The sequence below is a fragment of the Marinobacter azerbaijanicus genome (assembly GCF_030250645.1).
Lineage (GTDB): Bacteria > Pseudomonadota > Gammaproteobacteria > Pseudomonadales > Oleiphilaceae > Marinobacter > Marinobacter azerbaijanicus.
On the sequence record NZ_JASSVS010000001.1, the window covers coordinates 288358 to 346028 of the forward strand.

Genomic DNA, 57671 nt, shown 5'->3' on the forward strand with positions numbered 1-57671 from the left:
GCTGATGCCGCCGTTGATGTTCATGGCCATGCGCTTCCTTCTTGCGGGAAGTGTGCTGGCGGCGATTGCCTGGCCTTCGTTGCGACGGCTGAGCCTGGACCAGGTCAGGCGCAGTGCTGGCGTCGGGCTGGTGTTCGGGGTTGCCATGAGCTGCTGGGTGATGGGGCTGTTTCACGCCAGTCATGTGGGCGAAAGCGCCTTCCTCACCAGCCTGGGCGTGGTTATCGTGCCGGTCATCGCGCGGGTTGTCTTCCGGGAAATTCAACCACTGAGTACGTGGCTTGCAGTTCCGGTGGCCGTAGGCGGGCTGGCACTGCTTTCGTTGAAAAATGGCTTCCGGCCGGAAATTGGCCAGTTATTTTTTGTGGGTGCGGCGTTTATCTTTGCACTGTATTTCACCCTTAACACCCGTACCGCCAACCAGCGTACGGTGGTCAACCGCAGGGGTGAAACAGTAGAAAAGCACCGCGTACCCGCCCTGCCCCTGACTTCCATCGCTCTGCTCACCGTGGGAACCGTCACTCTGATTGAATCCACCCTGCTGGAGCCCTGGGTCCCCACCCTGGAGAATTTCTCAGGCATTCTGGCCATGTGGATCATCGCCAGCGCTGTGATCGGCACCGCTGGCCGTTTCCTGCTGCAGACCTATGCCCAGAGCCTGTCCACCCATAGCCACGGGGTGGTCATTCTGGTGCTGGAGCCGGTCTGGGTTGCACTGTTTGCCGCCGGCTGGTTCAGCGAAACCATGTCCGCCACACAACTGGCCGGCTGCGGGCTGATTTTCCTGGCTCTGCTGATCAATCGCTGGGGCGTGATCAGCAAGGCGGTAAAAGGCTGGCTCCGATCGCAGAAAAGCGCCTGAAAGAGGTTGACCACGCCCGTCGGAATCAGTATATTTCGTTCCCGTTGCAGGACACAGGACCATAGCTCAGTTGGTTAGAGCGCTGCCTTGACATGGCAGAGGTCGGCAGTTCAAATCTGCCTGGTCCTACCATCTCCGCAACAAAGGCATTGATCGTATCGTTCTCAATTTTCGGCCTTCAGCTCCAACAAATCCAGATTTTCCCTGTACCATTGAATTGTCTCGCGCAACCCGTCTTCAAGTAATGTCTTCGGTTTCCAGCCAAGCATTCGTTCGGCTTTTTCAATTGAACAGATGAGATTGCCAATCGCACCCTCCGGTTCGGCTTTGGCCCCGATTTGCAATTGCCCTACATTACCAATCTGCTTAACCACCATCTGGGCTATTTCCTTCAGCGTATGGACCTCACCGGATCCAATATTTATCACTTCTCCGGAAGGGCAATCGCTGTGAGCCGCGGTCAAAATCGCGTCGACCGCATCATCGATGAAGAGCATATCCCACTGCTGTTCTCCCGATGTCATTGCGAAATCACTGCCCTTTAAGGCCGCGACAATCAGCGCGGGAAGAAAAAAGTCCAGCGCCCGCCCGGGCCCGTAGACGGATGACAGCCGCAAACAGATCACAGGAAAATGACATTGCCGATGGATGGCATTCAGGATAGCGGTAGTGGCAACCTGTGTGGCCGCATAGATTGAAACCGGTTGCTCACGCTGAGTTTCAACAAAGGGGAAAGGCCCTTCCCCATATTCGAGCAGGCCACCTATCCTGACAAAGCTGTGCAATCCCACCCCGGCTTGCGAGACGGCCTGAACAAGGTTCAGCGTTCCATGAAGATTGACTTCAAGGCTGGCTGAAAGTTGGCTGAAATCGGTAGTCCACGGCTGCCCCATTGAGCCGCCTCCTAAATGAACCACCACTTCCGGCTTTACCTGACGGACGGCCCGAGAGATTGAGTGTATCTCGGTCAAATCCCCCGTCCAGCAATGGATTCGCGATTTTATATCATCAAGACGCCACAGCGAATGTTGCGCACGCACCAGAATATGGACCTCACACCCCATGGATACCAGCCTGCGCACCAGATATGCGCCGATAAAACCGGTCCCTCCGGTAATCAGGTAGCGATTAGCCAGGTTTCTGTCTGCAGATTGCAATTAAGACTCCTCGAAAAGTTGCCTGTCAGGGGCGAGGCCCCCTGCGGCTTTATAGCATCGCCTGTACATAGACGCCAGAAAAGCACCAGCCAACCATTGGGCCCTGCCGTTAGAACCTCGGTCTGCCTCATGTTGAGGAAACGGTTTTCACAGTTACGACGCTGAAAGGAACGGCTCCTTTCATAAACCAGGAGGTTCATCTAATATAAATGTAACCCATAAGGAATCATGAGGCGCTGGTGCGGGCTGTGCGCACAATTTGCATCGCGTGGAGACCAGCTGCGGCAAGCGACAACAGGATTAACAGGATCATGAAGTTGGGAGTTAGCGCCTGGCGACTCAATGCTACTCGGTTTGGTGTGGCCCGCTACACCGATTACCTCGTCTCCGCAATGTCACGGCAGCTTACCCCAAACGACAGCATCACCCTATTTGCCCCCACTGCAATCCTGCCGCAGATCAAAAGCCAAGGTGCGCCCATTTACGAACGCACGGTAGGGCCAAAACTCACCAATGCGCTGTGGGAGAACCTGATATTGCCATTTGCCTGCGGCGACATGGATGTCCTGTTCGGGCCCAGCTATACCCTCCCGCTAGTAAGCCGCGGCAAGAAAGTGGTTTGTATCCACAGCGTCAATGAAGCAGAAAAAGGCCAGCACTCCCTTTGGTATACACTGACATACAGTCTCAAGTATCGACTCAGCACCAAGGTCGCTGATCGCGTTATTGTCAATTCGCAGTCCACTAAAGATCGAGTCGTCAGGTACTACGGTATTCCTCCGGAAAAAGTGGACGTAATCTGGCTGGGCGTCGACGAGAAATTCCGGCCCTTGGAGGGGGATCATGCCAATGCCATTGTGCGGGATACACGCCTGCAATATATTGGCGAGGATCGACCTTATGTGTTGTTTGTCGGGACCATGTCAGCACGTCGCAACATTCCAACGCTGATAAAAGCTTTCGCGAAAGCAAAAAAGCAGCATGATCTGCCACATGCACTATTTCTGGTTGGCCAGAATAAGGAAGACATACCCATAGACCAACTGGCGCGAGATTCAGGGGTTGAGGACAGCGTCGTGCATTTTGGCGGCACTTTCGAGAACCACGGCGGCATTATTCCTATTTATAACGCTGCAGATCTCTTCGTGATGCCCGCCAATACGGAAGGATTCTCACTGACGCTCCCGGAAGCCATGGCCTGTGGCGTTCCTGCCATAACCTCAGCCAGTTCTTCGCTTGGGGAAGTGGCCAACGGTTATGCCCACACGCTGGACCACATCGATGAGGAAAATCTGAGCGCAGCCATTGCTGAAGTGTTGACCGATCGACAGCTTCATATGAAGCTTAAAGAGCGCGGACTAGAGCGTGCGAAAGAGCTTCGTTGGGACAAATGCGCAAAAAAAACCCTGGCGGTGCTGCGTCAGGTGGCAGAAAGTTGAACCGTTGAACTAACGGAGTCATTTTGGACCATTTACGGCCTTCAACACATCGTGGGCCAAGTTTTAAGGCCCTTTGCATTGAGCAGGGAGAGGGATATGAAAACGATTATCCTCGCCGGCGGTTTAGGCACGCGCTTATCGGAAGAGACACAACTGAAACCAAAACCCATGGTTGAAATAGGTGGCAAACCGATTCTCTGGCACATCATGAAAATCTACAGTAGCCAGGGCTTTAATGAGTTTTACACCGCCCTGGGCTACAAGAGCGAAGTCATCAAGGATTTTTTTGTCAATTACTACCACCGGCAAAACCATCTACGTATAGAAACCGGTAGTGGCCAGATTACGGTAGAGGAGCGAGCCGATTCCTCCAGCGAGGATTGGATCGTTAACTTGATTGAGACGGGCAGGTTAACCAACACTGGTGGCCGGATCCGCCGCATGAAACCGTGGGTCAGCGATGGCACGTTTATGATGACCTATGGTGACGGTGTCGCAGACGTGGATATCAACGCACTGCTTAAGTTCCATAAAGGCCACGGTCGCCTCGCTACCGTTACTGCGGTTCGCCCACCTGCCCGTTTCGGCGGAATCTCCTTCGACGACGGAATTGTCAAAGAGTTCATTGAAAAACCACAGATTGGCGAAGGCTGGATTAATGGCGGTTTTTTCGTACTGGAACCCGGAGTCATTGACTACATCAGTGGTGACGACACCAGTTTCGAGAAGGAATCGTTGGAAAAGCTTGCCTCCGATAATCAGTTAGCGGCCTACAAACACGATGGTTTCTGGCAATGCATGGATACCATTCGCGACGTGGCACTGGTCAACGAGCTATGGGAAGGCGGCGCTCCGCCCTGGAAAACCTGGTAGTGCCGAAAGCTGTGCAAACCACTTACTCTCAAAGCAGGAAACCTCATGTCCGAACGAGCCAGCCACTTCTGTCGATGCTGTGAAAGCACAGATATGTTCATGTTTCTGCCTTTGGGCCCGCACGGTCCGGCTCAAGGATTCCTCGAACGGGAGAAACTGCATCAAGAGAAACTTTTCGACCTCAACACTCATGCCTGTTTGCAGTGCGGCCTGATACAGGTTCCGAATCGATTACCACCTGATTTTTTCCGCCACTATCTCTGGGTGCCATCGACGGGGGCCCTGGCCCATGTTCACTTCGCCGATCTTGCAAAGAAACTCAAGAGTTCGTTGCTAACAAACTCCGAAGACCTATTCGTGGATATCGGCTGCAACGATGGTCTGCTGCTTAAATCAGCGAATGACATTGGCATCAAGACCCTGGGCATTGACCCGGCAGAAAATATCGGCCAGATCGCCAAAGAGAAAAATCTCACGGTTATCAGTGAGTACTTTAACGCTGACACTGCCAAACTGGCGCTCGAGCAGCACGGGAAGGCGAAAGTCATTACATCGAACAACACCTTCAACCATATCGACAACTTGCATGACTTCATGGATGGCATCCGTATTTTGCTTGAGCAGAATGGCACGTTCATTGTCGAGGTACCTCAGGCCCTTCAGTACTTCAATAACCTGATGTTCGATAACATTTATCACGAGCATGTGTCTGTTTTCAGCGTTAAGTCTCTGTCCGATCTCTACCGCGGATTCGGCATGGAAATTTACGACATTGAGCCCATCGAGGTTCAGGGTGGATCTATGCGTGTTTACGCCAAGTTTGCTGACGGTGAAGTAAATATTCCTCCCCGTGTAAAGGAATGGCTGGAAGAGGAAAAGAACGCCGGACTACTCGATGCGGATGCTTACAAGCGTTTTAAAGCCTCGGTGGAAAGCATTCGCGATGAATTGCTGTCAATACTCGAAGATCTAAAAGCCGAAGGAAAATCGATTATTGGTTACGGCGCCTCAGCCAAGGGTAATACCCTGCTTAATTTCTACAGAATCGGTACAGAAACATTACCAATGATCGTGGACAAGAATACACTCAAGCACGGCCTATACTCCCCTGGCATGCACATTCCTGTCTGCCCCGTAGAGGAAATCGCAGAAGAAAACCCCGATTACATTCTGATTCTTGCATGGAACTTTGCCGACGAAATCATGACTCAGCAGGATGAATACCGCCGAGGCGGCGGCAGGTTTATTGTTCCTTTACCAAAACCACGCATTGTATAAGCCAGGCGCCCTGAAGGAATGCCAAAGCATTTTTTATGGGTGCCCCTACTTCGAACGGATCAATCCAGTGCCATCAGCGATACTGCCACGGACGTTACGCTTGTTGGACCGACGGTCAATTGAAAGGTCTTGTTATCTTGTGGGGTCAACTTTGAAAGATCTTTCCAGCGGCTTGCTCTGTCTGAATACTCCCCAGTTGCAGCGCCCTGCATGGTCATATTTTTCAGGTTGAAATTGAGTTTCGCCGCGGAACTGGCATTGTTGATTACCATCAGGACAAGCCGGCTTTCTTTGTCAGATCGGAATGCTGACACCTTGAGCAGTGGATCGTCAGATTCGGCATCAATCCGCACTGAACCAGGCAAAACCCAACGAGCGAAGTGGCCAATGGCATATCCAATCCCGCTTATGTGGATAGTCGATGTGGTCTGGTCAGCAAGAACAACATGACTGGATTCACTGAAGAGATCGATGCCTCTGTCCTGGAAGTGCGCCTCATGGCTTTGCCTGTCCCAGAGGTTATACATCGCAAAATAAGCGGACGCATTGGCATATACCAGCTCATCATGAATGTGATTGGCCCGCGCCCGCAGGTTTTCGGGAGAGCCGAATGGATAATCAGCGCGACCTGGCCCCTCTGAGGCCTCTGTCATCCATACAGGAATATCGTGGCGAGCGGCAAGCTCATAAAGCTGCTTACGCTTATGAATCTCATCCTTATCAGGTAGGCCTCTTGCTGACGTCTCCAAAATGCGACGGGCACTGGAATAAGCGGAATCGTAAGGATACGCATGGTAAGCCAGGGCACCAACGTAGGAGCGCGCTACCGCATCGGCAAGTATCGCCTGGCTGGTCTCAATGGATTTTGCGACCGTTTCTTCCGCAGGAACGATGAATTTGATCCTGGAAAAGCCTGCGTCCTGCAAACGTTTACCGACGATTTTTATTATATCCACAACCTCTGTGAGAGAACCTCCCTCCAACTCCCGATTTCCGCTCAACGGCTCATTAAAAAGGGTAATGTGTTTTGGTGTGGCCCCAGTAATTTCCTGCCAGTGTGAAACCCCGGCAACTACGTGTTCAGCGACTTCCTGGAGATACCGGCGGTAAGAACGTTCGCGGAGCTCCTTCATCCACGACAGCTCAGTGCGCAGGTCTATAGTTAGGCCAAGAGAATAATCACTGAAACCAAAAGGCTCAGCGTGACGCACCAAACGTTGTAAAATGGCATCGGACACGTCCCAGCGAAAACCTTCCTTCTCAACAACCAGCGGATCTTCGTTGTCGTTTTCCGGTTCCAGCCACAGCTGCAGACTGCCAAGATTCAAGCCAACGTCGCCATAAATAGCCTTGACGGCTTGATCCCGTAAGCCACTACTCAATAAGTCGCGGACCCCATTCCCAGCGACCATAATGCCAGCAAGCGTTGTCGCACCGAACCCCGCCATTTCCTGATATTCGATGGCGTTATCAATTCGCACATTGATTGTCTCTACCTTTTTCCCAGCATCTGCTGACAAAGAGTGTGGAGAAGCAGCGCAAGCGCCCAATAAGGAGGAGAATACGATTGCCAGGATTCGAAACAATCCGGACCATCTGGTCGAAGCCAGCCTGCTGGGGTGAGAGAGGCTTTCGATGGTCAATTTCATAGGCTTGCTCAACCCTCAGCTTCTAACTTGGCGTTGCGGATAGTATAGTTTTAAAGTGCCTTATTAATTCAAACCAGAATGACCAGACCAGGGCAGGGCAATGGATATGACACGCGGGTTCAGGTTTATTTCGCTCTTGATGATAGCTTTCGTTCTGGTTTACCTGTTTTATTTATTGCAACCTGAGAAACCATTCGCCCAGGCCACTTCGATCAGCACAGCCTACGTTAGCATGCTTTATTTCGCCGTCGCCCTGTCCATCGGCCCACTGAATTTAATTCGATCCAAACGCAATCCGGTATCGAGTTTTCTGAGGAGGGATATAGGAATCTGCGCTGCACTGTTGGCCCTGGTTCATACGGTAGCTGGATTGCAGGTCCATTTGGGCGGTCGGTTTGTTGAATACTTTGTTTTCCCCTCCGGTCAGTCCAGTATGATCCCCTTCAGGTACGACCCTTTTGGTTTGACCAATTATGTTGGCCTGATTTGCACACTGATCATGATTGCGCTTCTCTGCCTTTCGAACAATCGCTCTCTCCGCGCAATGGGGGCCTCCACATGGAAAAAATGGCAGCGCCTGGCATATGTAATGATACCGGCTCTTCCCGCACATGGCATCGTCTACCAAGTGCTCGAGAAACGCATTGGCCCATATACCATACTGTTACTGGCGATAACCATTGCCCTGCTGGCGGTTCAGATTTCAGGCGTCATTCGATACCGACGGGCCAGGGGCGTGCGGCCTTTGACCGATTCTGAAATTGCCTGATGGAAAACCGTCAGTTTTTCGATTCGTGCCTTCAACGTACACGGAGACCCACGATCAGATTATAAATAAACGCCAACACAAAGCCGGCAACAGCACCGCTCAATGCACCGTAAAATAAGCCGACCACTGCTCCCGACCAAGTAACGCTGTAGCCAGGAAAGAAATTGCTCAATAGGCCCAGTGTTGGTCCAACGTGCTCAGACCCACCAGTGGGGCCAATAATCAGCAACCAGGAAGTTGCCATAAACAGAATCAGCCCTCCCGCAATTCCGAACGTTACCGCCATTACGGATGCCCGTAAACGGGCAATCGCCTGACCAATGGTTTTCCATTCGTCCTCTGAAAAATGCTCTTTATTCATGAATCAGCACCTCTGCCCCAGTCTGATAATTAGCCCAGCGATCCTTCCAGCACTCCAAGACGCCGAAGAAGTTTCCCAAGATGGATCGAAACCGTCACATTGATCGCCACAGCCGTGACAAAACCAATAGCGAAGCCGAAAGCGCCCCCCCACAAAGAACCCATAATCGAGCCAGTCCAGGTGACGTCATATCCAGGAAGGTAATTGCCCAGCAATGCCAGGGTTTCCCCAACATTTTCGCCTCCCTGCACGAGCAGAATGGCCGTCGCCAAAAACACGGCGAAACCAATCATTACACCAAGTGCCCCGCCCAGAGCCACAGGGTCATATTTTGCGAAGACGTCATTCAGAAGCTCAATCGGCGATGCCTCTCGAACCCGTTGCGGAACCAGGCGCTCACCGCTGGCTCCATGACTCTTATCTGCTCCCGCTTCCTCGTGATACTCCTCTTCCACATTGACATCCCAAACATCGTGATTTGCACCAAGGATGTTCTCAGCCGCATACATGGCAGTCACCATTGAGTGATCCTGGTTGTTATAACGATGCTGGCCATTACGGCCAATCAGGTGAAGATTAGGAACTTGATCTACGTATTCACGAATGCTGGCTATATTTTCTTTGTAACCATGGTCGTACACCGGATAAGCCTTTGGCATGCGTATAACCACACCGTCGATGACCTTGTCAGCATTAATCAGGCCTAGCTTGTCAGTTTCTTTCTTGCCCAGTTCAATCAGTTCTTCATCGCTGGCAGTCCATAATTCATCACCTTCCTGCACGAAGTACTCAAGGCCAATGCAACTGGTTGATTCGTCGGGAATCATGTAGGGACTCCAGTTGCCAAAATTCTGAATACGGCCAACTTTGACCTCCGGAGAGTGGATATAGATCCAGTTGTCAGGGAACAGCTCCGGTGATTCGACCACTAGCCCCACCGTGAGAAAGTCGCGGTACCTGAGTCGATTTGCTGCGTCCAGGGCATCTGCCGGGGGCGGCGGATCCAGCACGTTGAGGAGTTCCCTCACGGGCATGGTCGAGATGACATGATCAGCGTCATAACGCTTTTCCTTACCACTGGCATCAACAACCGTAACGCCGATGACCTGCTCTCCATCGCGGTGTATTGTTTTCACCCGATGCTCAAGGTGCACCGGATGCCCCCTTTCTTCCAGCATTTCGGTGACGCGTTCCCACATCTGGCCGGGTCCAAGCCTGGGATAGTAAAACTCTTCGATCAGCGTAGTAATCTGGTTTTTTCCGGTCAGAACCTTGGGAGCGAGCATCGATAGAGCCGCCTTGCCCAGGTTCAGGTTCTTGATACGTTGAGCCGCCCAATCTGCACCAATTTCGGTACACTTCATGCCCCATACTTTTTCCGTATAGGTCTTGAAGAACATTTCGAACAGTCGCTTGCCAAAGCGGTTAGTGACCCACTGCTCCAGGTTTTTCTCTTCCCGGGACGGAAAGGCCTGCGCCTTAACGTAACTAAGACCCACCAGGACAGATTCGAAAAACCCAACGTTGAGCAAGGCATTCATAGGCTTCAACGGGTAATCAAAGAACTTGCCCTGGTAATAAATCCGCGACAGACGTGGCCGAACCAGAAATTCTTCAGAAAGAATATCCATCCACCAGTTATGAACCCTGTCCACCTTGGTGAAAAAGCGGTGGCCACCAATGTCGAAGCGATAGCCCTTGTAATCAACCGTGCGTGATATGCCACCGACCTGCCGGTCCATCTCGAAGACGATCGGTTCAACCCCTGCCCTCGATAACTCCAGAGCGGCGGTCAGGCCCGCCGGGCCGCCACCGATGATCACACAGCGAACTTTGCTATCTGTTGAGCCCATATTCTAATCTTCCCGGATTAAATTACTGCTCTTCACCACTGCGCTGGATTCGTCAGGGCTTAACCGCTGAGATGATAGCCGCCCCTGACTGGTAAACCAGCCTCCCCTTCCTTGCCAGAACGTCTTCGCAAGTCGATATAAACTCTTGTTTCAATGTGTTTACTGCGGACTCTTCTGCCTGCCCTATACGTTTGCGGGCAAGGCTGGAAAAAGTCATTTGTAACTCCCAAAACGCCTCGGGCGACTCAAAAACGGAATATTGTCCGCGCCAGCTACTGTTGATATCGGTGAAACCCGCCGCCGCTAACAAATCTCTGACAGACCCGGTAAATCCGTGACGATGCCCCGTCCATTCCGCCGTCTCGCTGTTGGCGTTTTCAGGAATGTGTTTGTTGACCAACTCATCCAGAAATTCGCAGGCAGCCAACTCCCGCCCGGTATGGCGCCTGACAATGCTGCCCAATCTGCGGAATACTGCAGCCAAACCATCTTTGGAAAACAGCTCTGGTCTACTTCCAACTGCGATCACCGCTTTGCCGCCAGGTTTGAGAACGCGGCGCATCTCGGCAACCGCCTTTTCAGGGTTTGGAAAGTGGCGCAGGGCGTATAGAGAAAGAACGTTGTCGAATGAATCGTCCTCAAACTCCAGTACCTCGGCATCCATTTTCAGGAATTCAGCCTTAGCGGCGAGTTTCTCTTTATCTGCCTTTCTTTTTGCTGTGGCCAGCATGCCGTCTGAAAGATCAATGCCGACAACTTTGCCCTGTTCACCCAATTTGCGAGCCACCTCCAGCGCAACAATTCCGGTACCAGTACCAATGTCCAGTATGCGTTGACTGGGTGTCACGTCTGCCATGGCCATCATCGGAGCTGGTAGATGCCGGGTGACCTGTTCAGTGTATTTGTCAAACAGATCAACCACTTCGTTGTAACTGTCGGCATCACCCAGCTTGAACAGCTTGTCGTGCGCCGAGAGTGAAGCCTGGTTGGAGTCGGTCATCGCAGGTTATCCATGAAATACTTAAAAACTTCCAGAATGTAATCGATCATCTCGTCCGTAATTCCTGGATAAACACCGATCCAGAACGTCTGATTCATGATGATGTCTGTATTTGTAAGGTCACCGATGACCTTGTGTTCCCGCCCTGCATAGGCAGGTTGCCGTAACAGGTTCCCTGCAAACAGATTACGAGTACCTATTTTTCTGCCTTCCAGGAACTCCGACAGATCGTTCCTGCTGAAGGGAGCATCAGGGCGAACCGTAATGAGGAAACCGAACCAGCTCGGATCACTCAGCGGTTCCGCTTCCGGTAAAATCAGGTGTTCCGTGTAAGGCTGCAACCCATCATGAAGCCGCTGCCAGTTTTTCTTACGGGCAGTGATGAAGCCGGGTAACTTTTTAAGCTGCGCCACGCCAACTGCTGCCTGCATATCGGTTACTTTCATGTTGTACCCGACATGAGAGTAGATATATTTGTGATCGTAGCCGTCGGGCAGGTCGCCAAGCTGCCATTCATAGCGTTTCCCACAGGTATTCTCATCACCAGGAGGACAGTAGCAATCTCTTCCCCAGTCCCTGAAAGACTCAACCAGCTTCTTGAGCATGGGCTTATTCGTCAGAACGCAACCGCCTTCGCCCATCGTGATATGGTGCGCGGGGTAAAAGCTTACGGTTGCCAGATCGCCAAAGGTTCCTGTGAGACGGCCATCGTACAGGGAACCAAGCGCATCGCAGTTATCCTCAATAACCCGGAGGTTATGCTTTTTCGCGCACTCCATGACCTTGTTGAGATTGAACGGGTTTCCAAGGGTATGAGCTATCATGATCGCCCTGGTTTTCGGGGTAATCGCCTCTTCCAGAAGCCGGGTGTCCATGTTGTAGGTGCCAAGTTCCACATCCAGATAAACCGGAATCAGGCCATGCTGGATAATGGGGTTAACTGTCGCTGGAAACCCTGCGGCAACGGTTATAACCTCGTCACCTGGTTTTAACCGCTTTTCACCAAGCTTTGGCGATGTTAAGGCCGAAAATGCCAACAGGTTAGCCGAAGACCCCGAATTACAGAGAATGGCACTTCGAATACCCAGATAACTTGCAAATTCCTTCTCAAACTGACGGGCAAACCGTCCCTCCGTGAGCCAGAAATCCAGCGTTGCGTCCATCAAGTGGATCAGATCGTCTTCAGAAAATACCCGCCCCGATACCGGTATATAGGTTTCACCTGGTAGAAATATGCGTTGTCCAAAGGCGGCCTTGTAATAGCTTTCAACCTTGTCTTTTATCTGATCCCTGAGTTCGTCTGCCTGCATTACTTAAAACTCCCGCCAGAAGCCCATTCGATTCCCTGGTTTCTCGCACATTCCACATACTCTTCAATGTGGTCGGCACAGACCTGATACATATCTACAGAACTATCGTCTTTCTCAATCATGGTCTTATAAAGCTTCCACCAGGTTACCGTTTCGTTGACCGCGTTCTCCCATGTATAAGCTGGAGACCAGGACAGCAGGTGAGCCGCCTGGTCCCAATTCACCCTCAGGACGGGCGTTTCGTGACCATCATCTGGCTGGGTGCCTGTTTCGAATCGCCCACCGCCCCAGTATTCAATCGCTTTTTCGATGACTGCACGGGAAGTCACGGGTTGCCGTTCAGCCGGGCCAAAATTCCAGGCCTGACCAAAGGTTTCAGGGTCTTCCAGCAACCTGAGGGCGAGACAAAGATATCCGCTTAACGGCTCCAGCAAATGTTGCCAGGGGCGTATGCTTTCCGGGCGGCGCACTTGTACCGGCTGGCCCTCCATACAGGCTCGCATGCAGTCAGGAAGAAGCCTGAAGCGGGCAAAATCCCCGCCACCAATAACATTACCGGCGCGCGCCGAGGCAATTGCTACTGGATGATTGGAAAACGTGATTCGATCATTACCTTCATGCCAGGCTTCACGCCAAGCGCTACGGTAAGACGAAACTGCCAGTTCCGCCATCGCTTTGCTGGAACTGTATGGGTCGAAACCTCCAAGCCTGTCATTTTCACGGTAACCCCAGTACCAACCCTGATCGGCATAGACCTTATCCGTGGTCACCACCACAACGGCCTTGACCGTTTCCGTCTGACGCACGGCTTCAAACAGGTTTACGGTTCCCATCACGTTGGTGTCGAAGGTGTCTTTTGGTGCCCTGTAGGAATCAAGAACTATCGGCTGTGCAGCCATGTGAAACACAATTTCAGGTTTGGAACTGCGAATCACCTTCGTGAGGTTTTCCACATCACGGACATCACCGGAATGGTGGATCAGCCTTTCCTGGAGCTTGCACAGCTGAAAATTATTGGGTTCGGTGGGAGGGTCAAGACTGTAACCTATGACTTTGGCGCCAAGCTCTGTAAGCCAGACACTCAGCCATGAACCTTTGAAGCCGGTATGTCCTGTGATCAGAACACGTCTGTTTCGAAACTGATCGCCGAATTGCCTATTCATAAAGGTAGTCGGACCTTATAAAGATTATCCCTTTACAGAGTAGGGCTTTACGAGAGTTGTTAAGGTCTTCCCTTAACGCGCATTGCCACCCGAAATCCATTTCGCTGAGTCCGTTTTGCAGATCAAGTTCGGATACTGCTAATACTGCAACCCCATATCGCCTCAGTGTACGTATTCTTACTATAGGATAGCACTGATTTTCCTGATGTCAGATTGCAACTGGCGCAAACGGGCTCAGCCTACTTTCATTCACGCCAATCAGCGGGCCTGCTTCAAATCTAGTCGTCTTACCCAAGCCGCACTTCATCGCTATACTCTGGTCGTCACAGCATTAAATTGACTTGATTCGAAACAAGACGATAGCGTCTACTTTTAACGAACTTGTGATGGTGACAGGTCCGTTATAGGTTATTTCTACCCTTGATACAGGCCAAGGCCACATGTCCAGAGTCCTCTTCTCTGTCGGTGTCATCCAGGTTTTTATCATTCTGACAGGAATGATCCGGGCAAAAATCCTGTCCATGGTGCTGGGCCCATCAGGATTTGGAATCATCGCAACGATTGATCAGGTCGTCCTCACGGTGGTTCAGGTCGCCGGCTTCGGCATTCCGTTTTTCTCTTTAAAATTCATGTCCCGAGCCCACAGCGAGGGGAACAGCCGTCTGCAGACCGTTTATTCAAGTTTTCTTTCCGGCCTGTTACTCCTTTCGCTTTTGACAACCGGCATCGTCATTGGAATCACTTACTGGAACCCCGCCATTTTTGGAGTTGAGCTAGCCCCGTACAAACTGTTCATAATCATCGCGCTCCTTAACGTCCCTGCGATGATGCTAGGCATCTTTTTTGTTCACACGCTGGCTGCGGCTCAGATGACTTCGGCAAGTGCAACCCTGAATCTGGTGGTTACGTTCTGTCTCGCATTCGCGGCGAGCAGCGCCGCTTGGCTTTTCGGGATGAATGCTATTTATGTATGTGTGGCCATCACGGGCGTTGTTACCACTGTTGGATCAGTCTGGTATATCAAAAGAAAGCTATCTTTGAACATCAGCGACCCATCAGCAGGTATTCTGAAAGAACTGCGGCGAAGCCCCGAAATCATTTCCTTTTCACTGTTCGGTCACGCGGCTTTATCAGCTTACTCAATCGCTATGCTGATAGCGCGCTACGAAGTTTTCTCTACGATGGGCGAGGCTCAGGCTGGTTTTCTACAGGCCATGTTCGGAATTGCACTGGCACTGGGCGCAATTTCAGGCCCGCTCAATATTCTTTATCTCACGCCTATTCTGAACCGAAATATTCCAAATCAGGAGAAGTTCGATAATGCGCATGAATTCCAGGGGTTGATGATTCTAATTATTTTCATACTGTCCCTCCCGTTTCTTCTTTTTCCCAAACTGGCCCTGACGATCCTGTATTCCTCTGAGTTCAGGCCAGCTTCTGGCTACCTCTATCTGTTTATTTTCTGGCAAAGCATGTATGTCATTGTCAATGTATACCGACAGCTTCTTGTGGGACTCGATGACGTGAAGTTCTTTTCTATCAGCACACTTCTTTCCTACATTGTCGCCATTGCGGCAACCCCCTTCCTGGTTGAACGATTCGGGCTGCCCGGCGCAGCCCTCTCATTGTCGTTGAGCGTTTTCCTCAATGGCCTGGCCATTCCATTGAGACTGTCAAGGCGATTCAAGACAAACATTCCGCCAGGGGTTTGGCTTAGAATAGTTCTGTGTCTTGTAGGCATCATCTTTACCGGGCTTCTATTTCCTTATCTCGAAGAGTTTTCGATGATAGGCTTTGCAGCAAGGGTGGTTTATGTCGCATTACTAACCCCGATCTTGTGGAAGCTGCTACCAGTGGAACAGAAACGGATGGTTTTGGATGGAATCAGCCGAATAAGGACGCGAGGAACGGACGGCAATGGGTAAGCAATCGGAGAAGGCAAAGTCTCAGTTGCCATGGTGGCTAAGGGCATTTGACGACAAATACGGTGTCACCTGGCGAGGGTATAATGCTATTCGACGCATCAATCTCCGCCGCGGCATGCGATTCGCCAAAGCCTGGTTAGAAGGGCCCCGATATCAGTCACCTATCTTTGTCATTGGCGTCCCCCGCTCAGGTACCAGCCTATTGTTCAGGATGCTTTCGCTACACCCTGATCTGGCGGCAATGCCGCACGAAGGCCACGACATCTGGCGTCACTTCCACCATCCACGGAAAACCGGCTGGGACAGTGATGTGATCGACGCGAAGAGAGCCCACCCAAGCCGCGAACGTCGTTATGCTGAAGCTTTTATTCGTGCACGCTCACCAGACAAGCCGCAAGCGGTCAGATTTATAGAAAAAACACCAGATAACGCCTTGCGGATTCAATACATTCTGAAGATCTTCCCCGACGCCCAATTTGTTGTCATTCATCGAGACCCCTGTGCTGTCATCAATTCGTTCATAAACGGCTGGCGAGATCCCGGCGGTCGCTTTCGCGCCTATTTTGTTCCCGAAACCCTGAACATCCCGGATTATGGCTTTGATCGTCGCTGGTGTTTCACGCTGATACCGGGTTGGCGCGACCTGGTCAACTCAACCGTTCCGGTAATTGCCTTCAGGCAGTGGTCCGAATACGTTCGAGCTATCGCAAGCGCACGTGACACAGTCCCCGATTCGAAATATAGTGAAATTTTCCTGGAGGATATCCAGCACCATCCCGAACAGGTACTTGATCATCTGGCAAACAAATTGGAGCTGAATATGTCGTCAGAGCTTAAAGCAAGGATGGCGGAACTTGCCAGGATCAATATCAATTCTTTTGCTGATACTTCGGATGTTGGCAGCGCAGATAAAAACCGACGAGAAATCAGCGAATTATTACCTGAGATTTCCACTCTTGCGCCGCTGATCGGATTCGATGTCAATTCCGCTACCGGAGAGGTTTTCCGCGCAAAGTCGCGCCTCTCCAGTGCATATGATTAAAAAGATGGAATCCAGATTAAAGGATAGGGAATAGCCGCCATGCACAGTTTGCTCGACACGCTCTGGTGTTGCCCCTCCTGTCGAGGCTCTTTAGGACAAACCAATGAGGATCTGCATTGTGAAGCCTGCCAAACAAAGTATCCGGTCGTACATGGCATTCCCGATCTGCGCGTAGAGATGGACTCATGGATTGATTTAAACGAGGATCGTACGAGAGCTCTCGAGGCTGCTGACCGAATCTGTCGAGAGGGGCTCGAAGCCACAATCCGCCATATCTTCTGCTTCAGCCGGGGCATGAGTGAAATCCAGGCCGATTACCGCACTCGCCAGATACTTGCCGGCGTAGAAAAATGTCAATCCCAATGCTCAGACTGGCTGAAATCCGCCGTTGAGTCGAACGGAATTATCCTGGAAATTGGTTGTGGTCCGGGCCAAATGCTCGCTGCTGCCGCAACACGAGGCTGCGAGGTGGCGGGAGTTGATGTTTCAATGGAGTGGCTGGTCGTTGCTCGTCATTTGGTAGAGCGCCACGGTGGCCATCCGAACCTGGCCGCTGGGTTTGCTGAACAACTGCCGTTAGCCGATGACTCCGTCGAAGCCATTATTTCGCTGGATGTCATTGAGCACGTAGGTGATCAAGATGCGTATGTAAGAGAGCTGGGACGCGTACTCAATTCCGGAGGTTTTTTCGCACTGTCAACACCGAATCGCTACAGTCTATCACCAGAGCCCCATGTGAATGTCTGGGGTGTGGGCTATTTGCCCCGTTCGCTTCAGGCCCGCTACGTAAAGTTAGTCAAAAACCAGTCCTACGCATTTACCCGTTTGCTGAGCGTTCGGGAAACCAGGAAACTGTTCTCCAAGGCGAGAGGTTTTGATTCCCGAATTGTTTTTCCAGGGATTCCAGAGCACGAGTTGTCGAGCTTCACAAAGAACAAGCGAAGGCTGGCACGCATTTACAACCGGTTGGTTGAAATTCCGCTGGTGAAAGTGTTTCTGCCTTTTTTTGGTGCCTATTACCGTGTGTGCGGAACTCTCAGGCACTGAATTGCGCCTGGTACCGCGATTGAATCAAGGATGACACCGGAATGACAAAACCACTCCATTGGCTATTTACCAAATTGCCTATCGCAAAGAGTACATTTAACTGGCCGGACAATGACCACTGATACCGCTAATCAACTGACTATTGCTTGCATCTGCATTGTCGGAGGAGCGGCGCTTGAAAACAGTGTTCGCTCTATCCTGGCCACCGGACTACGCAGCGTCATTGTCGCAGATCCCGGCGCCATTACTCCAAAAGCTAGAGACATCATCCGTGATCACTGCATCGAATGGATAGACAGTAGTGGTTGCAGCGTGCCAGCAAAACGCGCATTGGCAACCAACCATTGCACATCGGAGTGGATAGCTTTTATCGAGGATACCTGCACGGTTGACGATTCCTGGCGTTCAGGTTGCGAGGCTGTCATGGAGATTAAGGACGCTGCCGGTGCATCCGGCCCTGTGCGACTGGGCAGCCCCCTCGACAGGCGCGCACGCGCCCTGTACTGCTCAGATTATGGCTCGTTCTTTCCCGCAGCACTTCATGGCCGGAGAGAAAGCAAAGGAAAAAGCGTACTTTTGGCAAACACGCTGCCGGGAGTCAATTTGCTGTACCGGCGTGCACTCGTAATGAGCTATATGAATGGGGATGGGCTAATAGAGTCAGAAATCAATCCCCGAATCAGAGGTGACGGACACGGGCTGTACATCCATGAAAACCTCTCTGTGACGCTGCGCAATGCCGATTCAGCAGGCACATCCTTTCTTTCAAGGTTTAACCACGGTCGGCTCTACGGTGGCCTTCAGGCGCGTAACCTTACTGTTTCCTCCCGATTGGTGCGCGCACTGGCCTGTGTACTTTTGCCATTTGTTCTTTCGCTTCGCTCTCTTAAGGCACTGGCATACACCCGTGAACAAGTAGCAACCACAGCTCTGTGGATTGTTATGTTTGAAACCGTATGGAGCGTCGGGGAGTGCACAGGCTATCTTCTGGGTAGCGGCAATACTCTGGCGGACTGGCAGTAATGAGAAACTGGGCTGATCATCCCTTATCGGTTTTGCTCGCCATTCTGGCGCTGGCGGTTTTTTACCTTTTGACCTTGGTAGACGGGCAGAACTGGAGCGGAGATTTCAGCCTTTATATTCTCCATGCTCAAAACCTCGTAGAGGGCAGACACTATCTGGATACGGGTTACCTGCTAAATCCGGCGTCCAGGTTCGTTGGTCCCTACGGTTACCCCCCCGTCTTTCCAATGCTGCTGGCACCTGTGTATGCCGTGTTCGGTCTGGATTTGGAAATGCTGAAGTGGGTGGCCGTTGCCTGCTTTTGTATTTCTCTATGGCTGGCAGCAAAGATTTTCGGGAGATATCTGGAGCAACGCTGGGTCTTTTTCCTGATACTTGTGGTCGGCCTCAACCCCTACCTGTGGGATTTCACCAATCTGATCCGCGCCGATTTCACCTTCACAGCCTTCTGCTATCTTTCGCTTTTCCTGATGCTGTTTTTTCTGGACACTGGCCGGGAGCAGCCCGAGGCTACCGGCAGAAAAGTAACAGCAAGCATCCTGATTGGCTGCTCGATGTATCTGGCCTATGGTACTCGTGAAATCGGTATTGTTCTGCCACTGACGCTTCTGACATTCGATCTCGTGTGCCGGCGCCGTATTTCATTGGTTAGCATCGGAGCATTGGGGATCTTTGCGCTGTTTGCCTGGCTGCAGCACCTCTGGTTTTCAACCTCATTTATTCCGGAGTATGTTGAGGAAAATCTGAAAAACCTGATTGGCTCTCAGGCTGCTTCCGCTGAACTGAACCACCTGAATTTTGTAGACCTCAATCCAAGCCATATTCTGGAGCGAATTATCGGTTACCGCTGGGCTCTTCAGAGGTTCTGGCCCCCCTCTTCCAGTTCCGTCATCAATATGCTGAATGAGCTAGTGTTTAACCTGTTCAGCCTGCTTGCGGTCGGTGGTTTTATTCAAGCGCTTTTCCGGCGGATCACAGTTCTGGAAATATTTCTGGGCGGGTACATTGCGGTACTGCTGCTCTTCGGTGCGCCTTCCACTATCCGCTATCTGATACCGATCTTTCCATTTTTCCTGTTCTACGGTTTTCTTTTTTGCCGGCAGACGATTTTTCCTCGGCTACCCCGACTGAAATACGCTGTGGCTGCCGCGTATTGCCTGATACTTGCGCTGATCAGCCTGCCGGTCATGACCTCCATGGAGCACCTTCAGCTTGAAAGGGGGATTACTCACCCAGACGCAAAAGCCATGTTCCGTTTTATCAGGGACGAAACCGAGGCTGACGACACCATCATTTTTATCAAGCCCCGGATAATGGCCCTGATGACCGAACGGCAAAGTGCAACCTGGCCATCACCAATTTACAGCGACCCTGAAACGGTTAACCGTTTTTTTGATGCTCTAAGAGCCGATTACTACGTTGATATGAACCTCGAAGCATGGATGCTCCCCCTGAATCGTTCTGAGCCTCCGAGCCAATGTTTCAGATCGGTTTTCAGAAACGAACACTTCGTTGTTTACCGCTACGAACGACAGTCCTGTGAAACGCCTGAGTCTGCAGCTAATTTAACAATTAACAAACCGAGGTCACGATGAAATTCTGTATGGTGACCACTTTCTATCCACCCTATAATTTTGGTGGGGACGGCATCTTCGTCAGGGAACTGGCCGTTTCACTGGTCAGCCTTGGTCACTATGTCCGCGTTATCCACTGTGAGGATGCGTACCGGCTCAGTTCCAATACAAACGATCCCGGCCTGCCCCAGCGTTACGACGACGAAGGTGTGGACGTGTGCCGGCTCAAGAGCCCCCTGGGTGCGCTCTCGCCGTTACTGACGCAGCAACTCGGGCATCCTGCTCTTAAAGCAGGCGCTATCACCGACCTGCTCAATGAAGATTTTGACGTCATCAACTATCACAACATTTCACTGGTGGGAGGCCCTGCCATACTCTCTCTCGGCGAGGCGCCGGTGAAGCTCTACACCCTGCATGAACACTGGCTGGTCTGTGCCACCCATATATTCTGGAAAAACGGCGTGAAGCGTTGTGACTCCCGCCAATGCCTGCAATGCTGCGTGCGCTCCGGTGTCCCACCTCAATTCTGGCGATACACTGGCCTGGCCAAACGCCATCTTGAACAAATTGATTGCCTCATCGCACCAAGCCAATTCACAGCAAACCAGCACAAGCAATTCTATCCCGGCGTTCCGACGTGCATTATTCCGCTCTACTCACGCCTGGCCCCATCAAGGGAAATGACAGGCAACTGGAGCCGCAACGATCCTCCGAAATTTGTGTATAGCGGTCGGATCACCGCATCCAAGGGTGTGGAGTCCGTGCTTGAGCAATTCACAACATTCAAAGAATATGAGCTGGTACTTGCCGGAGACGGCGATGCCCTCCCTCATTTAAAGGAACGTTTTGCCCATTTCCCCAATATCCACTTTACCGGCCGGCTTGATGAAACCTCACTGATAGAGCTTTATAGCAGTGCAACCGCGCTGATCTTCCCGTCCATTGCACCGGAAACCTTTGGGCTGACAGCGGTCGAAGCCATGGCCTGTGGCACCCCGGCCATCGTCAGGGATGCAGGTGGCTGCGCCGAAATAATCGAAACGACGAAAGCAGGCTTTGTCTACCAGGAAGACAGCGAGTTACCGGCCTTAGTGCATCGGATGGCTCGGCAGGCCGGATTACGCGAACACTTGTCAGAGCTGGCGTTAAACGCAATCCGGAAATTCTATACCCGTCAGCGTTACCTGGACGATTACCTGGCGGTGATTGCCGAATTACGGGGTCATGATCGATGAATAACGAAGCGGCAAAGCCCCAACCTCTGCTTACACTTGCTATCGCTTCCAACACCAGGGCCGACCACGCCTTCCTCAGAGAGCACCTGGCAACCGCCGATGTGCTGAATCAGCCGGATATCGAGGTTTGCATTGCGCTGCTGGACAATCAGGATATGGATGTACCTGAGGACAACCTGTCAGTATTCAGGTTTTCCAGCGGCACGCCTTTCTTTGAACAGTATGCAGCGATCATCCAACAGACCCATAGCCGCTACATCGCATTACTGGATGCCTCTTGCCCTCCGGCGCAGGGTTGGCTTCCTGCAGTGCGGCAAAGAATGCACGACGAAACGCCGGTATTCTTTGGGCCGGTCAACACAGGCTGGCCTGAAAAGGATTCCAGCAACATTGGTTACCTGATCGAATACGCTCAGTTCAGGGCTCCCATCGACCCCGAATTACCCGAGTACCCGGGCAATAATATTACCTTCCAGCGAGAATTACTTCGGAACGTATCTCTGGTTGGCAAAGGGTTTCAAAAAACCTTTTTTCTCCGCCAGGTAAAGGAAAGACTGGGCATTACGCCCACGGCATGCAATGACATGCCCGTCACCTATCTGAAGCAATACGCCTGGAGTTATTACCTTCGCAGACGCTATTGCCATGGCCGTCTTTATGGTGCAAGTCATGCAGAGGTATTGGGCCACCGGCGATTCCTCTATGCCGCTGGAATACTCATCCTCCCAGTACTCAGATATAGTCGTATTTTGCGAGCGTCAAAGCGATCACCGGCGGTATCCCGGGAGGTACTGCATTTTTCCATGTCCATTCTTGTATCCGAGTGCGCCTGGTCTTTAGGAGAATGCGCAGGTTACATCGCGGGAACCCCGGAAGATGGAATATTTCTTGACTAGTGATTACAAGGAGAGATTTCACATTGACTGACACTCACAACGAACATAATCAAATCGTTACCTATTCCATCGTCATCGGTCGGGTAAGCACAGAAGATGATGATCGAATCCTGGAAACGCTTGAGTCGCTGCATCATCAGGAAGAAAACCCATCCCTGGAAATCTTGCTTGCTGATCGCATCAGCGATCACGTTTCCCAGCGGGTCAAAAGTGACTATCCCAGCACAAAGATCATCAAATGTTCCCCCGATACCGATCTGCCAACAATGCGCACGCGAGCAGCAAATCAGGCGTCGGGAGACTTTGTGCTGGTCACAGAGGACCATTGTGTGCCGCCCCGAGACTGGCTGAAACAGTTCACACGGGCATTTTCCGAACACCCCGAAGCGTCTGCAATTGGTGGCAGCGTGGTCAATGGTGTGACAGATACGGGGCTCGATTGGGCGACGTTCCTGTGTGAATACGCCCCCATGTCGCCCCCGATCGAGAGCGGCCCCACGCCAAATCTGGCCGGAATGAATGTGGCGTACCGGCGTGAAATTTTCAAGGAAGTGGACGAGCAGGTACTGACATCAGGTTTCTGGGAAACCACGTTGCACCCTTTGTTGCACGAATGGGGTCATATTCTTATCGCAGACGACAACGTGCGCATTTATCATTGCAAAAAATTCAGTCTTGGACTGTTTCTGAGACAGCGTTTTGTCTATTCACGCTATTACGCAGGCATTCGCTTTGCGCCTGAGCAGAAAGCGAAGCGGCTGATTTACGCCATGGCATCCGTCGTACTACCTCCATTGCTGACCTTCCGTTTCTTCCAGAACGCTCGTCATAAAGCCAGTGTTCGTTCTCACCTGGCTGAGGCTGCACCTTATCTGGTGTTGTTCTATCTGGTCTGGGGGGTTGGAGAAGCATGGGGCTACCTGTTCGGCCCGCGGGATGCATTACAGGAAATTGAGTAGATACACAAAAGCCGGTCCATGGGGTGCCTGCACACCCCCGTTTCCTTTGGGTTAAAGGTTTGGGTCCTCGGTCAAAAGCCCATCAAAATAAGCGATGGTTTTGATCAGCCCCTCTTTTAATTCAACGGTTGGCTGCCAACCCAACTCGGTTCTGGCTTTCGTGATATCTGGGCAACGTTGCCTGGGATCGTCCTGCGGGAGTGGCAGGTAGTCGATGCGGGATTTTGAGCCGGTGAGCTCAATTACCTGTTCAGCCAACTGCTTGATTGTAAATTCATTCGGGTTGCCAAGATTCGTCGGGCCAATGATGTCATCCGACGTGCTCATCATTCTGACAAATCCATCGATCAGGTCATCGCAGTAGCAGAATGATCGCGTTTGACTGCCATTACCGTAGATGCTGATCGATTTATTCCTTAACGCCTGCATAATAAAATTGGAGACCACACGCCCATCGTGCGGATGCATGTGGGGGCCATAGGTGTTGAAAATACGAACGATCTTGATACCCAACTGATGTTGTTTTCGGTAATCCATGAACAACGTTTCGGCGCAGCGCTTGCCCTCATCATAGCATGAACGTGGGCCTATTGGATTCACATTGCCCCAGTAGTCTTCCTTTTGCGGGTGAACCGTAGGGTCGCCGTAGACTTCGCTGGTAGATGCCTGCAATATTCTTGCACCAATGCGTTTCGCCAGACCAAGCATATTGGTGCTTCCATTGACATTCACTTTGGTGGTCTGTGTCGGATGTCTTTGGTAATGGATGGGGCTGGCGGGGCAAGCAAGGTTATAGATCTCATCTGCCTCAAGGTACAGGGGGAAGCAGATGTCATGGCGAAGAACCTCAAAATAAGGATTGTCCATCAAATGGACAATGTTGCGCTTCTGGCCAGTGAAGAAGTTGTCAACGCAAATGACTTCGTGGCCTTCGCCAAGAAGACGCTCACAAAGGTGACTGCCCAGAAACCCGGCTCCACCTGTTACGATGATCCTGTTTTTCATAGTCCCTGCACACTCCTTTAACCCCTGTTGAGCAGCAAGTTCATGCCACCACGTCTGATCCACGCCTAACCCGGGCGATTCAAGGTCACAACCCGATGATCCCGGTCACTGTCGTAGACAGCATTGGGTATGGCGATGCTGCGAAGACCGTCCTTTGCAGTCGCAATGGCACCTGCCGGCCCGCCGTTCGTCATACTTACAAAGTCATGAAACTCTTCAACAAAGGTCTGCACGACCGTTGATTGCCAACCCTTGAATTTTTCACGGAAAATGGCGGGTATATAGAAGTTCCGTTTCTTGCTGGCCTGGCCTCCTAGCTTATCCATCGTAATGATAGTCGAGCTCATGGGGGCATAGTAAGCGCGAGCCATGCCCAGGTCGCCGTAAGCCTCTACATAGAAATGATAACCTTTCCATTCAGTCCAGCTACTGTGCAGACTGCCCATAACGCCGGACTGACTGCGCAGCTGAACAAAGGCGTTGTCCTCGGTGCGGTCGAGTTGCCAGGTTTTAGTGCTGATCATACCCGACACTTCGTTAATTTCGTCATTGATGAGGTAGCAGATCAGATCCAACGTGTGAATGCCGTTGTCCATAAGGGTACCACCACCCATCTTATCCTTGTCGTACATCCAGGCCGATTTGAATTCAGATAGCCCCGTGTGCCCGGCGTACCCTTTGACATAGCGTAGCGTGCCAAGAGCTTCGTTTTGGATGGCGGCTTTCACTTCTTTAATGGCTGCAAAATAGCGATGATTGAAACCGACCGTCAGGATTTTGCCGCAGCGCTCGGCCGTTTCAACCATCTGTTCACATTCGGCAAGCGAGCTGGCCATCGGTTTCTCCACGATGACATGCTTGCCGTTTTCCAGCGCGGTTATTGCAAGGTCTTTATGAAAGTGGGTAGGTGTCGAAATGATGACTGCATCACAGGCATCGGATTTGAGGAGCTGTTCTGCGTCTTTAAACACAGTGACATCATCGGGCAATTGGACCAATACGTTTGCATCAAGATCAAATGCGGCTGTCAGTTCACATTCATCGGAGACTTCAAGTGCCTTTTTGCGAACCTCTCCAATTCCCCCTAGCCCAATTAATCCGAAGCGCATCATGCCTGGTCAACTCCCTTTGATTCCTTTGAATGTGGTGCTTTTTGCAATGCCATCTCAAAAGCTGGACCGATCCAGATCAGCAGCTGGCGCAACAAAGGTAACCGTGCAACCGCGACGTAGATCTTAATCATTACCCTGTCAATTGCGGGGTAGGTACCTTCGCCATCCAACGCCACCATCCGGGGAGACAGCATATTTACGTGCAATCCAATGCGTTTAGCATAGCGAATGATGCGCGCCGGTGAAATCAAATTGATAAATCGGAGCGAATCGACGCCTCTCAATCCCGTGACCAGTCTACGGCGCCACTTTCCGGGAAAATAACCGATGGCCCAAAGCCGGGTACTGGGGTGTGGACCAAGACAGAACTTATTGCTACCGGCAAGCCATAACTTGCCGTCTGCCTTGAGAAGGCGCCCCATAGCTGACAAAGATTTCTCCACCGAATACACGTTTTCCAGCAAATCGGTTGCGACTATTTTTGAAAAAGACCCGTCCGGAAATGGTGAGGCCTCAATGTCTGCGCACACCAGAGTCGCAGAGATCCCCTGCTCTCTTAACCGCTGCTGGCAGATCATAAGCCAGCGTAGTGCGATATCCATTCCATACACCTGAGAGCCCTTCTCTGCGGCCGCAATAAGAGCACCTCCAGTACCACAGCCCACGTCCAGAATCACATCGTCAGATGCGATGCCCAACCGCTCCAAACTATAACGGGCCTGCCGTGGGCTGTTGTAGTGATAAGCCTTGTATCGAGCCGCAAGTACAGGTGGAACGTCGTCGGTAATATCATAATAGTAGTCCAGCATCGCAGAAAAGCTCTGTTCCACTTCCGTCGCCAGGCGTCTGGCTTTAGCGCGCTCCTCTTCCAGGCTGAGGTATCGGTCAGACCGAATGCGAAAATCGGCGATCCCAAAAATAACCGGGTATTCTTTTCCGCAATCAACGCATCGGAAACTCTCCGGCTGCTTTAATAACCTGTTGCGGCATTGAGGACAGACGAAGAGTCCGCCCACCCTGGTATTCGGTCCATCGAGTTCTGACATCACAACCCATCTCCGGGCATCTTTTCGAATTGTTCCTAGGTCCAGTGCTGTGCAAACGGAACAGGCTCGCCCCGATCATTGGAAGCATAGGCCGCCAGCATCAGCGCCAGGGTCTTGATATTATCCTGTGCGCTGCACGCCGGAACAGTGCCATTATCAATCGCGTCGATCAGGTTTTTCAGGAGTTTGCTCGTGGCATGGGCAAAAATGTCGAGCGGGTCACTGGCAATCTTTGTGGACTTCTCGGCATTATACTGAAGTGCCCTGCCTCCCAACGAAATATCAAAATCCACAAAGGGTTTTCTGTCACCTCCCCGAATACCGGCGGTGAACTGCACATTGCCACCAAATTCGGTTTCGATTGACGATTCGGTGCCATCGAGTCGCAAGTCAAGATATCGGTGCCTACCCCTGGTAAGCCTGTCCAGCGTGATCTGGGCGGTTCGCCCCTCCGGGAAATCGAGCTGGATCAGGTTCAGATAATCCGGTCCAGTCGGATTAGAGGGTTTTGGCATTCGGGCGCTGATCTGCACTGGCTCCTCACCAAAAAAGTAACGGCACAGATCCAATACGTGGATACCAAATTCTTTGCAGGTGCGTTGAGGATCGCTTCCTCGCCACCCAGCCTCTGTTTTTTCATTGACGTAAAAGCTCTGCTGGGCGTTTATAAACAGCAGGTCGCCAAATTCGGGACTGCCGATTTTTCCTTTTGCCGCCTCGTATATATTCATAAAGCGGAACTCGTTGTTCACAACGATCCAGCGCTGCTGTTTTTCCGACAGATCAATTAACTGGCGTGCTTCATCCAACGTTGTGGTAAACGGTTTTTCGCAAAGAATATGGCAGCCGTGCAGTAACCCTTGCTGAGCCAGATCAAAATGGAATCTGGTGGGGCTGGCGATGGCCAGAATGTCTGGTTTTGTTTTTTCCAGCAGGGCTTTGACATCTGGAAAAATCGGGAACGAAAACTCCCCTGCCGCTGAAGTAGGCTCTATCGCCGGGTCATGACCGCCAACCAGTTCAAGCTCGGCCAATTTTTTATAGGCAGGTAAATGGATATTCCTTGCCGCTGCACCCAGTCCCACCAGCGCGATTTTTTTTCGATTTGAGTTCATGTATTTGACTCACTGCAGTCAGCGGCATTGGAACGCGTAAAAAGATAATACCTGAAACATCAGGTCGGGCATGTTCCCACCGGGAACGCTCTGTACGACGCAAGAATAGGCCAAAACCTAGGTGCTTGAAACGCATTGACTCTTTGGGTATCTATAGTCTAATGAAAGCGTATAAACTCAATAGGTGCAAACAACGCCGACACAGGGTGGGCCCGACAAAGCTGGGTTTTTCGTGCATAATCTGGACATAACTCTAGGCTAGCTGCCTATCGGAATAATGTGAGCAATGGAGTATGCGAACAGACGAACAACTGACGGTCGCCATTGTAGGTGCTGGCCTGATGGGCAACTGGCATGCCCATGCGGCCCAAAAAAACGGCGCGCTTATAGCGGCCGTTATTGACTCCAGCGCTCAAGCCGCGAATACGCTAGTCGACCGATACGGCGGTCGTGCCTTTTCTGACCTCGAAAAGGCCCTGGAGCATGCTCACTTCGATGTAGTGCATATCTGCACACCGATTAAAACCCACGTGTTACTCGCAAAACAGGCGCTGAAGGCTGGCAAACATGTGATTGTGGAAAAGCCCGTAGCGCCCACGTGTAGCGAGCTAAACGACTTGCAGGAGCTGGCGGCAATGAAGAACCTCTTGTTGTGCCCGGTTCATCAATTTGCTTTTCAGCGAGGTGTAGCCTTAGCAAGGGAAGAGCTGACTCGCCGAACCAGGGACCCATTAGCGGTAAGTTTTGATTTCGCTTCAGCTGGTGGCGTAGGGCGCGAAACCCATGAGCTGAATCATATACTGGTCGAGATTCTGCCTCATCCTTTGTCTATTTTGTCCGAGCTCTGGCCTGAAGCGCCGCTGGAGCAGGAACCCTTGTTTGTAGACAACCCCAGAGTTGGAGAGCTCTTCACGCACAGCTACCATCAAGGATTCCCGGTAACCGTCAAATTAAGTTTGAATGCCCGGCCAACCCACTGTTCAATGACCATTTATCACGAACAGGGTGCCATCCATCTCAACCTGTTCCATGGTTTTGCCGTCTTTGAGTCGTCTGCGGTGTCCCGGTTTCGAAAAATAATGGCACCCTTTGCGCTGTCCCTAAACACACTTGTTGCGGCTACACGCAACCTGGCAGAACGCGCTCTCAATCGCGAACCCGCCTACCCGGGCCTGCGCACGCTAATTCATCAGTGTTATCTATCCGTCCAACAGTCAACCCCCGGGCCGATCTCTCACGAAAATACGCTTGCCATCGCTACCATTGCCGAATTGGTCGAGAGTAGGTTAGCTCACGCAACAATGACACAAATGGAGCATGGGGCCTGATGAACATAGGGATAGATGCAACCTGCTGGTGGAACCAACGCGGCTTCGGCCGGATGGCCCGCGAGTTGTTATCAGCGATGTTTGCGCTGGAATCCGATCACACATTTTATTTATTCGTTGATCAGGCACCGACCGAATCAATGAAGCTTCCAAACGTAAAAATCGTTCAGGTATTTCCAGACAGACCGGCCACCGCTGCTGCCATCGCAAGCTCCAGGCGCTCAATTAAAGATATAACGCAATTATACAAAGCTGTATCAGGCTCCCCCATCAACCTGATGTTTTTCCCGGCTGTTTATTCCTGGTTTCCTGTTTCGCCAAAAGTACCTTCGGTTGTAACGCTGCACGATGCGATTGCCGAGCATTTTCCGGAAATGATCTTTCCTGACTGGAAAGGCCGACTGTTCTGGACGCTGAAGGTCAAGCTGGCGCTCTGGCATTGCAAACGAGTGATGACTGTCTCCCAGGCCGCCAAAGCAGAGATCGAGCAGTATTTGGGCATAAATGGTGATTTGATCGATGTCATCAGTGAAGCACCCCACGGACTTTTTTGCCAGTCTCATGATCCAACAGCAAGTCAGGAACTTCGGCAACGAATTGGACTTCCACAAGATGGTCAATTAATTGTTTATGTGGGCGGTCTGGCGCCCCATAAAAACCTGCACGGGTTTCTGGCAGGATTCGCACACGCCAGAGAGAAACAGGAAATCGACGATGTTCACGTTGTGTTGGTGGGTGATTATGGCGGAGCCGGATTTCACTCCAACTACGGCGACCTGCAACAACTGGCGAACGACAAACGGATAAAGGGCATGGTTCATTTTACCGGCTTCATCTCGGACGAGGATCTGCTCATTCTTTATAACAACGCTATGGCGGCTGCCATGCCCTCTTTTTCGGAGGGTTTCGGCTTGCCAGCAGTGGAAGCCATGGCTTGCGGAACGCCGATCCTGTCCAGCGACCAGGGCTCGCTGCCCGAGGTGGTTGGAAACGCAGGCGTATTTTTTGACCCCTATGATGTGGAATCGATAAGCAGGGCAATTGTAAAAATGTCGACCGACCCGGAGCTCAGACACCAGCTTTCAGACGTCGCCGTTTCAAGAGCTCGTTGCTTCACCTGGGAGCGAGCTGCCAAGCTTGCGCTGGGCTATCTGGAAGCCGCAGCACAGGGTTCGGGTGCGCGCCATGGTTAAGCAGCCTGAAACCAGGTCACCTGGAAATAACTACGAGCTGACCGTCATTATCGCGGAGGAAATGGCAACAGCCAATCTCCAGCGTATTTTCAGAGTCTTACAACCAGAAACCTACCCCCGGGTCGAATTTCTGGTCTGCAGCGGCAGCGACCGTTCACTCCTTTGCGACGTTCCAGTCAGAGCCAATATCCGCATCATTCCCGCGCAATCGGACAACAGAATTCCCGTACTATGGGCGGATGGAATTCGCGCAGCCAAAGCCGAAAAAGTCGCGCTGACAACCGCCCACTGCGTTCCCAGAACTGACTGGCTGGACAGGCTACTGGCCTACCCTCTGGACGGAATTCAGGTTGGCGTCGGGGGCGCGATTGAGAACGCCAACAACGATGCCAGAATCGACCGAGCCATCTATCTGTTGCGATACGCTCACTACACCGGAGCCCGACCCAGCGGACTTGCAGAGGATTTGGCAGCAGACAATGCGCTGTATCGCAAAGCGGACATACTCGCCCATGAAGATTTACTGAAGATTGGCTTCTGGGAACCTTCGTTCCATGAGCGATTCCTTGCGGAAGGCAAATCCCTGGAATTTGATAACAAATTGATTGTCGTTCATCACAACTGTTACACCGCAAAACAGTTCGTTTGCCAACGGTATAGCCATGGAATTGAGTTTGGTGCGGCGCGGGCAAAAGCGATGACAGGAGCCAAACGGTTAATGATGATCACCCTGTCTCCGCTTATTCCGGTGGTTTTTACAAGAAAAGTCATGGCCTATGCCCGCCAGGATAAACGGTTTAATCTGGCCCTGAAGAGGGATATGGGCTGGCTGTTGGTTTTCATTTTGGCATGGTCAGCGGGTGAGACCGTTGGCTATATTAAAAAATGATGAAACTACATTTAGGTGGAAGGAATTCTCACAAAAGGAACCTTCAGCAATGAATATCCAGGAACACGCAACGCCCAGCAAAACGCACCTTTCAATCAGTGTCATTATGCCTGTCTACAATGGCATTGAGTTTATCAGGCAGAGTCTACCGCCCCTTGTCGCCATGCGAGACCGAGGTGAAGTGCTCGAGGTGATTGTGGTGGATGACACCTCCAGCGATGACACGCCAGAGATTGCCCGTGCGCTCGGCGCGACTGTAATGCCCTCCGGCGGACGTCTTGGGCCTGGCGCTGCCCGCAACGTCGCTGCCAGAGAGGCCAAGGGCACGATTCTCTGGTTCATAGACGCTGACGTCGTTGTTCATGAAAATGCTGCCAGAGTAATGCTAGAAGGATTCGACGACCCCAGTGTGGTGGGCGTTTTTGGCTCTTATGACGATAGGCCACCTGCACAGAATTTTCTCTCTCAGTACAAAAATCTAGTGCACCATTACTACCATCAGCGCGCCAGGAAACAAGCCTCTACGTTCTGGTCCGGATGCGGCGCAATTCGAAAAGAAGCGTTTCTGGAGCAGGGTGGCTTCGACATTGAAATGTTTAACCGGCCATCAATTGAGGACATTGAGCTGGGATACCGGTTGATTGAAGCAGGAGGCAAGCTTCTACTTCTGACGGATCTCCAATGCACCCACCTTAAGGAATGGCGGTTTGTTAATCTGATTCATACAGAGGTTTTCTGTCGCGCAATCCCTTGGGCGAGATTGATGCTACGTCGGGGAGGCCTGGACAACGATTTGAATGTCGGTGTTAATGAACGGGTAAAAGCGCTCCTTGCAGGCTTGCTGATTCTGACTGCCCTGCTTTCGCTTGGGGGAGTGACATCATTGATTTATCTTTTACTAGTCGCGCTGGCGGTAGTTTACGCCAATTGGGACCTATTTAAATTGTTCCATCAGCGCAAAGGGCTCTGGTTCGCTTTAAGAGGTCTGATATTTCATCAGATCTATTATCTATACTGCGCCAGTGCGTTTGCATGGGCGCTGCTTGAAAACAAACTCCAAAGAAATGTTGCCTGATATCAGACGATTGGGCTGCCCTTTCCCTAAACGGTATTCATATGAAAGCCATCCTTACTTTTCACAGCATTGATGACCGGGGCACTGTACTCAGTTTCCCACCTGAAACCTTTGCGAGGATGATCAATGAGATTCTGGAAGGAGGGGTTAACATATGCAGCTTGGATCAACTGCTTAGTCCGGAAACCGACAACGCGGTCGCCATCACCTTTGACGATGGAATGCGCTCCGTCTACCAGAATGCACTACCGGTTTTGAAGGATGTCGAGGCGCCATCGCACCTCTACCTTACGACTGGCTATGTTGCTGGCAAGAATAATTGGCCAACTCAACCCGCCGGCGCCCCTGCCTTCGACATGATGAGCTGGCCGGAGCTTGAGGCCTGCGCCGGCGCAGGCATGATGATCGAAAGCCATACCGTATCTCACCCCAACTTGTGCCGCCTTGACCAGGAACAGATTGAAGAGGAATGTGAAACTGCAAACCAGAGTATTGAAAATCAGTTCGGGCGTCGTCCACGGCATTTTGCCTATCCTTACGGGATCTACGACGCCCGGGTTGCTGAGATTGTGGGCGATAAATATCAAACCTGTGCAACAACCTCGCTGTTGCCACTCGGGCGGAAACTCAAAACTGCTGAACTGCCCAGAATAGACAGCTATTACCTACAAAAACGCAAAGACTATCGAAATTTTTTCTCTCCCGCCGCGAACAGTTATTTACGCCTACGACATGGGATGCGGGTTTTTCGGAGTATGCTTTAGAAAAATCTTCAGCCGATGTGCAGCAAGTGCACAGCTTCAGATTGCTGGCCACTTCCTGAACCTTGTAAAAATCCCGGTACCATTCCATAAAGTTGACGATACCGTCCTCCACCATAGTGGAGGGTTTGTAGCCAAGGTTCGAATCTGGGAGGTCCTACCAAACCTGCAGAAAAGTCAGTCACTTGAGCTGAGCAAGCACTGGCTTTTTTATGTCTTCAATCTGGCCATCTACCAGACACTCTGGATGCATACTGCACCCAGAGGTCAAAGCTGGCTCAGCGCAGGCGCTACCGCGTCGGTGGCGCCATAAACTCAGGCCCGACGGGGTCATCAATGCACCTCTCAAGTATCCCGTCAATCGCATCAAACGCTTCCCTGTCCAGCGACCAGCCTTCGATATCATCCACCGGATCAAGTTGCTCGGGTCTCCGGGCACCCCAGAGCGCCGTTGTGACTCCCGGCTGATCCACCAACCAGCGAAGCGCCAGAGCCAGGACATTCTTCTGGTAACGTTCGCAGGCGAACGCATCCAGTTCAGCCACGGCATTCAGGTATTGGCGGTAGCGCTCACCCTGGAACTTGGGATCGTTCTTGCGCAGATCGTCACCCGTAAACTGTGTATCTTCACGCATCTTGCCAGTCAGCAAGCCGCGACACAGCCCACCGTAGGTAATGGTTGCAATGCCGTGTTCCCGGCAGTATGGAAGGATGTGCTGCTCTATTTCTCGCTCAAAAAGGTTATAGGGGGGCTGCAAACTGTGCAGAGGCACAATATGGCTGAACGCTTCCATCTGGGCAGGTGAGAAATTACTGACACCGATAGCACGGATCTTCCCCGAACGGTAAAGATTTTCCAGTGCCCGTGCGGTCTCTTCAATGGGCGTTTTCGGGTCCGGCCAATGCACCTGGTATATGTCTATCCGATCCGTCTGCAGGCGCCTCAGTGAGTCCTCGACTTCCTGTTCTATGCGCGCTGCCGTTGCATCACGCCAGACCTGGTCGTGATCCTTGTTCCAGTTCAGGGCTACTTTCGTGGCCAGGGCTACCTGATCGCGGCGACCACCTGTCAGCGCTTTGCCCACTATCTCTTCCGATCGCCCGAATCCGTATACCGGCGCGGTATCAATCAGGCCAATGCCCTTGTCGATAGCGCGGTGAATGGTATCGATGGACTGGCCTTCATCAGTGCCGCCCCACATCCAGCCACCAATGGCCCAGGTACCCAGGCCAACCGGTGTCACCTGAATATCGGTGTTTCCGAAAGGTTGGGTCTCCATGTTCCCTCCTTCGCTTTCTAGACGTTGTAGAAATCCCGGTACCAGTCCACAAAGTTGGCAATGCCTTCTTCCACCGTGGTGGAGGGCTTGTAGCCAACATCGGTGATCAGGTCGTCGACATTCGCGTAGGTAGCAGGTACGTCACCCGGCTGCAGGGGCAGCAGGTTCTTCTCCGCCTTCTTGCCAACGCGCTCTTCGATGATTTCAATAAAACGGGACAGTTCCACCGGGTTGTTACTGCCGATGTTGTACAGGCGATACGGTGCCTTGCTGGTGCCGGGATCCGGTGTTTCACCGCTCCAATCGGGATTCGGTGTAGCAACGCTGTCCAGGGTTCTGATGACACCTTCAACGATGTCGTCGATGTAGGTGAAGTCCCGCCTGTGATGGCCGTGGTTGAACACGTCGATAGGCTCACCGGCAAGAATCTTTTTGGTGAAAATAAACAGGGCCATGTCCGGCCGGCCCCAGGGGCCATAGACGGTAAAGAACCGCAGGCCCGTGGTGGGCATGTTGTACAGATGGCTGTAGGTGTGTGCCATCAGTTCATTGGCTTTCTTTGACGCCGCATACAGACTCAGGGGATGATCAACGTTGTCATGCACCGAAAACGGCATGGTCTCATTGGCACCGTAGACCGAGCTGCTGGAGGCGTAGACCAGGTGTTTCACATCGTTGTGGCGACAGCCCTCGAGGATGTTGGTGAACCCCACGAGGTTGGCGTCGATATAGGCATGGGGATTTTCCAGCGAATACCGAACGCCCGCCTGGGCGGCCAGGTGAACCACCCGTTCCGGCTTGTGCTCCCGGAACATTGCTTCCATTGCGGCTCTGTCGGCCACATCCTTGCGAACTTCGGTAAATCCCGGCTTGCAGGTCAGGCGTTCGAGGCGCGCTTCCTTGAGGGTAGGATCGTAGTAATCATTGACGTTATCCACGCCGATCACTTCGTCACCGCGATCAAGAAGCCTATGCGCCAGATGGGAGCCGATAAAGCCCGCCGTACCCGTAACCAGAATCTTCAAAGTCCTTTCTCCCTGTAAATTTTCTTCAGAAGGTCAGCCCGACACTGACGAATGGGCCACCCAGATCCGTATCCAGACGGTCTTCATTGTCTTCGTAATCAATGCTCATCTGGCGGTAGCCGGCCCGGAGCTGCAGCAATGAAAGTTCGTACTGACCGTAAGCGTTGTAGTCATAAATGGAGTCGCCATCGAAGCTGATCGCGTTGGCTTCGCCACCAACCGACACACCGGTGAACGGCAGGTCAAAGCGGGCGGCCAGATAGCCCATGGGGACAACGCCACTAATTTCGGTTTGTGAGACGCTTCCAAGTCCGCCTGTTTCCTGAACGGTCAGCTCACCATCCAGGTTACGGGCAGTTACACCAAGATCCAGATTGACCCAGTTATCCAGTACTTCGTAATAAAGGGTGACATCAAACTGGCTAAGGTCCAGATCAGAATCCACTTCCACGCCGCCCGGAACCACATCAAACCCGGTAGACAGTTCTCCGCGACCACTCTGCTCGATTCGAGTGTAATTCAGGCGCACATTGGGCAGTACCGGTACCGGGTGCTCGAAATAGGCGCTCAGATTAACATTGGAGTCGCTGTCCAGGTTCAGGTCGTTTTCAACATCGACCACATCGCTGTTCTTGCCGGCCTCACCGGACAAGTCGGAATCCCAGTAACTGATATTGGCGCCCACACCGAGCACATCGGCAGAGGCAACGGGGGCTGCAATAATCAGTGAGCCGCCCACGGCAAGAATCAGTTTACGCATAAAGCACCTGTTTTGTGTTTGTTGATTTTGGCCGGTCAGTCGAACCGGATACCCAGACGACGACCAACCTCTTCATAGGTTTCAATGACATCGCCCAGTCCCTGACGAAAACGGTCCTTATCCATTTTTTTGCGGGTTTCCTTGTCCCATATGCGGCAGCCGTCGGGGCTGAACTCGTCGCCCAGCACGATCTCGCCACCAGCGCGCCCGAATTCGAGTTTGTAATCAACCAGCAGCATGCCGGCCTCATCAAACAGCGCCTTCAGGACATCATTCACCTGATAGGTCAGTTCCTTCATTCTGGCAAGTTCGTCAGCTTTCGCCCAGCCGAAACTGACAGCCAGTGACTCATTGATCATAGGGTCGTGCATGGCGTCGTTTTTCAGGAACAGCTCAAAGGTGGGTGGATTCAGCTCCAGGCCCTCTTCCACGCCCAGACGGCGGCAAAGGCTGCCAGCGGATATATTGCGAACCACACACTCCACCGGAATCATGTCCAGCTTCTTTACCAGGGACTCAGTCTCTGACAGCAGGCCTTCAAAGTGAGTAGGTATGCCGGCAGCTTCCAGTTTTTCCATGATAAAGGCATTAAAGCGGTTGTTTACCATGCCCTTACGGTTCAGCTGTTCTTTTTTCTCGCCATCAAACGCGGACGTATCGTCGCGAAACACCATAACGAAACGATCAGGGTCGTCTGTACGGTAAACAGATTTTGCCTTGCCTGCGTAAAGTTCTTCACGCTTTTCCATCTCGGGTCTCCGGGGGTGCCCGCGCCGAGCGGGCACTACTTGCATTAGTAAAGGTATTCGAACAGTTCGGAAAGCAGTTCCTGGGAGCGGTCCCTGCCAGCATAGTCCTCGGCACGGTTAACCGTCACCACAATCTCCCCGTCCTTGTCATCAAGCCGCACATCAAAGGTGTGCTCAGGCTCCGGGTCGTCGGTGAACCAGCTGAACCAGCCGGGTTCGCGCTCTGATTCCGGGCGGAAGTCTACGAAGAAATAGCCAGCGTCACGGTTCAGATCCACTACCGGTATGCCAGCTTCATTCAATGAGCGGCGCACCTCGGCCCAGGCACGACCGTAGTCGAGGTCCATGACAATCCGCTGCGGAGTCTGGTTATCTGAAACCAGGCGGACGAGCGGTTCACTGACCATGCCCAGTGCAGCACGGGAGTAGGATTTGCTGTCTTCGCGATTACGCAAGTGATCGGCCAGATCCCCCAGCAGGCGCTTGCTGGTGCTCAGCTCCTCCCCGGTGCGCTCCTCCCGACCTCTCCAGGGAAGCAATTCATCCGGGTCATCCTCCACCTCGAAGGTGCGGAACTGGATCTCACTGGTTTTACGTCTCACACCCGGTGCAATACGTGCCTGCACAACAATCCTGGCTTCCTCACCAACGGGGTTGTCCGGCAGGTCCAGCAGTTCCCTCGCCCGTTTGCTGAAGTTCACCAGTTCGCTCTGGATCAATCCGAGCTGGGGGCTGTCATGGGCAACGCCCAGGCCGTTCTCATTCATGTAGGCCGTGACCGCAGGCCAGAGCCGGCCAGGCACGTCGTTGACAAGCAGCCACACCTGACCACCAAGCTCCTCGATCACGTAGTTTTCGTCGAGGATATCCGAGGTCATATCGGGGGGATTGGGAATGCTGTCAGGGTACATGCGACCGGAATCAGCCGAGCTGATTTCACGGATAGGCATCACCGGGGCAAACTTTCCCTCATCCGCTGTTTCCGGCAGCTTGAGTGGTGAGCCTTCCGGCTCGTCCACGTAACGTTCGGAACGGTCGTCGATGAAGCTGCAGCCGGTGATTGCCAAAACAAGCATCAGGCCCGAAAGGGGCCTGATGAAATTTGCGGTTCTTGTGTTTTCTGTCCTGAACGTAAACGCCATCAGGCGACTCCAGTTGAGATAGATGGTACAGCCTGACTCAGAGTACGCCAGAGGCCCTCAGCGCGTCTTCCACTTCGCTGTGGAACTTTTCGCTCAATGGTGTAAGCGGCAGCCGAATGCCCTCACCAATCATACCCATGCGGTACAGCGCCCACTTTACGGGGATGGGATTCGCCTCCAGAAAGAGTTTCCGGTTCAGTGGCATCAGCAATTCATTGAGTCTTTCAGTCTCCTCTTCATTGCCTGCAATAGCCGCTTCACAGAGTGCTGCCATGGCTCCAGGGGCAACGTTTGCGGTGACTGATACGTTGCCTTTGCCACCGGCCAGCATCAGCCCCGCTGCGGTTGCATCATCACCGGAGTACACCACCAGCCGGCCTTTCACGGCTTCAATAAGCTCGGCACCACGGGGAATATTGCCAGTGGCGTCCTTGATGCCGATGATGTTCGGTATGTCCGCCAGCCGTTCCACGGTCTCGTTAAGCATGTCGCATGCAGTACGGCCGGGCACGTTGTACAGAATCTGGTTTACCGGAACCGCCTCTGCAATGGTCTTGAAGTGGCGGTAGAGACCTTCCTGGGTTGGCTTGTTGTAGTACGGCACAACGAGCAGGCAGGCGTCTGCCCCAAGTTTATGGGCTTCTTCCGTAAGCTCTATGGCTTCACGGGTACTGTTGCCGCCGGTGCCGGCAATGACCGGAATGCGGCCACCAACGCGTTTAATGATGTGGCCGATAACCCGCATGTGTTCATCCGGGTCCAGCGTTGCGGATTCACCTGTCGTACCAACAGCGACGATACCATGCGTCCCGTTGTCGAGATGAAAGTCCACCAGTTTATCTAGGTGCTCCCAATGGATGCTGCCATCGGAATGCATGGGCGTGACCAGTGCGACAAGGCTCCCCGTAATCATAAAAGCTCCGTACGAATAAAAACGATATGTTAATGTTGGGCACCAACTGACACAAGGGAATTAAAGGAGATGTCATGTTGGTTCCTGCTGATCCTTCACCGGCCAGGCCGAGAATATGGCTTTGAGCATGGTGGCCAGAGGAATGGCAAAGAAAACGCCCCACAACCCCCAGATACCACCAAAGAACAACACTGCCACAATAATGGCCACCGGATGCAGGTTGTTCACTTCCGAGAACAGGATGGGCACCAGCACATTGCCATCCAGCGCCTGGATGACGCCATAGGCCACCATAACCCAGATAAACTCACTGCCCCAGCCAAACGCGAATAGCGCTATCATCGCCACGGGAATGGTCACCACGGCCGCCCCGATATAGGGGATGACCACACTCAGCCCCACCATCAGCGACAGCAGAGCGGCATATGGCATACCCAGCAGCTTGAAAGACACGTAGGTCACCCCGCCAACAATCAGTATCTCAACAGCCTTGCCACGGACATAGTTGGCGCACTGCTGATTCACTTCATGCCAGATCCGCACCATCATGGGCCGCTGGGAGGGCAGCATCCGCGACATGGACTCGAGTAGAAATCGGCGATCCTTGAGAAAGAAGAACACCAGGATTGGCACCAGTACCATGTAGATCAGCAGGGCTACCAGGTCCGGAATGCTTTCCAGGGAGAACGACACCAGCCACTGGGTCATGCGGCCAGCTTCGGTGGTCACCTGGTTGTAGATGGTGTTGATGCCTTCCATTGATATCAGCGTGGGATACTGCTGGGGAAGCACTTCAAGGTATGACTGCATTTCCCGGAAAATCCGCGGGGCCTCGCCGGCCAGGGAGGTGACCTGGGTCCATATCAGTGGCAGAAGGCCAAACAGGAAACCAATCAGGACACCAAGAAATATCAGAAACACGCCGATGATAGCGACGATCTCGGGGACGCCCATCCGATTAAGCTTGGTAACCAGGCCCTGCAGAATAAAAGCAATGATGACCGATGCAATGGCCGGTGCCAGCATGGAACCGAACAGAATGACAAAAGCGACCCCTGCCAGTAACAGCAGGAAAAGAATGACGGCTTCTTCATCTGAAAAGTATTTGTGAGCCAGACCACGTAAAATTCTTATCATTAACGACTCCGAACGGTCACCACTGCAGCCATATCAGCCGCCGCACTTTATCACAAAGGTGAAGCAGCCACCCTGTTCGGATGAACTGACCAGTTCGTGTGCCGACAGTCGCAGAAACGCAGGGATGTCCCTTGCGGAACCGGCGTCGGTGGCAATGACCTCCAGTTCCTGGCCCGGAGCCATGCTGTTCAGTTCGAGTTTGGTTTTCAGTAACGGCATGGGACAGCGAAGTCCCGATGCATCAAGTGTTCGGTCAGCCATGACAACGAGGTACCCGTATGATCAAAAGAAGAGCCGGCATTATGCCGACAGTGTTACTTTAATGCATCACAATCGTAACAGGCCACACGGGGGCCGAACTTTCAATGGCACAATGCTGTCTGAGCCAATCATATGACAAGGGACACCGTCCACCCATGACCCCGACAGATCGACACCCCAAACCCTGGCAGAGCATACCGGCGCTTGCACTTCTGCTACTGCTGACGGTGTTATCAGGTAAAACGCTGGCACAATCACCGGACACCACCCTGCCCTCCATAGGCGGTGCCGGAGGCGGGCTCATTTCCGGCCAACAGGAAGCGGACATTGGTCGCCAGGTCATGATTTCAATCCGCCGGTCGGCACCCCAGATTACCGACCCGCTGGTCTACGACTACCTGAGTTCGGTTATCTACAAGCTGGTTCCTTCCGCCCCGCTTTCCAGTAGTGACCTCACCCTGGCCATTATCGATAGCCCGGACATCAATGCCTTCGCGGTTCCCGGGAACATTGTCGGAGTCAACGGCGGGCTGTTCCTGAACGCCAGCAGCGAACAGCAGTTTGCTTCGGTACTCGCCCACGAACTGGCGCACCTCAGCCAGCGTCATTTTGCCCGCCGCCTGGAACAGCAGGAAGCGAGCACACCGCTGACAATTGCCGGTATGATCGCGGGAATTGTGCTGTCAGCGGTCACCCAGTCAGATATCGGCATTGCTGCTATTGCGGGGACCCAGGCGCTGGCGGTGCAGAACATGCTCGCCTACAGCCGGGCCCATGAACAGGAAGCCGACCGCGTAGGCATGGAAATACTGGCAGACGCCGGCATGGACCCCAGGGGGATGCCGGAAATGTTCGAAATCATGATGCGCCAGAATCGCCTGCAGGGAAATCGGGTTCCGGAATACCTCTCTACCCACCCGCTCACCCAGAGCCGGGTTTCCGACACCCGCAACCGCGCTGAGCAATACCCCCGTCGAGATGTCGCGGATGCCCAGGAATACCATCTGGTTCGTGCCAGACTGCAGGTCCGATATGCCAGGTCACCGGAGGTTGCCGTGGAAACCTTCCGGGATTATCTGGATCGCCCGGATACCGAAAAGCCCGATGCTGTCCGCTATGGCCTCGCAGTGGCCCTGATCCGTAGTGGCAACTACAGCGACGCAGTCAATGAGCTTGAGCAGTTACTTCGGGGGACACCCGGACGCATCACCTACCAGGTCACCCTCGCTGAAGCCATGATTGAACAGGGTCACCTTGACCAGGCCCGTAAACTGCTGGAAGAAGCACTGGACCGGAATCCGGGCAACTATCCCATTACCGATATGCTGGCGCGAGTGGAAACGGATGACGGCAATGGGGAGCGCGCTGCGGAATACCTGCAACGGCTGACACGGGAGCTACCGCAGAAGGAACACCTCTGGCTGCGGCTCGCGGAAGCGGAGGGGATGGCACGCAATATTGTGGGCGTTCACCGGGCCCGGGCCGAGCACGACATCCTAATGGGCGACCTGGAATCAGCACAGCGCCAGTTACGCCAGGCTCAGGAAAGGCTGCCGCCCGGCGCACCTCTCAGACAAGTCGTCACCGAGCGCCTGTCCCAGGTGTCCTCCAGGCTCAATCAACAGCGCAGCTGAGGTCAGGCGTTGCCAGCTGCTTTGAGATTCATGTTGGCGGTGAAGTCCAGCATCCGCTGGAGGGGCTTCAGTGCTTTTTTCCGCAATTCCGGGTCCACGTGGACTTCCTGATCGCCGTTCTCGATCACCGACAACAGGTTCTCAAGGCCATTCATGGCCATCCATGGGCAATGGGCGCAGCTGCGGCAGGTTGCACCATTCCCTGCCGTAGGGGCTTCAATAAGGGTCTTGTTGGGCGCCATCTGCTGCATCTTGTAGAAAATGCCGTTGTCTGTAGCAACAATGAACTGCTCGTTGGGCAGCGTCTGTACGGCATGGATCAGTTGTGATGTGGACCCCACCACATCGGCCATTTCCACCACGGCGTCGGGCGATTCCGGATGAACAAGTACTGCGGCATCCGGATACAACGCCTTGAGGTCCTCAAGTCCACGGAACTTGAACTCTTCATGCACGATACAGGAACCGTCCCAAAGCAGGACGTCAGCCCCGGTGGTCTTCTGGACATAGTGGCCGAGGTGCTTGTCCGGGGCCCACAGAATTTTCTCGCCACGGGCATCCAGTGTCTCCACGATCGCCTGGGCGCAACTCGAGGTGACCACCCAATCTGCTCTCGCCTTCACTGCTGCAGAGGTATTGGCGTAAACCACCACGGTCCTGTCGGGATGCTGGTCACAGAAATCCGCAAATTCATCAGCCGGACAGCCTATATCCAGGGAACAGGTGGCTTCGAGGGTTGGCATCAGCACCCGTTTCTCAGGGTTGAGAATCTTGGCGGTCTCGCCCATGAAGCGAACACCCGCAACAACGACGGTTGACGCCTTGTGCTGATTCCCGAATCTTGCCATTTCAAGGGAGTCCGCCACACAGCCACCGGTCTCCTCGGCCAGGCGCTGTATGTCCGGGTCTGTATAGTAATGAGCCACGAGCACTGCATCCTCAGCCTTGAGGGCGGCGCGGATACGGGATTCAAGCTCGGCTTTCTCTGCCTCGCTGAGGCTCTTTGGCTCAGCCTGGTGTGCCAGGTGCTCCTGAACCAGAATACGGTCTTCACCTACAGTCATTCATGCATCTCTGTATTGCGTTAACATGCGGAGTATATCATCCGGAGCGAATTACGCTCCTTACGGACAGATGTATGACCGTATAGCCAAAAAAAAAGAGCCCGAAGGCTCTTTATTGCAGCCGAGGGCTCTTTTTTCAACAGAAAGCAGTTTGCTTTCTGTTTTATTGGTGGGTCGTGAAGGATTCGAACCTTCGACCAATTGGTTAAAAGCCAACTGCTCTACCAACTGAGCTAACGACCCGCAACTATCAGCCCGCTTCCGGACCTGAAACAAAACGATGACTCTGCCCACCGCTTCGTTTGCAATTTGGTGGGTCGTGAAGGATTCGAACCTTCGACCAATTGGTTAAAAGCCAACTGCTCTACCAACTGAGCTAACGACCCAAACGAGGCGCATATAGTAATGATTTTTCAGCGCCGATCAACCCCTAATCTTCAGGTTTCTCAACATTCTTCACGCCAATAAAATCAACGGCTACCGGAATCGAGATACTTTTGCGCCAGCTTGGCAGCACTGGTGCCCGGGTAATCACTCACTACGCTTTCCATCCGCGAACGCGCCTGTTCCTTGTTACCCAGCCGATCCAGCGTGACACCTAGCTTGTAAACGGCGTCAGAAGCCTTGCGATGGTCACCATAACGGGTGGCGACAATGGTAAAAGCCTGCCGGGCCTGTTCAAGCTGATCCTCAACCAGGTAAACCTCACCCAGCCAGTAGTAGGCATTCACGGTGAGATCGCCCTCCTCATACTCATCGATGAAGTCATACAACCGGTTAATGGCCTGGTCGTATTTCTTTTCCTGATGAATCAGGGTCTGGATCTCCTGATAGGCTTTCTGCTCCTCGCTGGAGGGTTGACGGTAGATTCTGGTTTTTACGCCGGAATCACCCGTTCCCGCTCCTGCCGTGGATTCACTGGCATCGGAGTTATCTGCAGGCGCTTCCGCCACCTTTTCGGACAGTTTCAGAATCCGCTGATCAAGATCAATGTAACGGTCCCGCGACTGCTTGGTCAGTCGGTCAATCAGGTTTTTCTGTTCCTCTATTCGCCCCTGCAACCGGCGGACTTCCCCCTGAAGTTGCTGGATCATGTAGAACAGCTCTGCATTGGCCTGACTGTTGCCAGCCTTGCGTTCAGCCTCGGATGCGTTGTCCTGGAACACCGGGGAAACGGATTGCGCCAGCGCACCGCCCGCCTGCCCGAGGGCAAGCGGGAGCAGCACTGTCGCCATGAGCAAATGTCTCATGGTGATCGCCTGTTACTGGAAAACTAGTTCAACGCGACGGTTCTGAGCCCATGCACTTTCACTGGAACCCATAACGGCCGGCTTTTCTTCGCCATAGCTGATGGTTTCCGTCTGACCACGGGAGGCACCATTCACGATCAGGAAACGCTGAACGGCATTCGCGCGACGCTCACCCAGCGCAAGGTTGTATTCCTTGGTGCCGCGCTCGTCGGCATGGCCTTCAATGCGCACGTCCTGGCCGGGATTGGCCTGCAGGTAACGGGCATGGGCAACCAGCACTTCACGGGCCTCGGGCTTGATTTCAGCAGTATCGAAGTCGAAGTAGAACGTGGTGATATCACGCATCGCTTCCGCTTCCGCACGCTCGGCACGCTCTTCGGCCGCACGGCGCTGCTCTTCGGTCATATCGGAGGAGGACACACCACCCTCATCATCACCGCCATAAACGGTGCTACCGCCATCCTGGTCCACGGCAGATACGTCAGAGCCGGCCATGCCGCCCTCTGTGGTATCACCGGTGCTGCTACAACCGGCAATCAGACCCAGCGAAAAAACCAGGGCCAGTGCTTTTTGTGGTGCTGTGATTTTCATATTTACTTCCTTCCTGTTGATGATCTCTTGTTCATGAATACGAACGAACCGATCGGGTTCCGGGTTCCGGTCTAGCGGGCAATTGGTGACCAGGCCGGTTCGCGTACGTCGCCTTTTGAAGCTGGCAAACTATAAGCTGCTCCACCATCTGCGGCAATTACAGTCAGTACACTGTTTCCACTCTGCTTTGTGGCATAAATCAACATGCGACCATTTGGGGCGACACTGGGTGACTCATCAGATTCCGTTCGGGTAAGAACGGTCTCCTCTTCGGTTCTCAGGTCAGTACGGGCGATATGAAACGCCCTGTCACGCTGATGCACATAATAGACGTATTTGCCCTCGTTGTCGGGGCGCGGCCGGGCATTGTAGCGACTGCCAAAGGTGATCCTGCGCGGCTCCGCATCATAACTGGCCTTATGATAGATCTGGGGGCCTCCTGAGCGGTCAGATGTGAAGAAGAAACCTTCGCCGGTGTGGTCATAGGCAGGCTCGGTGTCGATGGACCAGTGGTTGGTCAGCCTTTTGAGCGTTCGGCTCTGTATGTCCATTTTGTAGATTTCAGCATTGCCATCCTTTGACAGTGTCATCAGCAGTGAGCGACCGTCTGGCGAAAACGCCGGTGCCGAATTCAGCCCGGGGAAGTCGGCAACACGGGTACGGTTACCCGATGAAAGCTCGTGAATATAAATGGCGGGCTTTCCGGTCTCGAACGACACATAAGCCAGTTTCTTTGCATCCGGTGACCATGCCGGAGAAAGGATAGGCTCATCGCTCTCCAGCCTCACCCTGGCGCGCTTACCATCCACGTCACTGACCTGAAGGCGGTAAAGCGATTCTCCCCCCGAGCGCTCAAGTGTGATATAGGCCAGCTTGGTGGAAAACGCGCCGGGCACACCGGTAATGGCTTCATACACCCGGTCACTGATGTGATGCGCGAGGCTCCTGGGGTTGTTGACGGAAGCCGAGGCTGTTGCGCCCATTACCCGCTCTTCGCGGTTAACATCGAATAATTCGTATCGGGCCTCGATTCTATCGCCCTTGCGGGTTAACTGGCCGACCAGAACATAGCGCTGGCCAAGCAACCGCCAGTCGCGAAAGTAAACCTCATCCCCTTTTGAAGGCAGGCTGAGCATTTTTTCCGGTTGCAACGGGCGGAACTCGCCAGTCATGGTGAGATCATCCCGGACGATACTGCTTATCCGATCCCCCGACGGCATGGCTCCTGATTCGGAGAAAGGAACCACAGCCACCGGAATAGCGGAGTCTGCCCCCTCGGTAATCCGTATCAGCAGTTCGGCACTGGCCGGGCTGCCTGCAATCATCACACTGAGCAATAACAGCCATGTTACGGCCGCTCTCGCGACCCTTGTTCCTGCATTTGTCCGGTTGGTCATCTGTGTCCCCATTATCCTTATCTTAACCGCCTGGGATTGAACTCAATCGTAAACTGGCGGAAATAGCGTTCAAATGTGTCACGATCATCCGGAATCGGATACCGGTTCAGCGATTTCACCGCCCCCAACGCCGAGTTATCAAACGCGGTGTTACCACTGCTGGAGACAAGCTTTACCTCGGCAAGTTCACCGGTTGGCAACAGGGTAATCTGCAACCTCGCTGTCATTTCTTCTGTTGCCGATGACGGCGGATACCAGGCCTGGCTCAGTCGCTCGCGGATCAGCGCCTGATACTTCTGGCTTTCCGACAGCATCTGAACCTCGCGTGCTTTCGCTGCAGCAGCTTCCCTGCGGCGGCGTTCCTCGGCAGCGCGCTCCTGTTGGGCTTCTTCGGCCAGAGCCTCAAGCTGCTGCTCCTTCAGCCGGCGCTCACGCTCTTTGCGTTTTTGCTCGGCTTCCAGCCGTTCCTGCTCCTCCCTGGCCTTGCGCTCAGCCTCTTCTTTCCGGCGCTGTTCCTCGGCACGACGCTTTTCCTCTTCGGCCTTTCTGGCGGCCTCTTCCTGGCGCCGCTTCTCCTCCTCGGCTTTCTGGCGTTCACGTTCCTTCGCTTCTGCCTCGGCTTTCTGGCGGGCGGCCTCTTCAGCCTTGCGCTGCTGCTCGCGTTCACGCTGGGCGGTTTCTTCCTGGCGCTGGCGTTCCTGTTCCTTTTCTTTTTCCTGCTGTATACGACGCGCCTCTTCACGGGCACGCTCTTCTTCAGCCTGACGGCGTTCAGCTTCTTCCTGTTTTTGCCGTTCCTGTTCCTGCCTGCGCTCTTCGTCACGATCAGGCTGATCAACCACGTCCGTGACCGGGCTGGGTTCGGGTTCGTTCTGCGTAATCAGGCGGGCGGAAATGCTGGGCGGCTGAGGATCGGGAGCTGGATTCGTCCAGGACCAACCCGCCAGCGCCACACCCAGAATCAGCCCGTGGAGCAGGATCGACAGCGCGACGGGCGATTTCCATGGCGGTTGGCCCGTACTGGTTACATCACGCTCATGACCTCTCACAAAAACCTGCCTGCTCTTTGATTACTCATCGATGGACGGTGCTTCGGTGATCAATCCGACATTCGACGCCCCGGCGGCCTGCAACTGGGCCATCAGACGAACAACGGTACCATACTCCACGTGCTCATCACCCCGAACCAGCACTTCACGGTCTGTACGCTGGGAGAGGATCTTCGATACCCGGTCACGAACGTCCGCCAGCGACATTGGCTCACTGCTTTCATCACCCACGTCCATGAAATAGGCGCCGTTACTGTCCACCGACACCACAATGGACTCCACGTTCTTGTCAGACTGGATCGGCTCCGAGGTGGTTTCCGGCAAATCGACTTTGACGCCCTGGGTCAGCATTGGCGCGGTTACCATGAAGATAATCAACAGCACCAGCATAACGTCGATGTAGGGCACAACGTTGATTTCCGACATCGGTTTGCGGCGATTCGCCGGCATCATTCCCATGCCTTTCATGTGTCTGTTCTCCCGACTGGATGTGCGTTACTGATAAACGTCATCATGCCCCTGATGGCTCGCTGCTGTGCACACGGCGATGGAGAATGCTGGAGAATTCGTCGGCGAATGTTTCGTAGTTCTTCAGCAGTGCGTCCGAAATCGCAGAAAAGCGGTTGTAAGCAATAACCGCGGGAATCGCCGCAAACAGACCCATGGCGGTGGCTATCAATGCTTCAGAAATACCGGGCGCCACGGTTGCCAGTGTTGCCTGCTGGACCTGCGCCAGACCACGGAACGAGTTCATGATGCCCCAGACCGTACCGAACAGACCCACATAGGGGCTGGTTGACCCGACTGTTGCAAGAAATGGCAGGTGCATTTCCAACCGTTCCTGTTCGCGCGAGAAAGCAACACGCATGGCACGCTGTGTCCCCTCCATGACTGCATCAGCATCGCGACTTTGCTGGCGCAAGCGGGAAAATTCCTTGAATCCGGCCCGGAATAACGACTCCATGCCAGAGAAAGGTGTCGGGTTGCTGTTCACTTCCCGGTAAAGCTGCCCCAGATCCATACCCGACCAGAACCGCTCCTCGAACGCGAACTGGGCCTGTCTGGCCTGGCGGAAAACCTTCAGGCGCTGAAAGATCAATGCCCAGGAAACAATGGAAGCCAGCGCAAGTAGCAGCATGACCAATTGGACCAGTACGCCGGCATTGGCGACGAGATACCAAACAGAAAGTTCTGACTCCACCTTTTACTCCTGGATTATTCCACTTGTGAATTGGTTTTTCTGTCGCTTTCCAGCAACTCCAACATGTTAGCGGGCAGGCGCCGGGGCCGACCGGAATCCAGTGCGATGCAGGCCACGCGAACGTCCCCCGACGCCAGCACAGCCTCATCTGAAATCCGCACCACCTGTTGATGGAAATCCATCCATACCCGGCCGAACGCTACCGGCTCTGCGGTTACACGTAACTCATCATCCAGCCTGGCTGGTAAGCCGTAATGGATGGACAACCGCTGGACAACATAACTGATATTCTCCGCCAGACCCGCCCGCAGGCCGACGCCCTGACTGCGCACCCACTCGGTCCGGGCCCGCTCCATGTAATGCAGGTACCTGGCATGATATACAATACCGCCAGCGTCGGTGTCCTCAATATAGACCCGCAGCGGCAAGCCGAATGATGGCTCGTAGCGCTCAGTCAAACAGATCCTCCCGCTCAGGCCCGGACGGCAAAACGCCAAAGTGCTGATAGGCACTTGAGGTCACCATTCGCCCCCTGGGCGTGCGCACCATGTAACCCTGCTGGATCAGGAACGGCTCAAGTACATCCTCGATCGTACCCCGCTCTTCGCTGATGGCTGCCGCGAGGCTCTCCACGCCCACCGGTCCACCGTCGAACTTTTCAATCATCGCCAACAACAGCCGCCGGTCCATGTGATCAAATCCGAGGGCGTCCACTTTCAGCATGTTCAGGGCCTGGTCGGCAATGGATTCGCTGATGCAACCATCCGCCTTTACCTCGGCAAAGTCACGCACCCGTCTCAGCAGACGGTTGGCAATGCGGGGTGTGCCCCGGGAACGGCGGGCGATTTCGTAGGCGCCGTTGTCATCAATCGTGACGGATGACAGTCGCGCGGAACGAAGAATGATGTCGGTAAGGTCCTTGGTATTGTAGAACTCGAGACGCTGGACAATACCAAACCGGTCCCGCAATGGTGACGTCAGCAAGCCGGCCCGGGTGGTTGCACCAACCAGTGTAAACGGTGGCAGGTCCAGCTTGATGGATCGTGCGGCCGGGCCTTCCCCAATCATGATATCCAGCTGATAGTCTTCCATGGCAGGGTAAAGGACTTCTTCCACCGCAGCGCTGAGACGATGAATTTCGTCAATGAAAAGCACATCGCCTTCTTCGAGATTGGTCAGCATGGCGGCCAGATCACCGGCCTTTTCCAGCACCGGGCCGGAGGTAGTCTTGATGGACACGCCCATTTCGTTGGCAATGATGTTGGCGAGGGTGGTCTTGCCAAGACCCGGAGGGCCGAAGATCAGCGCGTGGTCTAGAGCTTCCTGGCGCCCACGTGCTGCCGAGATGAAGATTTCCATCTGCTCCCGCACAGCCGGCTGACCGACGTAGTCGGCAAGGAGGCCGGGGCGAATCGCCCGATCCTGAACTTCTTCGTATTGTCCGGCCTGGGATGAAATCAGGCGATCCGATTCAATCATTGAACTACCCGCTCAGAGGGAATCAACACCATGCATGTACTCTCGTCTCGGGATAATGATGCCCCAATTGTACAAACGGTTCTTTTGCTGTCACGTTACGCTCTCTACACAATGCGCGCCAGGCCCGCCCGGGATGATGGCACGCTAGCTGGCAGGGATCATGTTCCGCAGCGCCAGTCGGATCAGCTCCTGGCTCGACATACCATCCGCAGCGACCCTGCTAATGGCTTTTGACGCCTCCTGAGGTTTGTAACCCAGGGCAATTAGGGCTGCCTCCGCCTCTTCTGCCGGGTGGTGAACCGCTGCCGTTCCAGCCCCCGGCGCGCCGGCATTGACTGTCGTATTCGCCGACCCGGGCGTAAATTGTCCTTCAAGTTGCCCTATACGATCCGCCATTTCAATGAGGAGACGCTCGGCAGTCTTCTTGCCGACACCCGGGAGCTTCACCAATGCGCTTGCATCACGGGCTTCCACACAGCGGATAAACTGGTTGGCGTCCAGTCCTGACAGGATTCCTGCGGCCAGTTTCGGGCCCACGCCGTTCACCTTGATCAGCAGACGGAACAGATCGCGGTCCAGGCGGGACGAGAAGCCATAGAGGCTCTGGGCATCTTCGCGAACCACAAAGTGGGTGTGGAGAACCAGCTCTTCACCGTTTTCAGGCAGGTTGAAAAAAGTGGTGTAGGGAATGTCGACTTCATAACCCAGCCCGGCGCATTCCACCAGTGCCTGGGCGGGGGTTTTCTCGATCAGGATACCTCGAATACGACCAATCAACGGGTTTCTCCCTGGACTGCAATGAGCCTGTTATTGTCTTCGCACCCGGCCGCCACGCACCTTGCCGCCACCGTCGGAAGCCAGTTTCGCCACACTCTGGCTCATGTGGGCGTGACAAAGCGCAATGCCGAGTGCGTCGGCGGCATCCGCCTGTGGTTTACGGGAAAGGGACAGCAGTACCTGAACCATGTGCGCCACCTGGGCCTTGTCGGCTCCCCCCTTGCCCACCACAGCCTGCTTGACCTGCCGGGCGGAATACTCGTGAACCTCCAGTCCGCTATTGGCAGCAGCCACGATTGCCGCCCCCCTGGCCTGCCCCAGTTTCAGGGCGGAGTCCGGGTTACGCGCCATGAACACCTGCTCAATGGCAAATTCCCCCGGACGGTATTCCCCGATCAGCGTTGCCAGACTGTGAAATATGGTTTGCAGGCGTTCCGCCATGGGTTTTTCGCCAACCCGGATACACCCGCTGTCAATGTACTCAATGAGCCGGCCTTCAGCACGGATAATGCCGTAACCAGTGATGCGGGAACCGGGGTCGACCCCCATGATTATCGACACATAGCATCCTTATTGGTGGAGCGCCTCCATCACCTCGGCCGGAATATCGGCGTTGTGATAGACATTCTGCACGTCGTCCAGATCCTCGAGCATGTCAATCAGCCTGAGAATCGGCTCCGCACCTTCCTCGTCCAGCTCTACGGTCGTTGATGGCACCATGGTCACTTCGGCATTGTCCGGCACCAGCCCGGAATCCACCAGGGATTGCTTGACGTCAAGAAACTGATCCGGAGTGGTAACAATCTCGAACGAGCCATCGCTCAGGGTAGCCAGGTCCTCGGCCCCCGCAACCAGTGCGGCCTCCATCAGACGGTCCTCGTCCATCTCCGGACTGTAACTGATGATGCCCTGTTTGCTGAAAAGATACGCCACGGAACCGTCGGTGCCCAGGTTACCCCCCATCTTGTTGAAGGCATGGCGCACATCGGCAACCGTACGATTACGGTTGTCTGTCATAACTTCCACGAGAATGGCCACGCCACCAGGGCCATAACCCTCGTAGGTGAGCTCTTCGTAGTTACTGTCGTCACCATCACCGGAGCCACGCTCAATGGCTCGCTCGATGGTATCTTTCTTCATATTGGCAGTGAGGGCTTTGTCGATAACACCCCGCAGCCGCGGATTGTCATCGGGATTACCCCCGCCCTGGCGGGCCGCGACCGTCAACTCGCGGATAATCTTGGTGAAGATCTTGCCGCGCCTGGCATCCTGTGCCGCTTTACGGTGTTTGATGTTGGCCCATTTACTGTGTCCAGCCATGATCAACTCCGTCCAGTGACGGAGCACACACAAGTGTGCTCCTGATTCGCGTTACTGATTCTCTGACGTATTTTCTTTGTCTTCGCCAGCCTTGGCGACCGGCTTGCGACGACGGATATGCAGCTCCCGCAGCTGCTTATCGTCCACTTCGCCAGGCGCCTGGGTCATCAGACAGGTGGCGCTCTGGGTTTTCGGGAAGGCGATCACGTCGCGAATGGAGCTGGCGCCGGTCATCAGCATGATCAGGCGATCCAGTCCAAAGGCCAGGCCACCATGGGGAGGACAACCATACTTGAGCGCATCCAGCAGGAACCCGAACTTGGCACGTGCCTCTTCGTGGCCGATACCCAGGGTGCGGAATACACTCTCCTGCATCTTTTCGTCGTGGATACGAATGGAGCCACCACCCAGCTCGGTGCCGTTCAGCACCATGTCGTAGGCGCGAGACAATGCGGTTGCCGGCGAAGCTTCCAGTTCGGCGGCTGAACAGGATGGAGCTGTAAACGGATGGTGTATTGCAGTCAGGCCGCCGTCCGCTGTTTCCTCGAACATCGGGAAATCCACGACCCACAGCGGCGCCCACTCGGAAGTCAGCATATTCAGGTCATGGCCGACCTTGATGCGCAGCGCACCCAGCGCCTCGTTGACAACGTTGGTCTTGTCTGCACCGAAGAACACGATATCGCCATCTTCTGCACCGGCACGTTCAATAACTGCCAGCGCAATGTCATCTCCAAGGAACTTGATGATCGGCGACTGAAGACCTTCCACACCCTTCGACAGGTCATTGACCTTGATGTAAGCCAGGCCCTTGGCACCATAGATACCCACGTATTTTGTGTAGTCATCGATCTGCTTGCGGGTCAGCTCGCCGCCCCTGGGAACACGCAGGGCAGCCACACGGCCCTTGGGGTCGTTGGCGGGACCGGCAAATACCTTGAAATCCACCCCGGCAACCAGATCACCTACATCCACCAGTTCGAGCGGGATCCGCAAGTCCGGCTTGTCACTGCCGTAACGCTGCATGGCCTCCGAATAAGGCATGCGAGGGAACTTGGGCAGATTCACTTCCAGTACATCCCGGAACAGTGAACGAATCATGTCTTCGTTCAGCGTCATCAGCGTTTCCTCGTCAATGAACGAGGCTTCCACGTCAACCTGGGTAAACTCCGGCTGACGATCAGCACGCAGATCCTCATCGCGGAAACACTTGGCAATCTGGTAATACCGGTCAACACCGGACACCATCAGCAACTGTTTGAACAACTGCGGCGACTGGGGCAGCGCGAAGAAGGAACCTTCGTGGGTCCGGCTGGGAACCAGATAGTCACGGGCACCCTCCGGTGTTGCTCGGGTCAGGATCGGGGTTTCCACGTCCATGAAGCCGTTGCTGTCCAGGAAGTTACGGATATAGCTGGTAACCCTGGAACGGAAACGCAGGCGGTTCAGCATTTCCGGGCGACGCAGGTCCACAAAACGGTACTTCAGGCGAACATCTTCGCCCACATCCACATGCTCATCCAGCGGGAACGGAGGCGTGGCTGCAGCGTTCAGAATGTTCAGCTGCTTGCCCAGAAGCTCCACCTGCCCGGTGGACATGTTGGCGTTCTCGGTACCGGCAGGACGACGGCGCACCCGGCCTGTCACCTGGATAACGAATTCACTGCGGACTTTCTCCGCCAGATTGAAGCTCTCGGGAGTATCCGGGTCGAATACCACCTGGGAAATGCCATCCCGGTCACGGAGGTCCAGAAAGATCACTCCGCCGTGGTCGCGGCGACGGTGAACCCAACCGCAAAGTGTGACTTCCTGATCGATGTGAGATTCGTTGATTCCACCGCAATAATGACTGCGCATACCGGTTCCCGTTGTGTGTAATGTGTGCTGACGTATTCGTTTGACTCAAAGTTCTGGGCAAACAGGTGGAGATGGCCTTCCGAAACCGTGCGGAGCCATGGATGGCGGAGCCGAGCGTACACGGACGTATTTACAGCGTGTTTCGGAAGGCCATCTCCACCTGCTTGCCTGCACCAAGTCCTGATCGCGAAAATTAACTGGCGACCTTACTGGAAAAGCGGCCCATTATAAACACAATAGACGTGAAAATCAGGCTTCCGTCACCGTGGGTGACGGTAAATCCATTGGCCGCTAAACTAGGCCGCTTTACCAGCCCTTGGAGTCGCCCGTGTCAGCCAGAGCCGAACAGAAACTTCGCACTCGCCGCGCCCTTATGGATGCCGCCCTCGCCCAGCTGAGTGCGGACCGTGGCTTTGGCAGTTTGAGCCTGCGGGAAGTGGCACGCGAGGCCGGCATAGCGCCTACCTCCTTCTACCGTCACTTTGCCGAACTGGACGAACTCGGGCTGGCACTGGTGGATGAAGGCGGCGTGGCCCTGCGCCAACTGATGCGTCAGGCGCGCAAACGGATCGCAAGGGATGGCAGCGCCATCAGCACGTCGGTTGACACATTCATGGAATACCTGGGCAACAACTCCAACCTGTTCCGCCTTATGCTCAGGGAAAGTACTGGCGTGTCGAAATCCTTCCGCACCGCCATCAAGGCTGAAATCGATCATTTCGTGACCGAGCTGGCAGCAGACCTGGCGCGAATTGCAGAGGAACAGAAAAAGCCGCTGTCTGACCCGAAACTGGTAGCCGAGGCCATGGTCACCCTGGTATTCAACCAGGGCGCCGAGGCCCTCGATGCCACCCCCAAGGAACGGGACGAGCTCAAGGTGAAGCTAAAAACCGAACTCAGAATGGTCCTCGTAGGCTCAAGAACCCTCAGCAGGCACTCGGTGGGGAAGTAACCCACCGCCCCCACGCGTCGGATGACAAATATTTGGAACCTTACGGATCCAAAAACCGTCAATGACGTGGGATAGAGCCTATCCTCCATTGTTGTTTCGTCGCCTGATCACGGCGACTTTCTGCCCGCCAGCCGGCGGGCTTTTTTTGTCAGGCCTGATTCAGGCTGTCAACAAGTGGAGCCAGCCGGCGTTCAAGTTCAGCCAGCTCGGCATCCCCATAGGGTTTGGGAGGTAACTTACCCCAGACCGGCCCGGGCCATGCCGGATCACCGTCAAAACGCACAATGTGATGCAGGTGAAGCTGCGGCACCATATTGCCCAATGCCGCCACATTCAGCTTGTCACCGCCATATAACTCCATCATGCCCTTCCCGAGCACGGAAGACTCCGCCAGCAACTGCTGTTGCTGTTCCTGAGTCAGCTGATAGATCTCACGGACATCCGCAACACGGGGCACCAATAGAACCCAGGGCCAGTTGCTGTCGTTCATCAGCCGGATCTCACACAATCCGCTCTGCCCCAGGCTGATCGTATCTGCCTCGAGGCGCTCATGTAGCACAAATGGTTGCTCAGCCCCACTCATATCAGGCTCCGTGGAACTGATTCCGGCCGCGGCCAATGGCGTAATAGATCATGCCGTGGCGCTCCAGCATTTCAGGCTCGTACAGGTTACGGCCGTCGAACACAGCGGGCTCTTTGAGAGCCGCCGCGATTGCCTCAAAGTCCGGCGAACGGAACTCCTTCCATTCGGTACAGATCGCCAGCACATCGGCGCCTTTCAGTGCCTGCTCCTTGGTGCCGCAAAGGGTCAGGCCGGGCTGGTCACCGAAGATGCGCTGGGTCTCTTCCATGGCTTCAGGGTCAAAGGCCTGAACACTGGCTCCGGCGTTCCAGAGGTCCTGCATCAGGGTACGGGAGGCAGCTTCACGCATGTCATCGGTATTGGGTTTGAAGGCCAGGCCCCAAAGGGCAATCACCTTGCCTCTCAGATCACTGTTGAAATAGTGGCTGATCTTGTCGAACAGCACATGTTTCTGAGCACTGTTCACGGCTTCAACCGCGTTCAGCAGCCTGGAGTCGTAGTCACAGTCCCTGGCTGTACGGGCCAGTGCCTGAACGTCCTTGGGAAAACAGGAACCACCGTATCCGCAGCCGGGGTAAATGAAGTGATAGCCAATGCGGGGGTCGGAGCCAATACCCCGGCGAACGTTTTCGATATCCGCACCCAGCCGTTCCGCCAGGTTGGCAATCTCGTTCATGAAGCTGATCTTTGTTGCGAGCATGGAGTTGGCTGCGTACTTGGTCAGCTCTGCCGAACGGATATCCATGAAGATCATGCGGTCGTGGCTGCGGTTGAACGGGTAATAGACCTCGTGCAGGAGCTCCATGGCACGTTCGCTGTCGGTACCCACGATAATGCGGTCCGGCTTCATGAAGTCGTTGATGGCCGCGCCTTCTTTCAGGAATTCAGGGTTGGAGACCACATCGAATTCCAGCTCCAACCCGCGCTTGTCGAGTTGCGAACGCACTGCATCCCTGACTTTGTCTCCGGTACCAACAGGCACGGTGGATTTATCCACGACCACCTTGTAATCGTCCATATACTGGCCGATGGATTTGGCCACCGCAGTCACGTACTGGAGATCAGCGGACCCGTCTTCATCCGGTGGCGTACCCACCGCAATGAATTGCAGAACGCCGTGGGCAACGGCTTCTTCGGTATCCGTGGTAAATGCCAGGCGGCCGGCTTCCACGGTATGCCTGACGATGGACTCGAGCCCCGGTTCGTAGATAGGAATCTGTCCGTTCTTGAGCTTCTCGATCTTGGCCTGATCCACGTCCATACAAAGAACATGATGGCCTACATCTGCCAGGCAGGCTCCGGTAACAAGCCCCACGTAACCGGTACCAAAAATCGTAATTTTCATCCGTTAGAACCCTGATGTCTGAAATGTGTATTGTGCGTCAGAAAACGGCCGTATCAGCCCTGTTTTTCGTGCCAGATCTTTTCCCACGCCAGCGCCGTGCCGACGATGGTATTCAGGTCGTCGTAATCCGGCTGCCAGCCAAGTACCTGTTTGATTCGCGAATTATCGGCCATCAGCGCGGCAGGGTCCCCTGCCCTGCGGCCGGTTTCCTGCACCGGGAAGTCGTTGCCTGATTTGCGTTTGACCACGTCAATCACTTCACGCACGGTAAATCCGCGGCCATAGCCGCAATTCAGAACCCGCGACTCGCCACCACCTGCCATGTAGTCCAGCGCCATGACATGGGCCTTGGCCAGATCTTCCACGTGGATATAATCGCGGATGCAGGTACCGTCACGGGTGTCGTAGTCGGTGCCGAAGACGCTCATGCCGTCACGCTTTCCGGTGACACACTCACACGCCACCTTGATCAGATGGGTAGCCTCAGGCGTTGCCTGTCCCAGCAAACCCTCCGGATTAGCGCCGGCCACGTTAAAGTAGCGCAGAATAACGTAATTCAGAGACGATGCGGCCGCCAGATCCATGATCATCCGCTCACTCATCATTTTGGATGCGCCATAGGGGTTGATTGGCGCCAGGGGGAGGTCTTCGGTCAGCACGGTTTCTTCGGGCATGCCGTAGACTGCCGCAGTTGACGAAAACACCATGTACGGAACCTGGTACTGCTCGACGGCTTTGAGCAGGTTAAGCGTGTTGCGGGTGTTGTTGCTGTAATACTTGAGGGGGTTTTCAACCGACTCCGGCACCACAATATTAGCCGCAAAATGCAGGACGGCTTCGAATTGATGACGGCTGAACAGGTCCGCGATGGCCTGCTCGTCGGCAAGGTCGCCTACAACCAGTTCTCCGCAGGTGACGGCCCAGCGATAGCCGGTGGAGAGGTTATCAAAAACAACGATGTCGTGC

General features: G+C 53.8%; 55 protein-coding genes and 3 tRNA genes (2 of these 58 only partly in view). 21 read left to right on the top strand and 37 right to left on the bottom strand.

The features are described from left to right. Both QPM17_RS01325 and QPM17_RS01330 read left to right on the top strand, forming a co-directional pair. On the top strand, positions 1-862 hold the 3' portion of the coding sequence (locus QPM17_RS01325; RefSeq protein WP_285388790.1) for a DMT family transporter. Its footprint begins 89 nt before the window's first position; 862 of the gene's 951 nt are visible here — the last part of the coding sequence; the start codon falls outside the window, past its left edge; its stop codon occupies positions 860-862. Positions 863-917: 55 nt separating this feature from the next. Then, a tRNA-Val gene (locus QPM17_RS01330) sits at positions 918-994 on the top strand. 32 nt (positions 995-1026) lie between these two features. Here the strand turns inward: QPM17_RS01330 and QPM17_RS01335 are convergent. Continuing rightward, positions 1027-2019: an NAD-dependent epimerase/dehydratase family protein gene (locus QPM17_RS01335; RefSeq protein WP_285388110.1), complete on the bottom strand. Its 993-nt coding sequence runs from the start codon at positions 2017-2019 to the stop codon at positions 1027-1029. Between the two features lie 311 nt (positions 2020-2330). On the opposite strand from QPM17_RS01335, the gene QPM17_RS01340 reads away from it, so the two are divergent. The 3 genes from QPM17_RS01340 to QPM17_RS01350 all read left to right on the top strand — a co-directional run bounded on the left by QPM17_RS01340 (position 2331) and on the right by QPM17_RS01350 (position 5609). Beyond that, the gene (locus QPM17_RS01340; RefSeq protein WP_285388112.1) at positions 2331-3458 is read left to right on the top strand and encodes a glycosyltransferase family 4 protein; all 1128 of its coding nucleotides are present in this window, start codon (positions 2331-2333) and stop codon (positions 3456-3458) included. A gap of 96 nt (positions 3459-3554) precedes the next feature. Further along, complete coding sequence (rfbF, locus tag QPM17_RS01345) at positions 3555-4331, top strand: glucose-1-phosphate cytidylyltransferase (RefSeq protein WP_285388114.1); 777 nt, start codon at positions 3555-3557, stop codon at positions 4329-4331. Positions 4332-4376: 45 nt separating this feature from the next. After that, complete coding sequence (locus tag QPM17_RS01350) at positions 4377-5609, top strand: class I SAM-dependent methyltransferase (protein ID WP_285388116.1); 1233 nt, start codon at positions 4377-4379, stop codon at positions 5607-5609. A 59-nt stretch (positions 5610-5668) separates the two neighbouring features. On the opposite strand, the gene QPM17_RS01355 is transcribed toward QPM17_RS01350, so the two are convergent. Next, positions 5669-7258 (bottom strand): glycoside hydrolase, encoded by a 1590-nt coding sequence (locus QPM17_RS01355; RefSeq protein ID WP_285388117.1) that lies wholly within the window; start codon positions 7256-7258, stop codon positions 5669-5671. Positions 7259-7358: 100 nt separating this feature from the next. Here QPM17_RS01355 and QPM17_RS01360 point away from each other — a divergent pair, with 100 nt between their 5' ends. After that, the gene (locus QPM17_RS01360) at positions 7359-8027 is read left to right on the top strand and encodes a ferric reductase-like transmembrane domain-containing protein (protein ID WP_285388119.1); all 669 of its coding nucleotides are present in this window, start codon (positions 7359-7361) and stop codon (positions 8025-8027) included. Positions 8028-8058: 31 nt separating this feature from the next. Here the strand turns inward: QPM17_RS01360 and QPM17_RS01365 are convergent, their stop codons facing one another. Genes QPM17_RS01365 through rfbG form a run of 5 tightly spaced genes read right to left on the bottom strand, consistent with a single transcriptional unit; the run spans position 8059 to position 13714 of the window. Beyond that, a complete protein-coding gene (locus QPM17_RS01365) occupies positions 8059-8388 on the bottom strand; it encodes a hypothetical protein (protein WP_285388122.1) in 330 nt (109 codons plus the stop codon). A 29-nt stretch (positions 8389-8417) separates the two neighbouring features. Further along, positions 8418-10241: an NAD(P)/FAD-dependent oxidoreductase gene (locus tag QPM17_RS01370; protein ID WP_285388125.1), complete on the bottom strand. Its 1824-nt coding sequence runs from the start codon at positions 10239-10241 to the stop codon at positions 8418-8420. 52 nt (positions 10242-10293) lie between these two features. Continuing rightward, positions 10294-11241 carry a class I SAM-dependent methyltransferase gene (locus QPM17_RS01375; RefSeq protein WP_285388127.1) on the bottom strand — a complete coding sequence of 316 codons (948 nt, stop codon included), beginning with the start codon at positions 11239-11241 and terminating at the stop codon, positions 10294-10296. Beyond that, positions 11238-12551: a lipopolysaccharide biosynthesis protein RfbH gene (rfbH, locus tag QPM17_RS01380; RefSeq protein ID WP_285388128.1), complete on the bottom strand. Its 1314-nt coding sequence runs from the start codon at positions 12549-12551 to the stop codon at positions 11238-11240. The genes QPM17_RS01375 and rfbH overlap by 4 nt, the downstream gene beginning before the upstream one ends. Beyond that, a complete protein-coding gene (rfbG, locus tag QPM17_RS01385) occupies positions 12551-13714 on the bottom strand; it encodes a CDP-glucose 4,6-dehydratase (RefSeq protein ID WP_285388130.1) in 1164 nt (387 codons plus the stop codon). The genes rfbH and rfbG overlap by 1 nt, the downstream gene beginning before the upstream one ends. A 440-nt stretch (positions 13715-14154) precedes the next feature. Here rfbG and QPM17_RS01390 point away from each other — a divergent pair, with 440 nt between their 5' ends. The 8 genes from QPM17_RS01390 (at position 14155) to QPM17_RS01425 (ending at position 23415) form a co-directional block, all read left to right on the top strand. Further along, positions 14155-15639 carry an oligosaccharide flippase family protein gene (locus QPM17_RS01390; protein WP_285388131.1) on the top strand — a complete coding sequence of 495 codons (1485 nt, stop codon included), beginning with the start codon at positions 14155-14157 and terminating at the stop codon, positions 15637-15639. Beyond that, entirely contained in the window at positions 15632-16681 is a 1050-nt protein-coding gene (locus QPM17_RS01395) for a sulfotransferase family protein (RefSeq protein ID WP_285388133.1), read from the top strand. Before QPM17_RS01390 ends, QPM17_RS01395 begins: the two co-directional genes overlap by 8 nt. 39 nt (positions 16682-16720) lie before the next feature. Next, positions 16721-17728 (top strand): methyltransferase domain-containing protein, encoded by a 1008-nt coding sequence (locus QPM17_RS01400; RefSeq protein WP_285388135.1) that lies wholly within the window; start codon positions 16721-16723, stop codon positions 17726-17728. A gap of 111 nt (positions 17729-17839) precedes the next feature. Next, a complete protein-coding gene (locus QPM17_RS01405) occupies positions 17840-18751 on the top strand; it encodes a glycosyltransferase family protein (protein WP_285388137.1) in 912 nt (303 codons plus the stop codon). Next, positions 18751-20346 (top strand): hypothetical protein, encoded by a 1596-nt coding sequence (locus QPM17_RS01410; RefSeq protein ID WP_285388140.1) that lies wholly within the window; start codon positions 18751-18753, stop codon positions 20344-20346. The genes QPM17_RS01405 and QPM17_RS01410 overlap by 1 nt, the downstream gene beginning before the upstream one ends. Continuing rightward, positions 20343-21560 carry a glycosyltransferase family 4 protein gene (locus QPM17_RS01415; RefSeq protein ID WP_285388141.1) on the top strand — a complete coding sequence of 406 codons (1218 nt, stop codon included), beginning with the start codon at positions 20343-20345 and terminating at the stop codon, positions 21558-21560. The genes QPM17_RS01410 and QPM17_RS01415 overlap by 4 nt, the downstream gene beginning before the upstream one ends. Next, positions 21557-22456 carry a hypothetical protein gene (locus QPM17_RS01420; RefSeq protein WP_285388144.1) on the top strand — a complete coding sequence of 300 codons (900 nt, stop codon included), beginning with the start codon at positions 21557-21559 and terminating at the stop codon, positions 22454-22456. The genes QPM17_RS01415 and QPM17_RS01420 overlap by 4 nt, the downstream gene beginning before the upstream one ends. Before the next feature lie 23 nt (positions 22457-22479). Continuing rightward, a complete protein-coding gene (locus tag QPM17_RS01425) occupies positions 22480-23415 on the top strand; it encodes a glycosyltransferase family 2 protein (RefSeq protein ID WP_285388146.1) in 936 nt (311 codons plus the stop codon). A 51-nt stretch (positions 23416-23466) separates the two neighbouring features. Here the strand turns inward: QPM17_RS01425 and QPM17_RS01430 are convergent, their stop codons facing one another. The 4 genes from QPM17_RS01430 to QPM17_RS01445 form a co-directional block, all read right to left on the bottom strand. After that, positions 23467-24420, bottom strand: a complete 954-nt coding sequence (locus QPM17_RS01430) for a UDP-glucuronic acid decarboxylase family protein (RefSeq protein ID WP_285388148.1) — start codon at positions 24418-24420, stop codon at positions 23467-23469. 65 nt (positions 24421-24485) lie between these two features. Beyond that, positions 24486-25532, bottom strand: coding sequence for a Gfo/Idh/MocA family protein (locus tag QPM17_RS01435; RefSeq protein WP_285388150.1), 1047 nt, complete (start codon positions 25530-25532; stop codon positions 24486-24488). Beyond that, positions 25529-26578 carry a class I SAM-dependent methyltransferase gene (locus tag QPM17_RS01440; RefSeq protein ID WP_285388152.1) on the bottom strand — a complete coding sequence of 350 codons (1050 nt, stop codon included), beginning with the start codon at positions 26576-26578 and terminating at the stop codon, positions 25529-25531. Before QPM17_RS01440 ends, QPM17_RS01435 begins: the two co-directional genes overlap by 4 nt. Before the next feature lie 35 nt (positions 26579-26613). Further along, positions 26614-27693, bottom strand: a complete 1080-nt coding sequence (locus tag QPM17_RS01445; RefSeq protein ID WP_285388154.1) for a Gfo/Idh/MocA family protein — start codon at positions 27691-27693, stop codon at positions 26614-26616. Positions 27694-27986: 293 nt separating this feature from the next. Between QPM17_RS01445 and QPM17_RS01450 the strand changes: the two genes are divergently transcribed. Genes QPM17_RS01450 through QPM17_RS01470 form a run of 5 tightly spaced genes read left to right on the top strand, consistent with a single transcriptional unit; the run spans position 27987 to position 32942 of the window. Then, on the top strand, positions 27987-29021 hold the full coding sequence (locus QPM17_RS01450; protein WP_285388156.1) for a Gfo/Idh/MocA family protein: 1035 nt from the start codon (positions 27987-27989) through the stop codon (positions 29019-29021). Next, the gene (locus tag QPM17_RS01455; protein WP_285388158.1) at positions 29021-30214 is read left to right on the top strand and encodes a glycosyltransferase family 4 protein; all 1194 of its coding nucleotides are present in this window, start codon (positions 29021-29023) and stop codon (positions 30212-30214) included. The genes QPM17_RS01450 and QPM17_RS01455 overlap by 1 nt, the downstream gene beginning before the upstream one ends. Beyond that, positions 30207-31103: a glycosyltransferase family protein gene (locus tag QPM17_RS01460; protein WP_285388159.1), complete on the top strand. Its 897-nt coding sequence runs from the start codon at positions 30207-30209 to the stop codon at positions 31101-31103. Before QPM17_RS01455 ends, QPM17_RS01460 begins: the two co-directional genes overlap by 8 nt. A 49-nt stretch (positions 31104-31152) precedes the next feature. Beyond that, the gene (locus QPM17_RS01465) at positions 31153-32178 is read left to right on the top strand and encodes a glycosyltransferase family 2 protein (RefSeq protein WP_285388160.1); all 1026 of its coding nucleotides are present in this window, start codon (positions 31153-31155) and stop codon (positions 32176-32178) included. Between the two features lie 41 nt (positions 32179-32219). Further along, positions 32220-32942 (top strand): polysaccharide deacetylase family protein, encoded by a 723-nt coding sequence (locus tag QPM17_RS01470; protein ID WP_285388162.1) that lies wholly within the window; start codon positions 32220-32222, stop codon positions 32940-32942. Positions 32943-33229: 287 nt separating this feature from the next. Here the strand turns inward: QPM17_RS01470 and QPM17_RS01475 are convergent, their stop codons facing one another. The 8 genes from QPM17_RS01475 to QPM17_RS01510 all read right to left on the bottom strand — a co-directional run bounded on the left by QPM17_RS01475 (position 33230) and on the right by QPM17_RS01510 (position 40206). After that, the gene (locus QPM17_RS01475) at positions 33230-34219 is read right to left on the bottom strand and encodes an aldo/keto reductase (protein ID WP_285388165.1); all 990 of its coding nucleotides are present in this window, start codon (positions 34217-34219) and stop codon (positions 33230-33232) included. Positions 34220-34236: 17 nt separating this feature from the next. Continuing rightward, positions 34237-35244 (bottom strand): NAD-dependent epimerase, encoded by a 1008-nt coding sequence (locus tag QPM17_RS01480; RefSeq protein ID WP_285388167.1) that lies wholly within the window; start codon positions 35242-35244, stop codon positions 34237-34239. A gap of 25 nt (positions 35245-35269) precedes the next feature. Next, positions 35270-36004, bottom strand: coding sequence for a TIGR04219 family outer membrane beta-barrel protein (locus QPM17_RS01485; RefSeq protein ID WP_285388170.1), 735 nt, complete (start codon positions 36002-36004; stop codon positions 35270-35272). A 35-nt stretch (positions 36005-36039) separates the two neighbouring features. Then, a complete protein-coding gene (gene purC / locus QPM17_RS01490; protein WP_285388172.1) occupies positions 36040-36753 on the bottom strand; it encodes a phosphoribosylaminoimidazolesuccinocarboxamide synthase in 714 nt (237 codons plus the stop codon). 44 nt (positions 36754-36797) lie between these two features. Further along, the gene (gene bamC, locus QPM17_RS01495; RefSeq protein ID WP_285388174.1) at positions 36798-37829 is read right to left on the bottom strand and encodes an outer membrane protein assembly factor BamC; all 1032 of its coding nucleotides are present in this window, start codon (positions 37827-37829) and stop codon (positions 36798-36800) included. A gap of 103 nt (positions 37830-37932) precedes the next feature. Beyond that, complete coding sequence (gene dapA / locus QPM17_RS01500) at positions 37933-38808, bottom strand: 4-hydroxy-tetrahydrodipicolinate synthase (protein ID WP_285388177.1); 876 nt, start codon at positions 38806-38808, stop codon at positions 37933-37935. Between the two features lie 72 nt (positions 38809-38880). Further along, positions 38881-39945, bottom strand: a complete 1065-nt coding sequence (locus QPM17_RS01505) for an AI-2E family transporter (protein WP_285388180.1) — start codon at positions 39943-39945, stop codon at positions 38881-38883. 33 nt (positions 39946-39978) lie between these two features. Continuing rightward, entirely contained in the window at positions 39979-40206 is a 228-nt protein-coding gene (locus tag QPM17_RS01510; RefSeq protein WP_285388181.1) for a sulfurtransferase TusA family protein, read from the bottom strand. Between the two features lie 155 nt (positions 40207-40361). Here QPM17_RS01510 and QPM17_RS01515 point away from each other — a divergent pair, with 155 nt between their 5' ends. Continuing rightward, positions 40362-41840, top strand: coding sequence for a M48 family metalloprotease (locus QPM17_RS01515; RefSeq protein WP_285388182.1), 1479 nt, complete (start codon positions 40362-40364; stop codon positions 41838-41840). A 2-nt stretch (positions 41841-41842) separates the two neighbouring features. On the opposite strand, the gene nadA is transcribed toward QPM17_RS01515, so the two are convergent. From nadA to aspS, 15 genes are all read right to left on the bottom strand, one after another. Next, a complete protein-coding gene (nadA, locus tag QPM17_RS01520) occupies positions 41843-42904 on the bottom strand; it encodes a quinolinate synthase NadA (protein ID WP_285388184.1) in 1062 nt (353 codons plus the stop codon). Between the two features lie 167 nt (positions 42905-43071). Next, a tRNA-Lys gene (locus QPM17_RS01525) sits at positions 43072-43147 on the bottom strand. 67 nt (positions 43148-43214) lie between these two features. Next, positions 43215-43290, bottom strand: a tRNA-Lys gene (locus QPM17_RS01530). A gap of 84 nt (positions 43291-43374) precedes the next feature. Further along, complete coding sequence (ybgF, locus tag QPM17_RS01535; RefSeq protein ID WP_285388186.1) at positions 43375-44154, bottom strand: tol-pal system protein YbgF; 780 nt, start codon at positions 44152-44154, stop codon at positions 43375-43377. A gap of 12 nt (positions 44155-44166) precedes the next feature. Beyond that, positions 44167-44745, bottom strand: coding sequence for a peptidoglycan-associated lipoprotein Pal (gene pal, locus QPM17_RS01540; protein WP_285388188.1), 579 nt, complete (start codon positions 44743-44745; stop codon positions 44167-44169). A gap of 71 nt (positions 44746-44816) precedes the next feature. Then, the gene (gene tolB / locus QPM17_RS01545) at positions 44817-46070 is read right to left on the bottom strand and encodes a Tol-Pal system beta propeller repeat protein TolB (RefSeq protein WP_422732715.1); all 1254 of its coding nucleotides are present in this window, start codon (positions 46068-46070) and stop codon (positions 44817-44819) included. 89 nt (positions 46071-46159) lie between these two features. Then, entirely contained in the window at positions 46160-47191 is a 1032-nt protein-coding gene (gene tolA / locus QPM17_RS01550) for a cell envelope integrity protein TolA (RefSeq protein ID WP_285388190.1), read from the bottom strand. A 21-nt stretch (positions 47192-47212) separates the two neighbouring features. After that, positions 47213-47659: a protein TolR gene (gene tolR / locus QPM17_RS01555; protein WP_285388192.1), complete on the bottom strand. Its 447-nt coding sequence runs from the start codon at positions 47657-47659 to the stop codon at positions 47213-47215. A gap of 43 nt (positions 47660-47702) precedes the next feature. Next, positions 47703-48392 (bottom strand): protein TolQ, encoded by a 690-nt coding sequence (gene tolQ, locus QPM17_RS01560; RefSeq protein ID WP_285388195.1) that lies wholly within the window; start codon positions 48390-48392, stop codon positions 47703-47705. A gap of 14 nt (positions 48393-48406) precedes the next feature. After that, the gene (gene ybgC / locus QPM17_RS01565; RefSeq protein ID WP_285388198.1) at positions 48407-48850 is read right to left on the bottom strand and encodes a tol-pal system-associated acyl-CoA thioesterase; all 444 of its coding nucleotides are present in this window, start codon (positions 48848-48850) and stop codon (positions 48407-48409) included. Further along, entirely contained in the window at positions 48843-49871 is a 1029-nt protein-coding gene (gene ruvB, locus QPM17_RS01570; RefSeq protein WP_285388201.1) for a Holliday junction branch migration DNA helicase RuvB, read from the bottom strand. The genes ybgC and ruvB overlap by 8 nt, the downstream gene beginning before the upstream one ends. Before the next feature lie 144 nt (positions 49872-50015). Next, positions 50016-50648: a Holliday junction branch migration protein RuvA gene (gene ruvA, locus QPM17_RS01575; RefSeq protein WP_285388203.1), complete on the bottom strand. Its 633-nt coding sequence runs from the start codon at positions 50646-50648 to the stop codon at positions 50016-50018. Positions 50649-50678: 30 nt separating this feature from the next. Then, positions 50679-51209 (bottom strand): crossover junction endodeoxyribonuclease RuvC, encoded by a 531-nt coding sequence (gene ruvC / locus QPM17_RS01580; protein ID WP_285388205.1) that lies wholly within the window; start codon positions 51207-51209, stop codon positions 50679-50681. Between the two features lie 9 nt (positions 51210-51218). Further along, positions 51219-51968, bottom strand: a complete 750-nt coding sequence (locus QPM17_RS01585) for a YebC/PmpR family DNA-binding transcriptional regulator (protein WP_285388206.1) — start codon at positions 51966-51968, stop codon at positions 51219-51221. A gap of 51 nt (positions 51969-52019) precedes the next feature. Further along, complete coding sequence (gene aspS / locus QPM17_RS01590; protein WP_285388208.1) at positions 52020-53825, bottom strand: aspartate--tRNA ligase; 1806 nt, start codon at positions 53823-53825, stop codon at positions 52020-52022. 328 nt (positions 53826-54153) lie between these two features. Here aspS and fabR point away from each other — a divergent pair, with 328 nt between their 5' ends. Continuing rightward, positions 54154-54777, top strand: coding sequence for an HTH-type transcriptional repressor FabR (gene fabR / locus QPM17_RS01595; RefSeq protein WP_285388211.1), 624 nt, complete (start codon positions 54154-54156; stop codon positions 54775-54777). Between the two features lie 148 nt (positions 54778-54925). Here fabR and QPM17_RS01600 read toward each other — a convergent pair whose 3' ends face one another. The 3 genes in view from QPM17_RS01600 to galE are tightly spaced (at most 53 nt apart) and all read right to left on the bottom strand, a layout consistent with a single transcriptional unit that may run on beyond the window. Further along, entirely contained in the window at positions 54926-55360 is a 435-nt protein-coding gene (locus QPM17_RS01600; protein ID WP_285388214.1) for an HIT domain-containing protein, read from the bottom strand. Position 55361: 1 nt separating this feature from the next. Next, positions 55362-56705, bottom strand: coding sequence for a UDP-glucose dehydrogenase family protein (locus tag QPM17_RS01605; protein ID WP_285388215.1), 1344 nt, complete (start codon positions 56703-56705; stop codon positions 55362-55364). Positions 56706-56758: 53 nt separating this feature from the next. Next, on the bottom strand, positions 56759-57671 hold the 3' portion of the coding sequence (gene galE / locus QPM17_RS01610; RefSeq protein WP_285388217.1) for a UDP-glucose 4-epimerase GalE. The gene runs 71 nt beyond the window's last position; 913 of the gene's 984 nt are visible here — the last part of the coding sequence; the start codon falls outside the window, past its right edge; the stop codon is at positions 56759-56761.

Bases quoted from the DNA above. Each gene is read 5' to 3' on its own strand.
- QPM17_RS01340 (WP_285388112.1), top strand. From the start codon at position 2,331: ATGAAGTTGGGAGTTAGCGCCTGGCGACTCAATGCTACTCGGTTTGGT.
- rfbF (WP_285388114.1), top strand. From the start codon at position 3,555: ATGAAAACGATTATCCTCGCCGGCGGTTTAGGCACGCGCTTATCGGAA.
- QPM17_RS01350 (WP_285388116.1), top strand. From the start codon at position 4,377: ATGTCCGAACGAGCCAGCCACTTCTGTCGATGCTGTGAAAGCACAGAT.
- QPM17_RS01355 (WP_285388117.1), bottom strand. From the start codon at position 7,258: ATGAAATTGACCATCGAAAGCCTCTCTCACCCCAGCAGGCTGGCTTCG.
- QPM17_RS01360 (WP_285388119.1), top strand. From the start codon at position 7,359: ATGGATATGACACGCGGGTTCAGGTTTATTTCGCTCTTGATGATAGCT.
- QPM17_RS01365 (WP_285388122.1), bottom strand. From the start codon at position 8,388: ATGAATAAAGAGCATTTTTCAGAGGACGAATGGAAAACCATTGGTCAG.
- QPM17_RS01370 (WP_285388125.1), bottom strand. From the start codon at position 10,241: ATGGGCTCAACAGATAGCAAAGTTCGCTGTGTGATCATCGGTGGCGGC.
- QPM17_RS01375 (WP_285388127.1), bottom strand. From the start codon at position 11,241: ATGACCGACTCCAACCAGGCTTCACTCTCGGCGCACGACAAGCTGTTC.
- rfbH (WP_285388128.1), bottom strand. From the start codon at position 12,551: ATGCAGGCAGACGAACTCAGGGATCAGATAAAAGACAAGGTTGAAAGC.
- rfbG (WP_285388130.1), bottom strand. From the start codon at position 13,714: ATGAATAGGCAATTCGGCGATCAGTTTCGAAACAGACGTGTTCTGATC.
- QPM17_RS01390 (WP_285388131.1), top strand. From the start codon at position 14,155: ATGTCCAGAGTCCTCTTCTCTGTCGGTGTCATCCAGGTTTTTATCATT.
- QPM17_RS01395 (WP_285388133.1), top strand. From the start codon at position 15,632: ATGGGTAAGCAATCGGAGAAGGCAAAGTCTCAGTTGCCATGGTGGCTA.
- QPM17_RS01400 (WP_285388135.1), top strand. From the start codon at position 16,721: ATGCACAGTTTGCTCGACACGCTCTGGTGTTGCCCCTCCTGTCGAGGC.
- QPM17_RS01405 (WP_285388137.1), top strand. From the start codon at position 17,840: ATGACCACTGATACCGCTAATCAACTGACTATTGCTTGCATCTGCATT.
- QPM17_RS01410 (WP_285388140.1), top strand. From the start codon at position 18,751: ATGAGAAACTGGGCTGATCATCCCTTATCGGTTTTGCTCGCCATTCTG.
- QPM17_RS01415 (WP_285388141.1), top strand. From the start codon at position 20,343: ATGAAATTCTGTATGGTGACCACTTTCTATCCACCCTATAATTTTGGT.
- QPM17_RS01420 (WP_285388144.1), top strand. From the start codon at position 21,557: ATGAATAACGAAGCGGCAAAGCCCCAACCTCTGCTTACACTTGCTATC.
- QPM17_RS01430 (WP_285388148.1), bottom strand. From the start codon at position 24,420: ATGAAAAACAGGATCATCGTAACAGGTGGAGCCGGGTTTCTGGGCAGT.
- QPM17_RS01435 (WP_285388150.1), bottom strand. From the start codon at position 25,532: ATGATGCGCTTCGGATTAATTGGGCTAGGGGGAATTGGAGAGGTTCGC.
- QPM17_RS01440 (WP_285388152.1), bottom strand. From the start codon at position 26,578: ATGTCAGAACTCGATGGACCGAATACCAGGGTGGGCGGACTCTTCGTC.
- QPM17_RS01445 (WP_285388154.1), bottom strand. From the start codon at position 27,693: ATGAACTCAAATCGAAAAAAAATCGCGCTGGTGGGACTGGGTGCAGCG.
- QPM17_RS01450 (WP_285388156.1), top strand. From the start codon at position 27,987: ATGCGAACAGACGAACAACTGACGGTCGCCATTGTAGGTGCTGGCCTG.
- QPM17_RS01455 (WP_285388158.1), top strand. From the start codon at position 29,021: ATGAACATAGGGATAGATGCAACCTGCTGGTGGAACCAACGCGGCTTC.
- QPM17_RS01460 (WP_285388159.1), top strand. From the start codon at position 30,207: ATGGTTAAGCAGCCTGAAACCAGGTCACCTGGAAATAACTACGAGCTG.
- QPM17_RS01465 (WP_285388160.1), top strand. From the start codon at position 31,153: ATGAATATCCAGGAACACGCAACGCCCAGCAAAACGCACCTTTCAATC.
- QPM17_RS01470 (WP_285388162.1), top strand. From the start codon at position 32,220: ATGAAAGCCATCCTTACTTTTCACAGCATTGATGACCGGGGCACTGTA.
- QPM17_RS01475 (WP_285388165.1), bottom strand. From the start codon at position 34,219: ATGGAGACCCAACCTTTCGGAAACACCGATATTCAGGTGACACCGGTT.
- QPM17_RS01485 (WP_285388170.1), bottom strand. From the start codon at position 36,004: ATGCGTAAACTGATTCTTGCCGTGGGCGGCTCACTGATTATTGCAGCC.
- purC (WP_285388172.1), bottom strand. From the start codon at position 36,753: ATGGAAAAGCGTGAAGAACTTTACGCAGGCAAGGCAAAATCTGTTTAC.
- bamC (WP_285388174.1), bottom strand. From the start codon at position 37,829: ATGCTTGTTTTGGCAATCACCGGCTGCAGCTTCATCGACGACCGTTCC.
- dapA (WP_285388177.1), bottom strand. From the start codon at position 38,808: ATGATTACGGGGAGCCTTGTCGCACTGGTCACGCCCATGCATTCCGAT.
- QPM17_RS01505 (WP_285388180.1), bottom strand. From the start codon at position 39,945: ATGATAAGAATTTTACGTGGTCTGGCTCACAAATACTTTTCAGATGAA.
- QPM17_RS01510 (WP_285388181.1), bottom strand. From the start codon at position 40,206: ATGGCTGACCGAACACTTGATGCATCGGGACTTCGCTGTCCCATGCCG.
- QPM17_RS01515 (WP_285388182.1), top strand. From the start codon at position 40,362: ATGACCCCGACAGATCGACACCCCAAACCCTGGCAGAGCATACCGGCG.
- nadA (WP_285388184.1), bottom strand. From the start codon at position 42,904: ATGACTGTAGGTGAAGACCGTATTCTGGTTCAGGAGCACCTGGCACAC.
- ybgF (WP_285388186.1), bottom strand. From the start codon at position 44,154: ATGAGACATTTGCTCATGGCGACAGTGCTGCTCCCGCTTGCCCTCGGG.
- pal (WP_285388188.1), bottom strand. From the start codon at position 44,745: ATGAAAATCACAGCACCACAAAAAGCACTGGCCCTGGTTTTTTCGCTG.
- tolB (WP_422732715.1), bottom strand. From the start codon at position 46,070: ATGATTGCAGGCAGCCCGGCCAGTGCCGAACTGCTGATACGGATTACC.
- tolR (WP_285388192.1), bottom strand. From the start codon at position 47,659: ATGAAAGGCATGGGAATGATGCCGGCGAATCGCCGCAAACCGATGTCG.
- ruvB (WP_285388201.1), bottom strand. From the start codon at position 49,871: ATGATTGAATCGGATCGCCTGATTTCATCCCAGGCCGGACAATACGAA.
- QPM17_RS01585 (WP_285388206.1), bottom strand. From the start codon at position 51,968: ATGGCTGGACACAGTAAATGGGCCAACATCAAACACCGTAAAGCGGCA.
- aspS (WP_285388208.1), bottom strand. From the start codon at position 53,825: ATGCGCAGTCATTATTGCGGTGGAATCAACGAATCTCACATCGATCAG.
- QPM17_RS01600 (WP_285388214.1), bottom strand. From the start codon at position 55,360: ATGAGTGGGGCTGAGCAACCATTTGTGCTACATGAGCGCCTCGAGGCA.
- QPM17_RS01605 (WP_285388215.1), bottom strand. From the start codon at position 56,705: ATGAAAATTACGATTTTTGGTACCGGTTACGTGGGGCTTGTTACCGGA.